General features: G+C 38.1%; 46 protein-coding genes (1 of these 46 cut by a window edge). 24 read left to right on the top strand and 22 right to left on the bottom strand.

Annotation, left to right across the window (positions count from 1 at the left end):
- Window positions 1-92 precede the first annotated feature (92 nt).
- Window positions 93-1,430, top strand: a complete 1,338-nt coding sequence (locus QM481_RS19905) for a dihydroorotase (RefSeq protein WP_283383033.1) — start codon at window positions 93-95, stop codon at window positions 1,428-1,430.
- 314 nt (window positions 1,431-1,744) lie between these two features.
- Here QM481_RS19905 and QM481_RS19910 read toward each other — a convergent pair whose 3' ends face one another.
- Both QM481_RS19910 and ruvB read right to left on the bottom strand, forming a co-directional pair.
- Window positions 1,745-2,392 (bottom strand): DUF2306 domain-containing protein, encoded by a 648-nt coding sequence (locus QM481_RS19910; RefSeq protein ID WP_283383034.1) that lies wholly within the window; start codon window positions 2,390-2,392, stop codon window positions 1,745-1,747.
- A 209-nt stretch (window positions 2,393-2,601) separates the two neighbouring features.
- Entirely contained in the window at window positions 2,602-3,627 is a 1,026-nt protein-coding gene (gene ruvB / locus QM481_RS19915; protein WP_283383035.1) for a Holliday junction branch migration DNA helicase RuvB, read from the bottom strand.
- Window positions 3,628-3,949: 322 nt separating this feature from the next.
- Here ruvB and QM481_RS19920 point away from each other — a divergent pair, with 322 nt between their 5' ends.
- Window positions 3,950-4,657 carry an MIP/aquaporin family protein gene (locus QM481_RS19920; RefSeq protein WP_166552365.1) on the top strand — a complete coding sequence of 236 codons (708 nt, stop codon included), beginning with the start codon at window positions 3,950-3,952 and terminating at the stop codon, window positions 4,655-4,657.
- A gap of 313 nt (window positions 4,658-4,970) precedes the next feature.
- Here the strand turns inward: QM481_RS19920 and QM481_RS19925 are convergent, their stop codons facing one another.
- Window positions 4,971-7,454 (bottom strand): OmpA family protein, encoded by a 2,484-nt coding sequence (locus tag QM481_RS19925; RefSeq protein ID WP_283383036.1) that lies wholly within the window; start codon window positions 7,452-7,454, stop codon window positions 4,971-4,973.
- Between the two features lie 284 nt (window positions 7,455-7,738).
- On the opposite strand from QM481_RS19925, the gene rnhB reads away from it, so the two are divergent.
- Window positions 7,739-8,311, top strand: a complete 573-nt coding sequence (gene rnhB, locus QM481_RS19930) for a ribonuclease HII (RefSeq protein ID WP_166552363.1) — start codon at window positions 7,739-7,741, stop codon at window positions 8,309-8,311.
- A 38-nt stretch (window positions 8,312-8,349) separates the two neighbouring features.
- Window positions 8,350-9,834 (top strand): GH3 auxin-responsive promoter family protein, encoded by a 1,485-nt coding sequence (locus QM481_RS19935; protein ID WP_283383037.1) that lies wholly within the window; start codon window positions 8,350-8,352, stop codon window positions 9,832-9,834.
- Window positions 9,835-9,914: 80 nt separating this feature from the next.
- Here QM481_RS19935 and QM481_RS19940 read toward each other — a convergent pair whose 3' ends face one another.
- Both QM481_RS19940 and QM481_RS19945 read right to left on the bottom strand, forming a co-directional pair.
- Window positions 9,915-10,535, bottom strand: coding sequence for a hypothetical protein (locus tag QM481_RS19940; RefSeq protein ID WP_166552361.1), 621 nt, complete (start codon window positions 10,533-10,535; stop codon window positions 9,915-9,917).
- Window positions 10,536-10,733: 198 nt separating this feature from the next.
- Complete coding sequence (locus QM481_RS19945; RefSeq protein WP_166552360.1) at window positions 10,734-10,889, bottom strand: hypothetical protein; 156 nt, start codon at window positions 10,887-10,889, stop codon at window positions 10,734-10,736.
- A gap of 405 nt (window positions 10,890-11,294) precedes the next feature.
- Here QM481_RS19945 and prfA point away from each other — a divergent pair, with 405 nt between their 5' ends.
- Window positions 11,295-12,365: a peptide chain release factor 1 gene (prfA, locus tag QM481_RS19950; protein ID WP_166552359.1), complete on the top strand. Its 1,071-nt coding sequence runs from the start codon at window positions 11,295-11,297 to the stop codon at window positions 12,363-12,365.
- Window positions 12,366-12,725: 360 nt separating this feature from the next.
- Here the strand turns inward: prfA and QM481_RS19955 are convergent, their stop codons facing one another.
- Window positions 12,726-12,935 (bottom strand): helix-turn-helix domain-containing protein, encoded by a 210-nt coding sequence (locus QM481_RS19955; RefSeq protein ID WP_166552358.1) that lies wholly within the window; start codon window positions 12,933-12,935, stop codon window positions 12,726-12,728.
- Between the two features lie 189 nt (window positions 12,936-13,124).
- On the opposite strand from QM481_RS19955, the gene QM481_RS19960 reads away from it, so the two are divergent.
- Both QM481_RS19960 and QM481_RS19965 read left to right on the top strand, forming a co-directional pair.
- Entirely contained in the window at window positions 13,125-15,428 is a 2,304-nt protein-coding gene (locus QM481_RS19960; RefSeq protein WP_283383038.1) for a TonB-dependent receptor, read from the top strand.
- Window positions 15,429-15,431: 3 nt separating this feature from the next.
- On the top strand, window positions 15,432-16,295 hold the full coding sequence (locus QM481_RS19965; RefSeq protein WP_283383039.1) for a DUF4249 domain-containing protein: 864 nt from the start codon (window positions 15,432-15,434) through the stop codon (window positions 16,293-16,295).
- Between the two features lie 228 nt (window positions 16,296-16,523).
- Here the strand turns inward: QM481_RS19965 and QM481_RS19970 are convergent, their stop codons facing one another.
- From QM481_RS19970 to QM481_RS19995, 6 genes are all read right to left on the bottom strand, one after another.
- Window positions 16,524-17,102: a Crp/Fnr family transcriptional regulator gene (locus QM481_RS19970; RefSeq protein ID WP_283383040.1), complete on the bottom strand. Its 579-nt coding sequence runs from the start codon at window positions 17,100-17,102 to the stop codon at window positions 16,524-16,526.
- 117 nt (window positions 17,103-17,219) lie between these two features.
- The gene (locus QM481_RS19975; RefSeq protein WP_283383041.1) at window positions 17,220-18,341 is read right to left on the bottom strand and encodes an alkene reductase; all 1,122 of its coding nucleotides are present in this window, start codon (window positions 18,339-18,341) and stop codon (window positions 17,220-17,222) included.
- Window positions 18,342-18,434: 93 nt separating this feature from the next.
- Window positions 18,435-19,178: a type 1 glutamine amidotransferase domain-containing protein gene (locus QM481_RS19980; protein ID WP_283383042.1), complete on the bottom strand. Its 744-nt coding sequence runs from the start codon at window positions 19,176-19,178 to the stop codon at window positions 18,435-18,437.
- Between the two features lie 143 nt (window positions 19,179-19,321).
- Window positions 19,322-20,425: an alkene reductase gene (locus QM481_RS19985; RefSeq protein ID WP_283383043.1), complete on the bottom strand. Its 1,104-nt coding sequence runs from the start codon at window positions 20,423-20,425 to the stop codon at window positions 19,322-19,324.
- A 180-nt stretch (window positions 20,426-20,605) separates the two neighbouring features.
- Window positions 20,606-21,088, bottom strand: a complete 483-nt coding sequence (locus QM481_RS19990; protein WP_283383044.1) for a GNAT family N-acetyltransferase — start codon at window positions 21,086-21,088, stop codon at window positions 20,606-20,608.
- Between the two features lie 446 nt (window positions 21,089-21,534).
- Window positions 21,535-22,563: a sensor histidine kinase gene (locus QM481_RS19995; protein ID WP_283383045.1), complete on the bottom strand. Its 1,029-nt coding sequence runs from the start codon at window positions 22,561-22,563 to the stop codon at window positions 21,535-21,537.
- 126 nt (window positions 22,564-22,689) lie between these two features.
- Here QM481_RS19995 and purB point away from each other — a divergent pair, with 126 nt between their 5' ends.
- The 7 genes from purB to trpB all read left to right on the top strand — a co-directional run bounded on the left by purB (window position 22,690) and on the right by trpB (window position 30,276).
- On the top strand, window positions 22,690-24,036 hold the full coding sequence (gene purB / locus QM481_RS20000) for an adenylosuccinate lyase (protein ID WP_166552349.1): 1,347 nt from the start codon (window positions 22,690-22,692) through the stop codon (window positions 24,034-24,036).
- Window positions 24,037-24,419: 383 nt separating this feature from the next.
- A complete protein-coding gene (locus QM481_RS20005) occupies window positions 24,420-25,826 on the top strand; it encodes an anthranilate synthase component I family protein (protein ID WP_283383046.1) in 1,407 nt (468 codons plus the stop codon).
- A 36-nt stretch (window positions 25,827-25,862) separates the two neighbouring features.
- The gene (locus tag QM481_RS20010) at window positions 25,863-26,429 is read left to right on the top strand and encodes an anthranilate synthase component II (protein WP_283383047.1); all 567 of its coding nucleotides are present in this window, start codon (window positions 25,863-25,865) and stop codon (window positions 26,427-26,429) included.
- 66 nt (window positions 26,430-26,495) lie between these two features.
- Window positions 26,496-27,482 (top strand): anthranilate phosphoribosyltransferase, encoded by a 987-nt coding sequence (gene trpD, locus QM481_RS20015; RefSeq protein ID WP_166552347.1) that lies wholly within the window; start codon window positions 26,496-26,498, stop codon window positions 27,480-27,482.
- 20 nt (window positions 27,483-27,502) lie between these two features.
- Window positions 27,503-28,294 (top strand): indole-3-glycerol phosphate synthase TrpC, encoded by a 792-nt coding sequence (trpC, locus tag QM481_RS20020; RefSeq protein WP_283383048.1) that lies wholly within the window; start codon window positions 27,503-27,505, stop codon window positions 28,292-28,294.
- Window positions 28,295-28,396: 102 nt separating this feature from the next.
- A complete protein-coding gene (locus tag QM481_RS20025; protein WP_166552345.1) occupies window positions 28,397-29,038 on the top strand; it encodes a phosphoribosylanthranilate isomerase in 642 nt (213 codons plus the stop codon).
- A gap of 50 nt (window positions 29,039-29,088) precedes the next feature.
- Window positions 29,089-30,276, top strand: coding sequence for a tryptophan synthase subunit beta (gene trpB, locus QM481_RS20030; protein WP_283383049.1), 1,188 nt, complete (start codon window positions 29,089-29,091; stop codon window positions 30,274-30,276).
- An 81-nt stretch (window positions 30,277-30,357) separates the two neighbouring features.
- On the opposite strand, the gene QM481_RS20035 is transcribed toward trpB, so the two are convergent.
- Window positions 30,358-31,638, bottom strand: a complete 1,281-nt coding sequence (locus QM481_RS20035; protein WP_166552343.1) for a DUF349 domain-containing protein — start codon at window positions 31,636-31,638, stop codon at window positions 30,358-30,360.
- A 599-nt stretch (window positions 31,639-32,237) separates the two neighbouring features.
- Between QM481_RS20035 and ettA the strand changes: the two genes are divergently transcribed.
- Window positions 32,238-33,905 carry an energy-dependent translational throttle protein EttA gene (ettA, locus tag QM481_RS20040; RefSeq protein ID WP_166552342.1) on the top strand — a complete coding sequence of 556 codons (1,668 nt, stop codon included), beginning with the start codon at window positions 32,238-32,240 and terminating at the stop codon, window positions 33,903-33,905.
- A 251-nt stretch (window positions 33,906-34,156) separates the two neighbouring features.
- Here ettA and QM481_RS20045 read toward each other — a convergent pair whose 3' ends face one another.
- Window positions 34,157-35,224, bottom strand: a complete 1,068-nt coding sequence (locus tag QM481_RS20045; RefSeq protein WP_166552341.1) for a PorP/SprF family type IX secretion system membrane protein — start codon at window positions 35,222-35,224, stop codon at window positions 34,157-34,159.
- A 441-nt stretch (window positions 35,225-35,665) separates the two neighbouring features.
- Between QM481_RS20045 and QM481_RS20050 the strand changes: the two genes are divergently transcribed.
- Window positions 35,666-39,892 (top strand): T9SS type B sorting domain-containing protein, encoded by a 4,227-nt coding sequence (locus QM481_RS20050; protein WP_283383050.1) that lies wholly within the window; start codon window positions 35,666-35,668, stop codon window positions 39,890-39,892.
- A 234-nt stretch (window positions 39,893-40,126) separates the two neighbouring features.
- Here the strand turns inward: QM481_RS20050 and trpA are convergent, their stop codons facing one another.
- Together trpA and QM481_RS20060 are read right to left on the bottom strand one after the other, a co-directional pair.
- A complete protein-coding gene (trpA, locus tag QM481_RS20055) occupies window positions 40,127-40,903 on the bottom strand; it encodes a tryptophan synthase subunit alpha (RefSeq protein WP_283383051.1) in 777 nt (258 codons plus the stop codon).
- A 69-nt stretch (window positions 40,904-40,972) separates the two neighbouring features.
- Window positions 40,973-42,334, bottom strand: a complete 1,362-nt coding sequence (locus QM481_RS20060; RefSeq protein ID WP_283383052.1) for a UDP-N-acetylmuramate--L-alanine ligase — start codon at window positions 42,332-42,334, stop codon at window positions 40,973-40,975.
- A 396-nt stretch (window positions 42,335-42,730) separates the two neighbouring features.
- On the opposite strand from QM481_RS20060, the gene QM481_RS20065 reads away from it, so the two are divergent.
- The 3 genes from QM481_RS20065 (at window position 42,731) to QM481_RS20075 (ending at window position 45,013) form a co-directional block, all read left to right on the top strand.
- Entirely contained in the window at window positions 42,731-44,212 is a 1,482-nt protein-coding gene (locus tag QM481_RS20065) for a type III PLP-dependent enzyme domain-containing protein (protein ID WP_095166160.1), read from the top strand.
- A 117-nt stretch (window positions 44,213-44,329) separates the two neighbouring features.
- Window positions 44,330-44,461: a hypothetical protein gene (locus QM481_RS20070; RefSeq protein WP_255406884.1), complete on the top strand. Its 132-nt coding sequence runs from the start codon at window positions 44,330-44,332 to the stop codon at window positions 44,459-44,461.
- A 165-nt stretch (window positions 44,462-44,626) separates the two neighbouring features.
- Window positions 44,627-45,013 (top strand): MerC domain-containing protein, encoded by a 387-nt coding sequence (locus QM481_RS20075; protein WP_166552337.1) that lies wholly within the window; start codon window positions 44,627-44,629, stop codon window positions 45,011-45,013.
- A 323-nt stretch (window positions 45,014-45,336) separates the two neighbouring features.
- On the opposite strand, the gene QM481_RS20080 is transcribed toward QM481_RS20075, so the two are convergent.
- From QM481_RS20080 to QM481_RS20095, 4 genes are all read right to left on the bottom strand, one after another.
- The gene (locus QM481_RS20080; RefSeq protein WP_166552336.1) at window positions 45,337-45,726 is read right to left on the bottom strand and encodes a hypothetical protein; all 390 of its coding nucleotides are present in this window, start codon (window positions 45,724-45,726) and stop codon (window positions 45,337-45,339) included.
- Between the two features lie 43 nt (window positions 45,727-45,769).
- The gene (locus QM481_RS20085) at window positions 45,770-46,276 is read right to left on the bottom strand and encodes a hypothetical protein (RefSeq protein WP_166552335.1); all 507 of its coding nucleotides are present in this window, start codon (window positions 46,274-46,276) and stop codon (window positions 45,770-45,772) included.
- Between the two features lie 120 nt (window positions 46,277-46,396).
- Window positions 46,397-47,056 carry a hypothetical protein gene (locus QM481_RS20090; protein WP_283383053.1) on the bottom strand — a complete coding sequence of 220 codons (660 nt, stop codon included), beginning with the start codon at window positions 47,054-47,056 and terminating at the stop codon, window positions 46,397-46,399.
- Between the two features lie 49 nt (window positions 47,057-47,105).
- Complete coding sequence (locus tag QM481_RS20095; protein WP_205690943.1) at window positions 47,106-47,651, bottom strand: RNA polymerase sigma factor; 546 nt, start codon at window positions 47,649-47,651, stop codon at window positions 47,106-47,108.
- A gap of 272 nt (window positions 47,652-47,923) precedes the next feature.
- On the opposite strand from QM481_RS20095, the gene gatB reads away from it, so the two are divergent.
- The 4 genes from gatB to QM481_RS20115 all read left to right on the top strand — a co-directional run bounded on the left by gatB (window position 47,924) and on the right by QM481_RS20115 (window position 54,687).
- Window positions 47,924-49,381: an Asp-tRNA(Asn)/Glu-tRNA(Gln) amidotransferase subunit GatB gene (gene gatB, locus QM481_RS20100; RefSeq protein ID WP_283383054.1), complete on the top strand. Its 1,458-nt coding sequence runs from the start codon at window positions 47,924-47,926 to the stop codon at window positions 49,379-49,381.
- A 202-nt stretch (window positions 49,382-49,583) separates the two neighbouring features.
- Window positions 49,584-50,738, top strand: a complete 1,155-nt coding sequence (locus QM481_RS20105; protein WP_283329186.1) for a TlpA disulfide reductase family protein — start codon at window positions 49,584-49,586, stop codon at window positions 50,736-50,738.
- Window positions 50,739-50,900: 162 nt separating this feature from the next.
- Complete coding sequence (proC, locus tag QM481_RS20110) at window positions 50,901-51,701, top strand: pyrroline-5-carboxylate reductase (RefSeq protein ID WP_095166149.1); 801 nt, start codon at window positions 50,901-50,903, stop codon at window positions 51,699-51,701.
- A gap of 574 nt (window positions 51,702-52,275) precedes the next feature.
- A complete protein-coding gene (locus tag QM481_RS20115; RefSeq protein WP_283383055.1) occupies window positions 52,276-54,687 on the top strand; it encodes a ribonuclease R family protein in 2,412 nt (803 codons plus the stop codon).
- A 382-nt stretch (window positions 54,688-55,069) separates the two neighbouring features.
- Here QM481_RS20115 and QM481_RS20120 read toward each other — a convergent pair whose 3' ends face one another.
- Both QM481_RS20120 and QM481_RS20125 read right to left on the bottom strand, forming a co-directional pair.
- Window positions 55,070-55,582 (bottom strand): D-glycero-alpha-D-manno-heptose-1,7-bisphosphate 7-phosphatase, encoded by a 513-nt coding sequence (locus tag QM481_RS20120; protein ID WP_166552329.1) that lies wholly within the window; start codon window positions 55,580-55,582, stop codon window positions 55,070-55,072.
- 335 nt (window positions 55,583-55,917) lie between these two features.
- Window positions 55,918-56,355 carry a hypothetical protein gene (locus QM481_RS20125; RefSeq protein ID WP_095166143.1) on the bottom strand — a complete coding sequence of 146 codons (438 nt, stop codon included), beginning with the start codon at window positions 56,353-56,355 and terminating at the stop codon, window positions 55,918-55,920.
- A 258-nt stretch (window positions 56,356-56,613) separates the two neighbouring features.
- Here QM481_RS20125 and QM481_RS20130 point away from each other — a divergent pair, with 258 nt between their 5' ends.
- Window positions 56,614-57,671, top strand: partial view of an amidase gene (locus tag QM481_RS20130; protein WP_283383056.1) — the 5' portion only. It continues 610 nt past the right edge of the window; the window shows 1,058 of its 1,668 coding nt (coding positions 1-1,058); the start codon lies at window positions 56,614-56,616; the stop codon falls past the right edge of the window.

A 57,671-nucleotide genomic window follows, 5' to 3' on the forward strand; every position in this document is an offset into this window, starting at 1 on the left:
TATTCTTGAGTTTTTTTACAAAAAATTAGCAAGGAGTTATGAGTTATGGGTAATTTTGTTGCCACACTCATAACTCCTTAATTTTTTCCTCCATGAGCTCTATTCTAATCCTCAATGCTCAAGTTGTCAACGAAGGCAAAATTCAAGTTGCTGACATTTTAGTCAAAGATGGTTTTATCGACCAAATTGGCACTAATTTAAGCGGAATCTCAGCCGACAAAACCATTGATGCGACAGGCAAATACCTCTTACCAGGCGTAATCGACGACCAAGTGCACTTCCGTGAGCCAGGTCTTACCCACAAAGCATGTATTCATTCTGAGGCTCGTGCAGGTGTGGCGGGTGGCGTAACCACTTTTATGGAAATGCCTAATACCGTTCCGAACGCCCTTACTCAAGAATTACTCCAAGACAAATACGACATTGCAGCTCGTACCTCTTTGGCGAACTATTCTTTTTATATGGGTGCTTCAAACGACAATATTGAGGAAGTTCTCAAAACTAATATTCAAAATATTTGTGGTATCAAAGTTTTCATGGGTTCATCAACAGGAAATATGTTGGTAGATAATGAGAAAACGTTAACAAATATTTTCTCGAATAGCCCAACTTTAATTGCTACGCACTGCGAAGATGAGGCTACTGTTCGTGCAAATTCGGCGCTTTACAAAGAGAAATACGGAGATAATCCACACCCAAGAGTTCATCCTGAAATCCGTAATGTGGAAGCTTGTATCAAATCGTCTTCAATGGCGATTGAGTTGGCTCAACAACATGGTGCTCGCTTGCATATTCTTCACATCACAACAGGCGAAGAAACGCATTTATTCCGTAATGATATTCCCTTAAAAGATAAGAAAATCACTTCGGAGGTTTGTGTTCATCACCTTTGGTTTGATGCTCGTGATTATGAAACATTGGGCAACCAAATCAAATGTAATCCTGCCGTAAAAGCTGATGGTCATAAACAACAATTGTTGGCAGCCTTGCTCGATGACCGCATCGACGTGATTGCAACCGACCATGCGCCACATACTTGGGAAGAAAAACAAAATCCTTATTGGTCATCACCTTCGGGCTTGCCCTTGGTGCAGCACCCATTACAGTTGATGTTAGAGTTTTATAAAGAAGGTAAAATCTCTTTAGAAAAAATCGCAGAAAAAATGTCTCACGCTGTAGCAGACTGTTTCCAAATCTCGAAAAGAGGTTATATCCGTGAAGGTTATTGGGCAGATTTGGTATTGGTAGACTTGAATGAAGAAGTAACAGTATCGAAAGAAAACGTACTATACCAATGCGGTTGGTCACCACTAGAAGGTACTACACTTCGTTCTAAAGTGACCCATACGATTGTATCAGGACACTTGGCTTACGAAAACGGCACATTCGACGAAAGTAAAACAGGTCAAAGACTTTTGTTTGAACGTTAGAAATGTTATTTCCAGTTTAGTGAATTATGATTTAGTGGTTGAATGATTATTCTTTAAATCTACAACTGTATCATTCATAAATACATTATCAAAACAGGCGTTCGAAATGAGTTTTCGAACGCCTGTTTTGGTAATATTCAATAAATACTAACATTTGAGTACTTTTCAATTAGAGTGCGACTTAAGTCGCACTCTAATTGAAAAGCATGATAATCAACCCAATGAATTCCATTAAACACAAATAAGAGATCTTTACTGGAACGACTTATATTTTTTATTTTCGGATAAACCCACTTCAAGCCTATTCATCCAAATTAAGCTTTCTGCATTTTTAGCTTATATTTTCTTCTTACTCTACCTATAATCACACCTCCTATTACGCCTGGACCAATCCAAGCTACTAGTGACGGTAATACATTATGATTATTCACTACCAAAAATGCTGTTACCGTAGCGATATAAGAACCTCCCATACGGCTAATATGATTGAGCATCCAAGGTTGATTGATTTTTCCTATAAATGTCAAAATATCTGAAATAGCGATAATCAACGAGAACAAACCAAACAAACCGAATAGCACAAAGTAAAAAGTAATCCCTTGTTGATAAGCCCACACTCCATAAGCAATCATGACAATACCTGAAACTACTGTAATCAATGCAGCCCCCCAGTCTTGTGCTTGCCAATTATTTTTACGACCCACCAACACCAATCGACGACCTGTAAAAGTATTGTAGAAACTAAATACCGCAATACAAGTCAGGAAAACTAAACGTGTTTCATTTTTGAATCTCAATACCGCTGTGATAGCCACCAACATCATTGCATAATAGTAGATACGTCCCCAAAGTGTATGTTTAGGACTTCCCTTAGGCGTAAACATCGCTATTAGTCCAACTACTAAAGCGGTCAAACCAGAAACAATATGTAAAATCAAAACTGCTGTAAGAAACTTTTCCATGATGTATTGAGAGATTTTTAATAAGAATTTCAATTTGTGAGGTTACCGTTGTGGAACCGATGACACAAAGTAAAGGCTCCTATCATGGAAGGACAAATCTTAGGGGTAGGGAGCAAAAAAATGGGAAATTTGACAATTTGAGGGGAGTTTGGTAGCATTTAGGGATAAAAAACAAGGTCGAAAGAAGTGATTTTCTTTCGACCTTATCTTTAAAACAGCTCGCCAGCACGATACTTTGGTACAATTCCTAAATGAACATACGCTTTTTCGGTAGCCTCACGTCCACGAGAAGTTCTTTTCAAAAATCCTTCTTGAATCAAGAATGGCTCATATACTTCTTCAATGGTTTCGGCCTCCTCGCCACAGGCTGTAGCGATGGTCGAAAGTCCGACAGGACCGCCTTTGAATTTTTCGATAATGGTCGACAAAATTCTATTATCCATTTCGTCAAGACCATTTTGGTCAACATCGAGTGCTGACAATGCCATTTCTGCAATATCTACCGTAATACGACCATTACCTTTTACCTGAGCAAAATCACGTGTACGACGGAGAAGATTGTTGGCAATACGTGGTGTACCACGACTACGACGAGCAATTTCAAAAGCTCCTGCGTCGTCGATAGGCATATCTAAAATATGGCAAGAACGTTGTACGATTGTGGTCAATAATTTGGCATCATAATATTCCAAACGGGCATTGATACCAAAACGAGCACGCAAAGGCGCAGTCAACAGACCTGCACGCGTAGTAGCGCCAATCAAGGTAAATGGATTGAGGGAAATTTGCACACTTCGAGCATTTGGTCCAGAATCTAGCAAAATATCAATCTTATAATCCTCCATCGCAGAATAAAGATATTCTTCTACAATGGGATTCAGTCGGTGAATTTCGTCAATAAACAGAACGTCAAACGGCTGGAGATTGGTTAACAAACCTGCCAAATCAGAAGGTTTATCGAGCACAGGTCCTGAGGTAATTTTGATATTTGCCTCCAACTCATTGGCCACGATATTCGATAGCGTAGTTTTACCCAATCCAGGAGGACCGTGCAACAATACGTGGTCGAGGGCTTCCTCCCTTTGTTTGGCAGCCGTTACAAAAATCTTAAGGTTTTCTAATACCTTATCTTGTCCTGTAAAATCATCAAACGAAAGCGGACGCAAGGCACGTTCGATTTCTTTCTCCACAGATGAAAGGTTTTCCTTATTACCTTTCAAATAATCTTCTCTCATATCAATAATCCTTTTTCAAGGGGTATATTTCGTTTCTAGTGTTTTCACTCAAAAATACAGCTTTTTCGAAAGTTAAACATCAAGGCAAATTAAATACCCACGATTCCCATTTCAAAGCCTACCTTTTAATTAAATTTTTCTTTTATTTGTACAAGTAAATAAAAGATATTTTATGTTTTAGTAATGTAAAGTTTAGGGAATTGAATTTCAGATGTAGGCTTTCGGCAAATAATCTTGCTTATAAGAAAAAGTCTAATCACTATTCCCTGCAAAACTCAACTTATATTCAACTATCCAATCATCTAAATCAAACTATTTGACTATGCATTCAGCTTTTCTTGGCGAACTAATCGGAACAGCGGTTTTAATTTATCTTGGCAATGGCGTAGTAGCCAATGTTTTACTTAAACACTCCAAAGGCGAAAACGCTGGCTGGATGGTCATTACCACTGGTTGGGCAATGGCAGTTACCATAGGAATCTTTGTGTCTACGGCGTTTGGGAGTCCAGCGGCACACCTCAACCCTGCCGTAACAGTAGCCATGGCCTGTAAATCTGGCGACTGGTCAAATGCTGGCTCATTTATATTGGCTCAGATTTTAGGAGGAATTTTGGGAGCAACATTGGTATGGATTCACTATCATCCACATTGGGAAAAAACAGAAGATGCTGGTTTGAAGCTGGCTTGTTTTTCGACATCTCCCGCTATCAATAAACCTATCGCCAACGTAATGAGTGAGCTATTAGGAACACTTTTGCTCATTATTGTTCTAGGGGCTTTACCAAGTGTACCAAATCAATTAGGACCTTACGTAGTAGGTTTATTAGTTTGGGCTATTGGTTTGTCATTAGGTGGTACAACAGGATATGCGATTAACCCTGCTAGAGATTTAGGGCCTCGAATTGCTCATGCGATTTTACCCATTGCGGGTAAAGGTGGTTCTGATTGGCAATATGCTTGGGTGCCTGTAGTAGGTCCTATCATTGGTGCTATTATCGGCGGACTAGTGATTGCTCAGCTTACTTTTTGAGTGAGTTAGTGATTGACCGAATAAGTGATTAAATTTTACTAGTAGAGACGCAATGTTTGTGTCTAAAGAGAGATCATTTTGAATGATAATATCAAAAAAGGCGTTCGAAAAACTAATTTCGAACGCCTTTTTGATAAGCAATTAAGAAATAACCTAAATGTTGAAATTAGGAATGGCTCATGTTTATGCTGATACTCCTATGTTATATCTAATTTGACTTGAGACGCAATCATTGCGTCTCTACTGTTACAAATTTTAAAATAATCACTCATTCGATTAGGGATGATATAACATATTTTTTACACCTTCTCTTCTATTCCGTTTTGGCTTTGATGACCTTTACAGTGGTTCTTCTATTTTTTTGATGTTCACGTTCGGTGCAACTAACGCCATCAGAACAACCATTTACCAATAATGATTCGCCATATCCTTTGGCTAACATTCTATTACGTTCAACACCTTTGCTAGCAATATAATCAACAGCGGCTTGCGCACGCTTTGAAGATAAATTGAGGTTTTCCTGAGCGTCGCCTCTACTATCAGTATGAGAGCCTAATTCGATAATCATACTTGGGTTTTTCATCAAAGTTGCGGCGAGTTTATCTAATTCTCGAGCAGCATCTTTTCTAATTTTGGCACTACCCATATCGTAATAGATATTGTCAATAGTAATTAAGTCTCCTTCTTTAAACAAACCTAAATCTTGAGAAACCACCTTTGGTTTAGCTTTCTTAATTACTTTACTAATTTTATTAACAGTAGTTCCATAACCGTCTTTCGATACTTCAAGGGTATAATCACAACCCTCTTCCATATCAAAAGCATATACCCCGTCGGGTCCTGTAATTACTTGTTGTTTGGAACCATCGCACTCATTAATAAAAGTTACGAGTACGCCTTCAATGGGAGTTTTCTCGATTTCGGTTTTAACAATCCCTTTCAACTGTGATACTTTTTCAGTTTTAGTGGTATCAGTTGGTTGAACGATTTCTACAGGAGGAGTATTTTTAGGTTGTACCTCTGGCTGCGTCACAATAGGACCACCTTGTTTTCGTAAAGGAATATCCATGGCAGAAGGAGCATTATCAGATTCTCCTTTGGTCGAAAACCCTAATACATTCGTATTATAGCCCTCTCTTTTTACCGAAATCACATAATCAGTATCACGATTGACACAAAATTGTGTTTGTCCAGATTCGTTGGTTAGCAGCTTTTCTTCTGAACCTCCCTTTGCCAAAAGGCTCACTTCTGCCTTAGCAATAGGAGTTTTGGTTTCACCCTCCACGATTGTTAGCAACATCTGGCGACAATCATATACATCTGGTGTTTTAGTAAAACGATAAATATCGTCGTCGTCACCTCTTCGTCTATCGCTACTAAAGTATCCATTTAACCTCTGCCCATCAGTGATAATACCAAAATCATCATTTTCTGAATTAAAAGGTTCTCCAATATTCAACGGTGAACGGTTAGGAAGTCCGTTTTGAGTAGATACGATAAAAATATCTAATCCACCAGCGCCTTTCAAGCCATCTGAAGCAAAATAAACATTACCTCTTTCGTCTACGAACGGAAAGACTTCTGTACCCTTCGTATTTACTTCTTTACCCAGATTGACAGGCGTTCCCCATTTGCTGTCTTTGTATTCTACGACCCAAATATCCATACCGCCCTGTCCACCTTTACGGTCGGAAGAAAAGTACAAATAACGACCATCTTTTGACCAAGCAGGGTGCGCTGTCGAAAAATCATCTCCATTAAAAGGTAACTCCGTTGCTTCGCTCCAACCTGATTCACTTAGCTCGGCGATATATAACTTTAATTTGGTTACATTATCTTCGCTTCTACCTTGAGAGCCTTCATTGAAGTTATTTCTAGTAAAAATAATTTTTGAAAAATCACTGCTAAAAGTAGCTGGTCCTTCGTGAAATTTAGTATTTAATGTTTTACTAAAAACCTCTGATTCTGCTATTTGCCCTTTAGTCGTTGGTTTTGACACTACTGTTTCAGCTGGAATTGACTCAAAATAGTTAACGGTTTTGGAGTCATTGGCGGTTACCCTTGTGTAAAAATCCTTTCCTAGCTTTGAAGGTCCTGTTTTGACAGCTTTTTGTTTGGGAGCATTTAATGCTTCTTCCGAAACACCCGTAACTTTATTAATATCGCTGATGTAATACAAATCCAAAAAGCCTTTATTACCAACCAAACTGCTACCTGTGCCTTTTCCTGAACAAAAAACTAATCCATTTTTAAAATACATAGGACTAAACTCTGGTCGGGTGGTATTAAAATCAAGGTATTCGACCAAATATCTGCCATTTTGGGTAAAAGGGTCATTGGATATTCTGGCTACCGTTGATGGCTGATACTGGCGTGCATCGTCGCGAAGGGAAGCCGACAAATTATTGTACTTTTCAAACCATTCTTGCGCTTCCTTGAATTTATTATTTTGTACTAAAACTTGTGCAAAATACAAATACGATTTCAGTTGGTCACCTGAAATTGTGGCAGGAATATCAAATGCTTTACGGTAGGTTTGCTCCGAATTTTCAAATTTACCTACGGCTTTGTAACTGTAAGCCAGTTGTAAAAGCGCAGACAAACGTTCGGAAGTACTAAGTTTTTGAGGGTTATTTTGAAGAACTTGTTCAAATTTGGGTATCGCAGTCACAAAACTAGACACCTCAAAATGTCGAGTAGCATCTTTGAGTAAGGAATTACTATTTTGAGACCAAACAGTTGCACTCTGCATCAGGCTCAAAATCAGTACAAATAATTTCTTTTTAACTTTAGGCATTGTGTTAATGGGGGGTTGTAAAAGAAGTGCCTCAAAAGGCCTAGAATCTTCATTTCTAATCGATTGAAAACACCTTCCCAATCCAATTAAAGCATAAATCATGCCAAGCAAGGATTGGATTTTTCTTATATGATTAACCTTATTTTTTCATGAATCTATGGCGAAAATGGGGGTTATACTTTTACCAAAAACTGCCATTTGGGGTAGTTTAAGGCATAATCTGCTTCAAAGCTCTAGGGAATTGAGATAGTTTTATAAATTTGTATCTCAACAATGCAAAGACTATGCTCAAAAGCTTTTACAATGAATCTCTAATCGAGGCAGGGCTCGACGAAGCTGGACGTGGATGTTTGGCTGGTCCTGTGGTGGCGGCGGCAGTAATTTTACCCAAATATTACGAACACGAACTCTTAAATGATTCGAAGCAACTCAGCAAAAAACAACGTGAATTACTTCGTTTAGACATTCAGCGCGATGCCTTGGCGTGGGCAGTGGCAGAAGTATCTAATATCGAAATCGACCAAATAAATATTCTCAAGGCAAGTATGAAGGCCATGCATTTGGCAGTTGACCAATTGCAAATACGACCAGAACATTTGCTGATAGATGGAAATCGTTTTCCTAACTATCCGATGATTCCTCATACTTGTATTGTCAAAGGTGATGCCAAATTTCTCAGTATAGCTGCAGCTTCTGTATTAGCTAAGACTTTTCGAGATGATTTGATGACAGAATTGGCCCAAACTTACTCACATTACGGTTGGGAACAAAATGCAGGGTATCCTACCCCCAAACATCGTAAGGCTATTCAGGAATTTGGAACAACCCCCTTGCACCGAATGACATTTAAGATGTAAATTGAATAAATTTCATTACGCACTTTTCAAGAATTATTATGGGAATAAGAGCCTTTTTGGCAAAACCTTTTGCTGCTTTTGTGATTAATCAACGAAAAAAATGGGAGAAAAATGCCGTTGAAACACAACTAAACCTCATGAAGTCGTTGGTCCAACAAGCTTCGAGTACGCTTTTTGGCAAAGACCACAAATTCTCAGAAATCAATGATTATGAGCAATTTAAGCAAAATATACCTATCCATGATTACGAAGGACTAAAAAGCTATGTGGAGAAAGTCGTAGCTGGCGAGTCAGATATTTTGTGGCCAGACAAACCCTTATATTTTGCCAAAACATCTGGCACAACATCTGGCGTAAAATACATTCCTATTTCGAAAGAATCTATTGGATTTCATATCAATGGCGCTCGTGATGCTTTATTGAGTTATGTCCACGAAACAGGCAATTCTTCATTTCTTGACAAAAAATTAATATTCCTTTCTGGTTCGCCCGAAATGACGATGAAACATGGTATTCATGTAGGTCGTTTATCGGGGATTGTGAACCACCATGTGCCTGATTATTTGAGAAGTAATCAATTACCAAGCTATGACACCAATTGCATGGACGATTGGGAAGCCAAACTTGATAAAATTATTGATGAAACACTTCCTGAAAATATGTCCTTGATTTCGGGGATTCCACCTTGGGTACAAATGTACTTTGACCGTATTCAGGCTCGTACTGGCAAAAAAATCAAAGATGTATTTCCTGATTTTTCAGTCTTTGTATATGGTGGGGTAAATTTTGAGCCTTATCGTGCCAAATTATTTGAATCTATTGGCAAAAAAGTAGATTCTATCGAAACCTATCCCGCCTCGGAAGGATTTATCGCTTATCAGGATTCTCAAAAAGCAGAAGGATTGTTATTGCTTTTAAACTCTGGGGTATTTTACGAATTTATTCCAGCAGAAGATTATTTCAAACCAAACCCTCGCAGGTTACATATTGGTGAAGTAGAGTTAGGGGTAAATTATGCCCTCATTATGAATACCAATGCAGGTTTGTGGGGCTATTCGATTGGAGATACGGTCAAATTTGTTTCTCTCGATCCATACCGTATTGTGGTTTCAGGACGTATCAAGCACTTTATTTCTGCTTTTGGGGAACACGTAATTGGCGAAGAGGTAGAAAAGGCCATGCAATATGCGATGCAAAAACACCCTGAAGTAGAATTAGTAGAATTTACGGTTGCACCACAAGTAACACCACCAGAAGGTGGTTTGCCTTATCATGAATGGTTGATAGAGTTTGCGAAAGTACCAAACAACCTTGAAGCTTTTGCTCATGATCTTGATGAAAAACTTACTCAGCTCAACGTCTACTACGACGATTTGATTACGGGAAATATTTTGCAAAGACTCAAAATCAGAGCCTTAGCGCCAAATGCCTTTATCGACTACATGAAGTCTCAAGGTAAATTGGGAGGTCAAAATAAAGTCCCTCGCTTGTCGAATGACCGTAAAATTGCGGATGAGATATAAGTAAGGGGAAAGTAAACAGGGACAGAGGCACAAAGTTGTAATATCACTTTGTGCCTCTGTCTTTTTAGTCATATCTGCTGCTATTGCTCAATTTTGGTGTTGAGTTTGCTTAGTTGCTTTACATCTACCAATCTAATCACATCTTTTTTAGAGAATTTGATTACCCACAAACCTAATAAATCTCCTTTTTTGCGAGAATCTAAACTATCAATTTTTGTTTTTGTCACAAGTTCCTGCAACTGTGTTTTTGAAATACCTTTCAATTGATTTTCCAATACAACTGGAGAGGTAAAATACAAATGTTCTTGGTCTTCGCTCATTTGAATATTATCAATCTGAGGCAAATGATTTTCGGCATTGTATTGATACGCATCTAATATTTCATTCACTTTTTTGCCCAACGCTGGATTTTGTAATTTGATTGGGCTTCCGATTTCGATACCAATACGATACGTTTTTTGCAAAGAATCGATAACACGAACATCGAGGATATTTTTGACTAAACTTTTGTTTAAATCCTGTGTTATTTTTTTCCCCCAATCATCTACTTGCGCTGTAATTTGTGCGCTATTGATACGTTTTACCTGTCTTTCTTTGAGTTCTTTTACAGCCGCAGTTGTATCAACTCTCTTGCTAAAATCACAAGATTGTAAGCCTGTAATGAGGGCTAATAGCCCAATTCCAAATGTTAGTTTTTTCATTGCGATATCGATGGTTTTGCCATTTTACAAATATACTACAGAGCGTAGTCTAGTAAACAAAAAAGCCTCTATTGATTTAGAGGCTTTTTTGTTTTAGTTTTTGGCTGTAGGCATTCGGCAAAACTGATTACTTATTCTGTAAAAAGAAGTATTTGACTTTATTTCCGAAATCAGACATTCCCAATCCACAATCGTATTTTACCATCTGCCACGTCTACCTCGGTATGAGTAGCGTGAATGTCCTCTGTCTGGGACAACAATGACAGTTCTTGGAGGGGGAACTACATATCTGTATGCTGGACGACCATAATAAGGTCTGCGATAACCATAATCATATCCGCGTACATGGGTCACACACGATGACACTAATGTTGCAAGTCCTATCAATAGAGCCAATAAGAGGCCATATTTTTTGAATTTTAGATTTTCCATAGCTTTAAATATTTGATAGTCAATTAAGAAGTTAGTATCAATTAGACAAATGTATCTTTAGGAGGTTTATTTCAATGTATTAAAATCAAAAGCCAATAGGTGTAGCTGAAGGAAAAAATGTATCTCTAACGAACCAAAATTCAAGAGAATCATCTTTTCTTTTGCAGGTATCTGTACATTAGACAATAACCACACATTTTTCCCCTATTTTATGGGAAAGAATTTTGTATCTTTGCACCCTGAAAATGAGAAATATAAATTGGGTCAGAACACAAAACAGTTAACTATTCCTTCACTGGCTCATAAAACATATAACATCCACAACCAATGATAGAACAACTAGAAGCCATCCGAGAACGCTTTGAAGAGGTTGCTCAACAAATTACGCAACCAGAAATCGTTTCGGATATGAAGAAATTCAAGACGATTAGTAAAGAATATAAAGACCTCGAAAAGATTGTTAATCAATACAAAGATTATCAAAACGTATTATCGAATATCGAGTCTGCAAAAGAGGTAATTGCTACTGAAAAAGATGAAGAGTTTCGTGATATGGCTAAAGCTGAATTAGAAGAGCTTTTGCCTCAAAAAGACGAAATGGAAAGTGTATTGAAAGAATTACTAATTCCAAAAGATCCTAACGATTCTAAAAATATCATTCTCGAGGTTCGTGCTGGTACAGGTGGCGACGAGGCTGGTATTTTTGCGGGCGACCTTTTCCGTATGTACCAACGCTTTTGCGCAAACCAAGGTTGGCAGTTCCAAATCATGGACTTTACCGAAGCTTCGTCTGGTGGTTACAAAGAGATTATCGTAAGTGTACAAGGCGAAGATGTATATGGTAAAATGAAATTTGAGTCGGGTGTACACCGTGTACAACGTGTGCCTGCTACCGAATCTCAAGGTCGTATCCATACCTCGGCAGCAACTGTTGCGGTACTTCCCGAAGCAGACGAAGTAGATGTTGTAATCAACATGAACGATATTCGTAAAGATACCTTCTGTTCGTCGGGTGCGGGTGGTCAGTCAGTAAACACCACTTATTCGGCGGTACGTGTAACTCACCTTCCAACAGGTTTGGTAGTACAATGTCAGGATGAGCGTTCTCAAATCAAAAACTTTGAGAAAGCAATGACGGTATTGCGTTCACGTATTTATGAAATTGAATTAGAAAAACAACAGTCGGCTATTGCAGGTAACCGTCGCTCGATGGTAGGATCAGGTGACCGTTCTGACAAAATCCGTACATACAATTATCCGCAAGGTCGTGTAACCGACCACCGTATTGGTTATACAGTTTATAACCTTCCTGTAGTAATGGATGGTGAAATTGGCGATTTTATCGATAACCTTCGTATTGCTGAAAATGCAGAGAAATTGAAAGAGGGAGCTGTTTAAGTATGAATGCAAAATAAAATAGCATTAATACGCTCTAGGCTATAAGCCGTAGGCATTAGGCAAAAAATTATATGCATGATATTGAGAAATACTTTTTGCTTATGGCATATAGCTTCATGCCTATTGCGGGTAAAATTTAATTTTTGTGCTTTAGGCTTTCAGGTATCGGCTTTCAGAGATGAGCTTTGGTGAAAAGCATGTCTTTGGTTATTAAAAACATGTTAACACTCTTTGCCTGTTGCCTTGTGCCTAGGCATTTTAAATCTGATTTTGCACAATTACTTGAATCACCGTTTATATAAAAGCTCATGTCAAGAAATTGGCATGAGCTTTTACTTTTTCACCTATTTGTCTTTTTACTTAAGGTCTTTTCTTGGCGATAAAAAACCTACCTACTTCACATTCAAGCACAGTTGATATTCTTCCTAAGTCAGTGACGGACATAGACACTCTGTCATTTTCAATTTTCGATAAATAGGATTGTGACATACCGAGTAACTCGGCAAGATGTGATTGTTTGAAACCTTTTTCTTTACGAACTTTTTTGACGATAGAACCTCTGAATTGCATAGAATTAATGTTTGGAGATTAAATTAATTTGTGTAGTAGTAACGTATGTATAAACGTTACAAAAGTACGCTTTCGTGTAGAAATATTCCTGTAAAGAATAATTGAAATGTTAAAAAGCTTGTAAACGGTCATTTTAGCATCAAACTTTGCTTCATACACATACTACTTACACTTAGTTTTAATATTTCTATGCGCAAATTGTATCTATGGGCTTTATTCCTATTAACTACCTTTCAAAGCCTTTCTCAGACCTTAAGTGGCTATGTCCGTGAAGCTAAAAGTCAAGAATCCCTCAGCGACGTACACATTCGAGTCAAAAATACTCGTATTGGGACCACTTCCAATGTATATGGTTTTTACTCCATCAAACTTGATGCAAGTCGGGAATATGAGCTGGAGTTTTCGAAAGTGGGTTATCAAAGTTTTTCAAAAAAAATGCTATTGATAGCAAATCAAAATCTTATCGTCGAGCTCACGCCATCTAATACGCTTTTGGAGGAAGTAAAAGTTCATAACACTGACAATGAAGACCCGAGTATGCTGTCTTTACAAATGTCTGATGTAAAACAGTTACCTTCTTTTTTAGGAGAAAAAGACGTCTTAAAAACTTTCCAACTATTACCTGGGGTTCAAAAAGGCAATGAAGGCTCACAAGGGCTGTCGGTACGGGGTGGTGGCTCAGATCAAAATTTATTAATGCTCGACGACGCCGTTGTGTACAACGCTTATCATTTATTTGGTTTCTTTTCAGTATTCAACAACGACGCTATCAAGCAAGCAGACCTTTATAAAGGAGGCTTCTCGGCCAAATATGGCGGACGCACTTCTTCTGTATTAGATATGCAAATGAAAGAAGGGAGTCACGAAAAATTTCATGGAGAAGGCAGTATTGGGCTACTCAGCAGTAAAATTACCTTGGAAGGACCCATCAAATTCAAATACCCTACTTCCTATATTGTTTCGGCTCGTAGAACCTATGTAGACTTAGTTTTACCCAGAAGCCTAGACTTGAAAAATACCAGTTTTTATGATTTAAACGCCAAGATTAATACCGAATTCAATGCGCATAATCGCTTGTATTTGAGTGGTTATTTTGGAAGAGATGTCTCAAAAGATGTTACTAAGTATAGGACTTCGGGTTTTGGCTGGGGCAATGCCACTGCAACACTTCGATGGAATCACCTTTTTTCAGATAAGGTCTTTGCTAATACTTCCCTAATTTTTAGTCACTTTCGATTTAAGATTTTTCAAGAAGAAAGTTTTGGACAAAAATTCTACGAAGAATATTACTCTCAAATACAAGATTTTGGGTTGAAATCTGATTTTGACATTTATCTCAATCCTGCTCATACACTCAAAGCGGGTATATTGGCAACCCATCACCAATTTACCCCAAGTGCCTATATCTACAATCAATATTCGCAAAGCATAAACACCGATAGAATTAAGCAAACCAATGGTATAGAAAGCGCTATTTATCTTGAAGACACTTGGCGTATTTCAGAAAAAATGCAGGTACGTGCTGGCTTAAGAGCCTCCAATTATTTTGTAGATAGCAAAGCTTACCATAATCTCGAACCTCGCTTGAATGCTTCTTTTCAGGCTACTAAAAATTTGAGCATTACGGCTTCTTACGCAAGAATGAGCCAGTATTTGCACTTATTATCCAATTCATCATTAGACTTGCCAACAGACCTATGGGTTTCGTCAGGTTCCAAAATTCCTCCTCAACGCTCAGACCAAGTGACTTTGGGTTTTACCAAAAACTTCAGCAACTCTCCTTTTTCTTTATCTGTAGAAGGTTATCATAAATCTTTAGAAAACGTGATTGGATACAAGGATGGAGCCAGTTTTTTACTATTAGACATCAAAGCCAATAAACGATTGGATGGCTCTAACTGGGAAGACAATATTGCTATAGGCACTGGAAAGTCCTACGGAATGGAAGTTTTGCTACAGAAAAACACAGGTCGCCTAACAGGCTGGATTAGTTATACGTTGTCGCAGGTCAAACATCGTTTTGCTGACCTAAACAATGGGAAAGAGTTTTTCCCTCGCTACGACCGTCGTCATGCTTTATCGTTGGTTGGTATTTATCAGCTCAAGCCTCATATTACCTTGTCTGGTTCGTGGATTTATGCCACAGGCAATACCCTGACTGTTCCTATTGGGCAATATATACCCGAAACGCATCAGTTCCCTGTCCAGTCAGACTACCCACCTTCAGGTGGATCGCTTATAGTGGCACGTGTTTATGATGAAAGAGGAAACTTTAAAGCAGCTGACTATCATCGTTTGGATGTGAATGTTCGTTTTTCAAAACAAAAGAAAAAATTTCTGCGTGTCTGGGAGTTGGGCGTATTCAATGCTTACAACCGTGTAAATCCTTTTTACTATGAAAGTCAAGACGCTCCTAATTCGACACAGCGTAAACTTTACCGCAGAGGTTTATTTCCTATTATTCCATCTATTAGTTATCAAATCAAATTCTAACCTATGAAAAAGTGTATCTATCTTTTTGTCCTACTGCTCACGATGTGTAGTTGTGAAAACTTTGGTGTTTTTGAGGAAGATTCTATCGTAAAATCAACCACCCAGCCCTATGTATTATGTTTTTTATCGCCTCAAGATACCGTCATTCAGGTGACAGTCAAAATGACGACACCCACTGTCGGCGAGGGCTCAGGCACTTCAAATCAATACATTAGTAATGCTAGAGTAATTTTAAGAAATGAACAAAATCAAGAGGTAATTCTTCAGTGGAATGAACAGTTGAAAAAATATATTTCGTCAAAAAACTTTTTCAAAATTGAAGCTCATAAGCAATATCGCTTATTAGTCACTACACCCAAGGGAGATAGCGTTTCTGCCAGTTGTATCATTCCTAGCACGATTGACTCCAATACGGTCTCTGTAACCAGAGCGACTTTTAATCTTGAAAATCCTATGGCTTCTTTGCCATACTATTTACGGTGGAAAGATATTGGAAACGAGAAAAACTATTATGCTGCTTTTGGTCTCAACTATGAAACAGATACACTTGAACACAAGACCTATCTTACAGGTGTAGATGCGCAGCGAACTATTTCTGACGACAATATTCAAAATGGCATAATCGAATATCCGATTGTAGGCGGTATCTATCCTTACAAAAGATTGGAGAAAAGCCATACAGGTAATTTTATGTTTTATATCTGTCAGACCGACGAGCATTATTATCGTTACCACAAAGAGTTTTCACAAATCAATGACCTCTCCAGTAGTGAGCCCATGAAGCTATATTCAAACATGATAGGGGGATATGGCGTTTTTGCTGGCTACAACGGCGTAATGCTGAGAGCAGACAAATGGTACGAATAGTAGTGGCTATTGCGGATTTGGGATTTCAGATTGCGGAAATATACTTAAGTAGAAAGGAAGGATTAAATCAATAGTATACCTGAGGTGCAGCTAGGACATAACATTTTGATTATGAACACCTTCAAATAACCGATATACTATTAACTAATAACGTCTTCCGACTTATAATTTAAAAAGTGGGCTATACTTCCGAAATCCAATATCTGAAATCCGCAATAGTTTAAATTCTTACTTATTATGCTTACCAAGGCGGCTCAAGGTTTCGCGAGAAACGCCCAGATAGGCTGCAATCAAGGTTTTTGAAACCCTTTGGAAGAGTTGTGGATATTGAGTCAAAAGTAAATCGTACTTTTCTTGAGCTGAGTTTTGCAATAAAGACAAAATACGTTTTTGGAGTGCTACATAACCAGCATTAGACTTTTTCCTAAAAAAGTGTTCCATTGAATGCCACTTGCGACAAATTTCCTCACGTGCTTCGTAGGTAAGCTCCAATACTTCACAGGGCTCTAGGGCTTCTACGCACATAGTGGCACGTGCCTGCGAAGCGTGTGCAGGGAAATCTGAAACCCACCAACTTTCTAAGGCAAATTGTACGATATGCTCACGCCCATGCTCGTCGTGACAAAAGGTTTTGAGGCACCCCTTTACCACAAAATATTCTTGTAAAACAGTTTCTCCACCACGAATGAGCAGATCTTTTCTTTTGACCTGTTTGGGTTTAAAGAAAGTAAAAACCTCTTCGAATGTATCTTCGTCAATCTCAACAATTTCGGCAATATGGTTTCGTAAAAAAGTCTTTGCATCCATAAAACAAAAATACATTGGTATCGACGAATACCAATGTATGGAGGCAAAAGATGTATTATTGAGTGAGTGATGGTAAGTTGAGGGGTTGGGATAAAACCCTTTTTTCTAAATCTCCAATCACCCATTCACCAACTGTTCTTCCTCGTAAGTCTTCCAGTCTATATACCCTTCCAACATCAAGCCATAATGTAGTGCTCGGTTGGGTGGGGTCATTGGCCAATTGTTCTTGAGGCGTTCCACCAAGTCTGGATTGGCGATAAAGTCTTCTCCAAAACCAGCCAAATCAATCAAATTAGTATCGATAAGTTCTTGTGATTTCTGACGATTCATACCTCCTGCCAAAATAATTACGCCCTTATACCAAGTACGAAAACGCGACAAGAATCCATCAGGCAAAGCATAACTACCTCTCGATTGTTGGTCCATGAGATGGATAAATGCAATGCCTCTTTTGTATAACTCTTCAGCTAGATACTGATAGGTTGAGTCTATTTCGTCATAATGTGGCAACTCGTGCATACCTCCATAGGGGGTCAAACGAATAGCTACTTTTGAAGCACCAATTTCGGCAATACAAGCATCTATAGCTTCGAGCAAAAATCTTGAGCGATTTTGAATCGTACCACCATATTCATCGGTACGATTATTAATCATTGGATTTAAGAACTGCTCAATCAAATAGCCATTTGCTCCGTGAAGCTCTACCCCATCAAAGCCTGCTTCGATGGCATTTTTGGCAGCTTTTGCAAAATCTTGTACTACTTCTTTTACCTCCTCAGTCGTCAAAGCACGAGGTTTTGAACATTTCACAAAGGTCTCTTTCCCATTTTCATCATATCCCCAAGCAAAAGAATTTTCTGCTTGAATATCCGACGCCCCTACTGGCGCCTGACCATTGGGCTGATTGGATACGTGCGACACACGTCCGACATGCCACAACTGGGTAAAGATTTTTGCACCTTTTTGATGTACTGCCGAAGTTACTTTTTTCCAACCTTCAACTTGTTTAGCAGTATAAAGCCCAGGGATATGTAGTACTCCCATAGCCGTATTCGAAATGGCTGTTCCTTCGGTAATGATAAGTCCAGCGCCTGATCTTTGCTGATAATAAAGTGCATTATTATCATTTGGAATGCCATCGAAATTGCGCGCACGTGTCATGGGCGCCATCACAATTCTATTTTTCAATGCCAATGTTCCAACCGTAGTTGGTGCGAATAGATTGATTGTTGAGTTCATTTTTTAAAAGGTTTAAGGGAACAGGCACAGAGGCACAAAGTGTAAAATGAATTTAAAGTCAATCCCTCTGTGCCTTTGAACCTGTACACTTTATCACTTATTCTTCAATACAAGAACCACTTCCTCTGCCATTTTCTTTGCAGATTGAGGGTTTTGACCTGTTATTAATTTGCCATCTACTACTACATATTCAGACCATGCTGGAGCAGAGGAATAATGGACACCACGTTTTTTGAGTTCGTCTTCTAAAGAAAATGGTACAACTTTCTCTAGTTTCACGGCAATTTCTTCCTCATTTGAAAAACCTGCTACATTTTTTCCTTCTAGTAAATAGCGATTATTGCCCAAACGAATATTCAATAAGCCTGAAGGTCCGTGACAAACAGCACTAACCACACCGCCTTTTTCATAAATTTTACTCGCTATTTTGGCTAATTCCTCATTATTGGGAAAATCCCACATGGTACCATGTCCTCCTGCATAATGAATGGCTAGGTAGTTCGAGGCTTTTACTTGTTTGGGTGTAAGTGTATGATCTAACTTGTTTTTGTAAACAGCATTTTCCCAAAACTCTTTATTTACTTGGTCTGTCAAATCAAATCCGTCAACAGGAGGCTGCCCGCCTTGTGGACTTACAAAGTCAACTTCGTAACCAGCTTTGGTAAATACTTCCCAAGGGTGACTTACTTCGCTCAAATAATATCCTGTTTGTTTCCCAGTATTACCTAATTCGGCATGACTTGAAAGCACCATTAAGATTTTTCCTTTTGATTTTGTCTGGGCAATACCCCAGAAGGACAACACGCTCAGAGCGATTGTCAATACGATGTTTTTCATAAAATAAATAATTTGATTGTGGATTTCGGATGGTGGATTGCGGAAGAGTAATCTACTTTTTAAGTTATGTTTTGTAAAAAATAAAAGTATTTCCTGCATTTCCGAAATCAGAAATCCCCAATCCGAAATTGTTAGAGCCTAGCTCATTCACTAAATACGCCATAGTCTGTGTATCCTGTAGCACCACCTCCAAAGTATTTGGTGCGGTCGCCTTCGTTGAGAGGCCAGTCATTTTGCAATCTGGCAGGTAAGTCTGGATTAGCAATAAACGGACGACCAAAAGCAATCATATCTGCCCATCCTTCCGCCAAGGCTTTTTCTGCACGCTCCTTACTATACTTTCCTGCGTAAATCATGGTACCTTTAAACGCACGACGAAGTGCAGTTTTGAAAGCAATAGGCATATCTGGTGCATTATCCCAATCTGCTTCAGCAATATGGATATATGCTACACCCAAATCTTGTAGCAAAGTTGCCGCTGCCAAGTACGTTTCTTCAGGGTTATCATCGACACAGCCTTGCAGTGTAGTCAAAGGCGCTAACCTTACTCCTACACGCTCTTTACCCACCACTTGACAAAGAACCTCTACAACTTCCTTCAAAAAACGAAGTCGGTTTTCCAAGCTTCCTCCATACTCGTCGGTGCGAGTATTGGCTTGACTGTCGATAAATTGATTGATAAGATATCCATTGGCTGCATGTAGCTCTACTCCGTCAAAACCAGCATCTAGCGCATTTTGAGCAGCTTTAGCAAAGTCTTGGATAATTGACTTGATTTCAGGAATGGTTAAAGGACGAGGAGCTGAGTGTTGAATCATACCACCAACACCCGCTTCTGGGCCTTTATTTTCTGGATCGATAAATACTTTTACCCCCTCAGCTACTAGAGGCGATGAAGATACTGGCGCTTGACCATCGGGTTGTAAAGAAGTGTGCGATACCCGCCCAACATGCCATAGTTGAGCAAACATTACTCCGCCATGTTGATGAACGGCGTTTGTGACTTTTTTCCAGCCTGCTACTTGTTCTGGCGTATAAATCCCAGGAGTCCAAGCGTAGCCTTGACCTTGCTTAGATATTTGTGTTCCTTCCGAAATAATTAAACCTGCAGATGCTCTTTGGCTGTAATACTCGGCCATTAGATCGGTTGCTACGTCACCTTTTGCAGCTCTCGAACGTGTCATAGGTGGCATGACAATACGATTCTTAAGCGAAATATTTCCTAACGAATATGACTTAAATAACATAACCCATGTTGTTTTGATTGATGTTACAAAGTTCATACAAAGTAGGCACTCGAACCTGTGACCTAGGTCACAAGTTTACACTACGTAGGGACAAAGGCAACAGGCACAAAGGCACAGAGTGTTATTTTATGAATCATAAACCCACTTTGTGCCTTTGTGCCTATGCCACTTTGCCCCTTTTTATATTTCCTTCACATAAAAATGTGTATCTACAACCATGATTGGGAAGCTTGATGGTAAATCTTGTTTGGGGATATAAGTAAAGCCATTTCTTTCATAAAAACGGATAGCAGCTTGTAAACGCTCTATTGTGCCAAGATAAAGATGTTGCATTTGTGCCTCTTGCGCCTTTGTTGTAAGTGTATCAAGCAGTTTTTGTGCAATGCCTAATTCTTTTCCTCTAAATTCCTTCTTCACAAACATTTTACGGATAGCACCAATTGGTCCGCCACAGTCAATGAGGGCAATGGAACCTACTACCTCATCGCCTTGAACAGCCACCCAAAAGTTGCCATTACCATGTTGATAAAAATTGGGTATTTCTAACAAATCGGGTTGGTCTTGGATAGTGATTGGCACCTGAAATTCCACTTGTTGAATAGTCAGAATCAAATTTACAATTTGCTCTGTGTCTTGCGATTGAAAAGTTCTAATTTGAATCATGGGATAGTATAAATGCTGAATTATGAGTTGCGAATTGTGAGTAAAAAATAAGATTGAATCATTTAGCTTTCGGTTATCAGCTATGGGCACTCGGTAAAATGTTTCTTTGGTTTCCTAGAAAAGAAAAGATATTAAACCTTTTATAGAGCATAATACATACAGCATAGTAATATAATTTTACTTAGTACTTCAAAATAAGTAATCACTTACGTAACTATTTACGAAATTAAAAAAATGGATAAATAGTTCAACATTTTTACCTAATTTTTTTGATAAACTTGAATAAAAAAGCGCCGTAGGGGCAAAAGAACACTAACTATCGTGAAGTCTTTCGCACCTACCGCGCTATAAAAGGAATATAAGACAATATTTAATAACTTGTATTTTAGGCAAGGACAAAGGACAACTCATCACTCACAACTCAAAACTCATCACTTAAAACTCTCTCATTCTTTCGATAACTTAAATGAAAAAGAGGTGCCTTTATCGGGTTTAGATGCTACCGTAATTTTGGTTTTATGTGCATTCAAAATATGCTTTACAATAGCCAACCCTAATCCAGAAGAACCATCCGAGCGACTGCGGGCTTTATCGACACGGTAAAAACGTTCGAAAATTCGGCTTAAGTGCTCTGGAGCAATACCTGGTCCATTATCTTTTACCGAAATACGCCAATCTTTCTTTTCATCTTCAAATAATACCAATACTTTTCCGTCTTCATTTCCGTATTTAATCGCATTTTCAACCAAATTGGTAATCACTTGACCAATACGCTGTGCGTCGGCTTTTACCCAAACTTGACTTTCAGGAGATTTTATTTGAAGGGTCACATTTTTGGTTTCTGCCTTACTTTCTAATTGTTCAAAAACTTCTTTCGTAATTTGTTTGACATCTACACGCTCACGATTCATGCGAATATCCCCTGTTTCCATTTGAGAAAGTGTGAGTAAATCTTTTACCAAAATATCGAGCCCATCCAAACTTTTGGCAGCTTTGGTCAAGAACTTCACTCGTACACGCTCGTCGTCCATAGCTCCATCTAATAGCGTATGAACAAAACCTTGTGCTGCAAAAATGGGCGTTTTAAGTTCGTGCGATACGTTGGCTAAAAATTCACGACGATATTTTTCAAGTCTTTTTAACTCATTAACTTCTTGTTCCTTTTTAGAAACATAGACAAACAATTCATCATTCAGTTTTTTGAGTGGATTGGCATTTTTGTAGAGCTTTTTGCGAGAAACCCCAAAATCTTTCATCTTCAAACGATTGATGGTATCATACATCTTGTTGATTTCTTGAAATACCAAGTAATCAAGTGTAAAATAGATTAGCAATCCTGCGATAATAAATGAAGCGATAAAACAGATAAAGAGAATGTTGGCATTGGCCTCGGGCAAAAAAGAGAGAAAAGAAGTCGTAAAAATGGCAATTACTATCGAAAGTAGCGTGGCCAACAACTTGGGATTTAATAACATAACTTCAACTTTAAGGAATAATTCATCAAAGTTTGGGCTTTTTTTCGAAACTCTTGGTGTTTGTTGTGTTAAATCTCAGGATATGCAAGCAAAAACTTTGTACCTTTGCACTTTGAAAGCATAATTATGGAACTGAATCAATTATCTGCCATTTCTCCAGTAGATGGACGCTACCGCAAGCAAGTAGAAAGTCTTGCTCCTTATTTCTCAGAATTCGGACTAATCAAGTACCGTGTCCTTATCGAAATCGAGTATTTTATTGCGCTCTGCGAAATTCCATTGCCACAACTCGAAGGTGTCAGCAAAGACCTTTTTGGTGCCTTGCGTGACATTTATCGTAATTTTTCTGAAGAAGATGCTCTTTGGATCAAAGAAACCGAAAAAGTAACCAACCACGATGTAAAGGCGGTTGAATACTTTATCAAACATAAACTTAGCAATTTTGGTATTGAACAATACCTTGAGTTTATCCACTTTGGTTTGACTTCGCAAGATGTCAACAACACAGCTATTCCACTTTCGTTGAAAGATGCTATGGATGCGGTTGTTTTACCAAAACTTCAAGAGGTTATTGAAAAAATCAAAGCCTTGGGTGAAGAGTGGAAAGATGTAGCTTTGTTGGCACACACTCACGGACAGCCAGCCTCTCCTACTCGCTTAGGCAAAGAGTTTTGGGTATTTGCCGAACGTCTTGAGCGCCAAATGGACTTATTGAAAACGATTCCTTACTCTGCCAAATTTGGTGGGGCAACAGGTAACTTCAATGCTCACAATGTAGCATATCCTGAAACTAGCTGGATTGATTTCGGTAACAACTTCGTAGGTTCTTTGGGTTTGTCTCGTAGCAAATACACTACACAAATCGAGCATTACGATAACTTGGCGGCTTTGATGGACAACCTCAAACGCCTTAATAATATTGTATTAGACCTTGACCGTGATGTTTGGACATACGTATCGATGGGCTATTTCAAGCAAAAAATCAAGGCAGGTGAAGTTGGTTCGTCGGCGATGCCACACAAAGTAAACCCAATTGATTTTGAAAACTCAGAAGGTAACGTAGGTATTGCAAATGCTTTGTATGAGTTTTTGGCAGCAAAATTACCAGTTTCTCGTTTACAGCGTGACCTTACTGACTCTACGGTATTGCGTAATTTGGGTGTGCCAGTAGCACATCAAATTATTGCATTAACAGCATTATTGAGAGGTTTGAACAAATTGGAATTGAACCAAGATGCTATCAATACCGACCTTGAAGATAACTGGGCCGTTGTAGCCGAAGCGATTCAAACGATTTTACGTCGTGAAGGTTATCCACAACCTTATGAGGCATTGAAAGCCTTGACTCGTAAAAACGAGAAAATCACGTCAAAAACGATTGCGAACTTTATCGATTCGCTTGAAATTAGTGATAAAGTGAAATATGAATTAAAACGTATTTCTCCATTCAATTACCTTGGAATCTTGGAGTAAGATATTGGTCTTCAGCTATTGGCAATAAGTTTTCAGCAACAAAAGCTGTTTTTCTAAAGTGCTCAAAAGTAAGATTAAAGCTTTTATTCTACCATTTTTGTATTTTTTTGAAAAACTTTTTTTGAAAAACAAAAATTCGAATTAAGTTTGCAAAAAATAAAAAAATCAGATTTTCTAAAAATGACAACAAATTTCAAAAATACAGCATGGTGGTGGCAACTGACGAAACTCGGTTGAGCAGTACCTTATTGTGTTTTCGGAAAAAATATATCATTCGAAAAGACCTACTGTTCAACCAGTAGGTCTTTTTTTGTGTCCAATTGATTTTGCCAAAAGTTAACCATTGATTCTAACAGGTAGAAAACCTACCACACCCTAACATCATGAAATTTACCGTTCAGACCGTTCAGAAAAAGAAGTTAGCCGACACGATTACTCCAGTGGGGGTATTTCTCAAACTCAGAAACAAGTTTAAGAATACCGTAATTCTAGAAAGTGCTGATTATCATGGCAAAGAGCATGGCTATAGCCATATTGCTTGTGATCCAGTGGCGAGTTTTATCATCGACAACGATGTGGTAACTCAAACTTTCCCCGATGGTACCGTCGAAACATTTACCTTAGCTCGTCGCAAAGATGCTGTACAAGCTTTGTTGAATTTTGCTGAAAGATTTGAATGGAACAGACAACCTGATTATGCGCCAATGGCCAACGGGCTGTTTGGACATATTTCTTATGATGCCGTAGAATATTTTGAGGATATTGAGATTCAAGAAAAGAACGAGAATACCGAAATTCCACAGATTATCTATTATGTATATCGCTATGTAATTGCGATTAATCACTTCAAAGATGAGCTTTCGTTGTATGCCCACGAATACAATGATACAACAGCACCATCTTTAGAATCGCTCGAAATGTTGCTTGATTTGCCTCACTATGCGACAAAATCATTTACGGTAACTGGCGATGAAATTACGAACGTTACCGACGACGAAATGCGTGAGGTAATCAAAATTTGTATTCAGCACTGTTTGCGTGGAGATGTATTCCAAATTGTGCCTTCACGTCGTTTTAGCCGTACTTTTGAAGGTGACGATTTCCAAGTATATCGTGCATTGCGCTCGATAAATCCATCGCCTTATATGTTCTATTTTGATTATGAAAATTACCGTATTTTCGGAGCATCACCTGAAAAACAAATTCAAATCAAAAATGGACTCGCTGAAATTCACCCAATTGCAGGCACATTCCGTCGTACGGGTGACGACGAAAAAGATGCCGAATTGGCTCGTCAGCTCCACGCCGACCCTAAAGAATCTGCCGAACACGTTATGTTAGTTGACTTAGCACGCAATGACTTGTCTCGTAGCTCGGATATTGTTAAAGTTGAAACTTTCAAGGAAGTTCAATTCTTCTCGCATGTAATCCACTTGGTATCTAAAGTCACAGGTCACATGACAGCTGGTACAAACCCATTACAATTGGTAGCAGATACCTTCCCTGCTGGAACGTTATCAGGCGCACCAAAACACAATGCTATGACCATCATCAATCGCCTCGAAACTACCAACCGCCATATCTACGGTGGGGCTATTGGGTACATGGATTTCCAAGGTAATTTTAACCATGCTATTGCTATTCGTACATTCTTGAGCAAAAACAACACACTTTATTACCAAGCAGGAATGGGTGTAGTGGCAAAATCTGTTATCGAAAGCGAAATGCAGGAAGTACACAACAAATTAGCAGCCTTGCGCAAAGCATTGGAAGTAGCCGAACAAATCTAGTATTCAACTGACTTTTAGGTCAAATCGCATAAAAACATGAAAATCTTAGTACTCGACAATTACGACTCTTTTGTATATAATCTTGTATATATTCTCAAAGATTTAGGAAACGACGTGGACGTTTTCAGAAATGATAAAATTGCTTTAGAAGAAGTAAAAAAATATGATAAAATCCTTCTATCTCCAGGACCAGGTATTCCTGAAGAAGCAGGTATTTTACTAGACGTTATCAAAGAATATGCGCCAAACAAAAGTATTTTTGGCGTTTGCCTTGGTCACCAAGCTATTGGCGAAGCTTTTGGAGCTAAGCTTCTCAACATGGGCGATGTACTACATGGGGTAACTACAAAATGTATCATTACTCAGCCCAACGAAGTACTTTTTCAAGGTGTGCCAAAAGAAGTAGACGTATGTCGCTATCATTCATGGACGGTTGTTCCCGAAACAATGCCTGAAGACTTAATTATTACGGCTGTAGATGAAAAAGGTTTTGTGATGGCCGAAGCTCACACCAAATATGATATTCGTGGGGTGCAATTTCACCCAGAGGCATATCTTACTCAGTTTGGAGTCAAAATGGTTGAAAACTGGGTAAAAAGCTAATTACTTTTTATTTCCATAAAATATTCAAGTGTTTTCAACTTAGCGTCTAGAGCAAACATTTCAACTATGAAGTCTTTTTTAAATAAACGTATTGCTGGTAATCAATTAACGCAAGAAGAGGCCTATGCAGCCCTTTCGATTATTGGTAGAGGAGATGCAAATCCTTCTCAAATAGCGGCATTTCTAACAACTTATATGATTCAGGCTATTACGCCAGAAGAATTAGAAGGTTTTAGAGACGCTATGCTTGATTTGGCGGTAACTATCGACCTATCGGCATACGACCCAATGGATTTGTGTGGTACTGGTGGTGATGGTAAAGATACTTTCAATATTTCTACCACAGCTTCATTTATTGTAGCAGGTGCTGGTCAAGCCATTGCCAAACATGGTAATCATGGAGTTTCATCTTCGGTTGGATCTTCAACAGTATTAGAATACTTGGGTGTAAGATTCTCAAATGATGAAGAATATTTACGTCGTAAAATCGAACAAGCAGGTATTTGTTTCTTACATGCACCGCTATTTCATCCAGCCATGAGATTTGTAGGTCCAATTCGTAAAGAGCTTGGCATGAAAACTTTTTTCAATATGCTTGGTCCTATCTTGAATCCTGCAAAAGTGCAGAAACAAATCACAGGAGTATATAATGAAGAGGTGTTGAAACTGTATGGAGCTATTTTTCAGAAAACAGGAAAAAACTTCGGTGTATTATATGGATTAGACGGTTATGACGAAATCTCATTGACTGGAGACTTTGTTTTAATTACACAAAAAGGAATTGAAACCATTTCTCCAAAACAATTAGGCTTCTCAAAATGTAATCCAGAAGAGTTACATGGTGGACATACTGTTGAAGAGTCTGCTAAAATCTTGACCTCGGTACTAAGCAATGAAGGAACCAAAGCACAAACAGAAGTAGTTTTGGCAAATGCCGCTACTGCATTGTATTGTGCAAGTGACAGCCTCAGTTTAGAGGATGCTGTTGCCAAAGCCAAAGAATCATTAGAAAGTGGAAAAGCTTTTGAATCCTTCAAGAAATTTATTGCTTAATGCCCTAAAACCTTTAAGAAATGACAATTTTAGATAAAATAATAGAAAATAAAGCTCGCGAAGTAGCCGAAAGGAAAGCCCTTGTATCAATCGAAGAGCTTACTAAAAAAGGATATTTCGCTAAAACCACGAATTCTCTTAAAACCAGCTTATTGAATCCTGCTTCTACTGGAATCATCGCTGAATTTAAAAGAAAATCTCCTTCAAAAGGTATTATCAATGCTGATGTAACAGTTGAGGAAGTAACTACGGGATATGTCCAAGCTGGAGCAGCTTGCTTGTCAGTTTTGACCGATATGGATTTCTTTGGTGGTTCGGACGAAGATATTTTGGCTGCACGCAAAGCTAACCCTACCATTCCTATTTTACGTAAGGATTTTATCATTGATGAATACCAAATTTTTGAAGCCAAAGCTTTAGGCGCAGATGTCATTTTATTAATTGCAGCCAACCTTACTCCTACTCGTATTTACGAACTAGGGAAAGTCGTAAAAGATTTAGGCATGGAAACCCTCTTGGAGGTTCATGATCAAGAAGAACTTGACCGTAGTCTATGTGAGTATATTGATGTAGTGGGTGTGAATAACCGTAACCTTAAAAACTTTGCGGAACAAAACGTAAACGCCTCGCTGGAATTAGCTGAAAAAATCCCAAGTCATTGCATCAAAATTTCGGAAAGTTGTATTTCTCAACCCGAAACCATCAAGCAATTAAGAGAAGTTGGATACAGAGGTTTTTTGATTGGAGAAACATTTATGAAAACTCCTGCCCCTGCCGAAACCTTAAAAAGCCTAATTGCTCAGATTCAGTAAATTAAATGGCTTTTTAGCACCCTTGTTTCCACAAAAATGTCATGTTTTTTCAGTATTTTTGTTTTTCAAGAACGTCAAATTCCTAACAACTAACGTCAAGATATGAGACTAAAAATATGTGGAATGCGTGATGCCGAAAACATCCGTGAAGTATTAGCCTTACAACCTGACTACATGGGTTTTATTTTTTATCATAAATCAAGCCGATTTGTCGGAACTGAGCTTGATGAAGATTTATTGAAATCCTTTCCTAAGTCAACCAAAAAGGTAGGTGTTTTTGTTAATGCTTCGCAAGCCTATATTTTGGATACGGTCAAAAAATACAGTTTGGATTATGTTCAACTACACGGTGAAGAACTTCCTGATTTTTGTAAAAATTTGAAGTTTAAAGGCGTTAATATTATCAAAGCTTTTTCGGTAGACAGTACTTTCAACTTTGCCAAGCTACATAATTACAAACCTCATTGTGATTTCTTTTTGTTCGATACCAAAGTAGGTGAACAAGTTGGTGGTACAGGACAGGCGTTCGATTGGTCTTTATTGAGTCGTTATGATAACGAAAAACCATTTTTCTTGGCAGGTGGTGTAGGTTTGGCAAATGCTGCTCAAACCTTAGATTTAAAGCAATTACGGATTCATGCAATTGACGTAAACAGTAAGTTTGAACTTGAACCTGGGCTAAAGGATATTGATAAACTAAGTGAATTAATCAAAATCTTAAAACCAGAAGAAGTTGAAATGTAAAAGAGGTGACAAAGCCAAAGACAATCATATCTTAAAATTATTTGTGTCAAATGACTACAGCTCAACAATATAATGTAAACGAAAAAGGATACTACGGCGAATTTGGAGGGGCTTTTATCCCTGAAATGTTGTATCCTAATGTAGAGGAACTCAAAAATAATTATTTGAGTATTATCAATGACCCTGCTTTCAAAGCTGAATTTGACGCTTTATTGAAAGACTATGTAGGTCGTCCAACGCCGTTGTTTTTAGCAGAACGTCTTTCTGAAAAATATAATACTACCATTTACTTAAAGCGTGAAGACTTGTGTCATACAGGCGCACACAAAGTAAATAATACCATCGGGCAAGCTTTATTGGCAAAGCGTTTGGGCAAAAGACGTATCGTAGCCGAAACTGGTGCTGGTCAACATGGTGTTGCAACAGCAACGGTATGTGCCTTGATGGGCTTGGAGTGTATTGTGTACATGGGCGAAATCGATATTGAGCGCCAAGCACCAAACGTAGCACGTATGAAAATGCTTGGAGCTGAAGTTCGTGCAGCTAAAAGTGGTTCAAAAACCCTAAAAGATGCTACTAACGACGCCATGCGCCACTGGATTAATAATCCTGTAGATACTCACTATATCATTGGTTCAGTTGTAGGTCCTCACCCATATCCTGATATGGTAGCACGTTTTCAATCTGTTATTTCAGAAGAAATCAAATGGCAGTTACAAGAAAAAACAGGAAAAACTAATCCTGATTATGTAATTGCTTGTGTAGGTGGTGGGTCTAACGCTGCGGGAGCATTTTATCATTTCTTAGATGATGCTCAAACTCAGCTGGTAGCCGCAGAAGCAGGTGGTCATGGTATTAGTTCAGGTTTTTCGGCAGCTACAACATTTTTGGGTAAACCTGGCGTATTACACGGCAGTCGTAGTATCTTGATGCAAACCGAAGATGGTCAAGTGGTAGAACCTCACTCTATCTCGGCAGGTTTGGATTACCCTGGCATCGGTCCTATGCACGCACATTTATTTGACACTAAGCGTGCGAAATTCTTTGCTATTACTGATGAAGTTGCCTTGAAAGCTGGTTTTCAATTATCAAAACTAGAAGGGATTATTCCTGCGTTGGAATCTGCTCATGCCTTAGCGGCATTGGAAGAATTAGGAGCTAAATCCAACGAAACGGTTGTAATCAACCTTTCTGGTCGTGGCGATAAAGATTTAGCAACTTATATGAAGCATTTGTAGGACTTTGATTTGATTGATATAACAAAAAATCCCTTTGGCTCTCACCAAAGGGATTTTTCTTTATTGCTTCTTTATCAAATCTTACTGACCCAACAAAGTTTCTAGTTCTTTCTTGAACTCTACCAAAAGCGTTTCTTTCATTGAAATTTTACGCTTTTGTGTATTGATTTTGTTGATAACCAATTTGTCATTCATTTGACCAGAGTATTGCGATTCAGAAATAAACGAGTCTAGTTCGTTTTTCTCTTTCTTCGTCATATAATCCATTTGGTTAATCATAATCTTCAACTGCTCGATACGTGGTTTTTCGTGCAAAGCAGGGTGACGGTACGAGATAACACGCAACAAGTAGTTCATTTCGAAAATCTTATCGCAAATGTTACGGAAACGTTCTGCCAAGTTTCTATCCACACTTTTTGCCAAAGTCGAAAGCTCTTTCCATTTTACAAGATATGCTTTTGCTTTTTCTGCTGTTTGTGGAATATTTGGTTGATCTGGGAAGTTACGCTCCAATTCGGTAGTCATGTCCATCATTTGTTGAGCACGAGGATCGATTCTTGGTTTCGATACAATTCCCTTCACATTGTTATAACGCTCGAAGAAGAAATCAGAAGAACGCTTGAATTGCTTCCAAAGCATAGATTGCTTTTTAGGCGGTACTTGAGAGATGGTTTTCCATTCACGTTGTAAATCTTTTACTTTTTGGAAACCAGCATCTACATCTTGTTCGTAACGCAATGCACGAGCACTATCAACGATACGTTGCAATTGAGCCAACTTCTCGTCGATGATACGGTTTTTCTCAGCATAGTATTCACGACGACGAACGAAGAAATTGTCAACGATACCATTAAATTCAGTTTCAATGCCATCTTGCAATGCTTTATCAACAGGACCAGTCTTCAGCCATTTGGTTTTGATTTCCATAATGACATCAGTCGCTCTAGCCCAGTCATCAATAGCACCAGCTTGATTAGCTTCCTCAATCAAAGCTCTCTTTATTTCAAGATTTTTGATTTGATTGTTTAGAATTAGCTCACGCAACTGCAATTCTAACTCATCCAACTTGTGAAGTAGAGGTACGAAATTACCCAAACCATCAAACTCTACGAGGTTTTTACGTAGTTGGAGTAATTTAGTTAGGTAAGAGCCTTTGTTTTGAGCTTCATCTACTTGAGAGAAAAGCAAATTCACTTTGTTTTCTGCGATAGCAAAGCGATTAACAAAATACTGAAGAGCTTCTTCTTCGGTGTTACGAACAACACCAATCAGGCGGTCTGGGTATTCCAAATATCCTTTTAAATAGACCTTACCATCTTTACAATAGCCATACTCGGCAGGGTTTTTTACTGTATTTTCCATTGGTTTACGTTGCGTGGTTAGAGTTTTTGGCAATGCTCATAGCTCTAACGGGATTCATGGTTTAGGTTAAATATTAGCTTTTTTGATTTTGAGTACTTCATTTATTTTATCTAACTGAATAAATAATTTAATAAAATGAATGAAAAATCTAGTTAATAACCTATTTGAATTAATAAGACAAATTTATTGATTGTTGGTGGATTTTTATCGGTTATTAGTTTGATATTTTTTTTGCAATATACTGAATTTCAATAAAAAATATAATTATACATATCGATTATCCATTATTCGGACAAAATTTAACATTAACATGCTAAAATCGCTATGAATTACCAATGGAAATAAAAACTAAGCCTTATACACTGAATCCCCACTCTGCTTTTAGTATCTTTGACAAATTTATTTCTTAGTTTTTTTAATTGCTAAAACCTACAGACGCCGAACTTACTTTGCTTGAATTAAAGTCAATAATTCTAGTACTTTACTCATCCTTTTTCTTAAAAGTATTGAGCTTCAAGCATTTTATTGAAAGGCTACGTAAGGCTCCAGATATTCATTTTACTAATATAAATAGACCTTTAGAATAAAACAAAAAAACAATGAGTCAAGAAACCATTATTTTTTCAATGGAACGGGTTTCTAAAACTGTTCCACCACAAAAAACAATTCTCAAAAATATCTATCTCTCGTTTTTCTACGGTGCCAAAATTGGGGTGCTTGGTCTAAACGGTGCTGGTAAATCGTCGTTGTTACGAGTAATTGCAGGTATCGACAAGAGCTATACAGGCGATGTGGTGTTTTCGCCAGGTTATACCGTAGGAATGCTTGAGCAAGAGCCTAAATTAGACCCAACCAAAACGGTTAAAGAAATTGTAGAAGAGGGCGTCGCTGAAATTGTTGGGCTTTTAAAAGAGTTTGACGAAATCAACGAGGCTTTTGGCGACCCAGATGCTGACTTCGATAAATTATTGGCTCGCCAAGGCGAAGTGCAAGAAAAATTGGATCACTTCAATGCTTGGGAATTGGATACTCGCCTCGAAAAAGCTATGGATGCACTGCGTTGTCCTCCGTCAGAGGCTTTAGTAGGCAATCTTTCTGGTGGCGAAAAACGCCGTGTGGCGCTTTGCCGTTTGTTGTTGCAAGAACCAGACGTATTATTGCTCGATGAACCTACCAACCACCTCGATGCTGAATCGGTATTGTGGTTGGAAGAACACCTTCGTCAATATAAAGGAACAGTTATTGCCGTAACCCACGACCGTTATTTCTTAGACAACGTAGCTGGTTGGATTTTGGAACTTGACCGTGGCGAAGGTATTCCATGGAAAGGAAATTATTCTTCATGGTTGGAGCAAAAACAAAACCGCTTGGCTATGGAAGAGAAAACCGAATCTAAGCGTCAGAAAACATTGCAACGTGAATTAGAATGGGTACGTATGGCTCCAAAAGCCCGCCAGGCCAAATCTAAAGCTCGTTTGGGGGCTTATGAAAAACTCCTTTCGGAAGAAAACAAACAAAAAGAAGATAAGCTAGAATTATTTATCCCACCAGGACCACGCTTGGGTAATAAGGTTATTGAAGTAAATAATGTATCAAAAGCTTATGGCGATAAATTATTATTCGAAAACCTTAGTTTCTCATTGCCTCCAGCAGGTATTGTAGGTATTATTGGACCAAACGGTGCTGGTAAATCAACATTATTTAAGCTTATCTCAGGTCAAGAAACCCCAGATTCTGGTACATTCGAAGTCGGAGATACTGTTAAAATGACTTACGTAGACCAAGAACACCATCTTTTAGATGCAGGTAAATCTGTTTTTGAAACTATTTCGGGGGGTACAGAGCAAATTATGTTAGGCAACAAACAAGTTAATGCTCGTGCTTACGTAAGTAAGTTCAACTTTGCAGGTGCTGATCAAGAAAAGAAAATTGCCAACCTTTCGGGTGGGGAGCGTAACCGTGTTCACTTGGCAATGATGTTGAAAGAGGGTGCTAACTTGGTACTTTTAGATGAACCTACCAACGACCTCGACGTAAATACCTTGCGTGCGTTGGAAGAAGCTCTTGAAAACTTTGGTGGTTGTGCCGTAGTTATTTCCCACGACCGTTGGTTCCTTGACCGTGTGGCTACGCATATCTTGGCATTCGAAGGCGATTCTCAAGTATATTGGTTTGAAGGTAACTTCTCTGACTACGAGGAAAATCGTCGTAAACGCTTAGGCTCAGATGCCACACCAAAACGTATCAGATACAAAAAATTACAATAGTATTCATATTACTAGAATCACTCATGAGTTATCCCGAATTTTAAGATTGGGGCTACTCTTCAAGCTTTCATCAAAAAAGGGGTCGGAAAATATTTTCCGACCCCTTTTTTGATACTAAAATACTAGATATGACTCGGCTTTAGACGCAATCATTGCGTCTCTACTGCTAGATGAAAATATTAACATAATCACTCATCCACTCAATCACTCAATCGCTAAATGTAGGAATGGCTCATGTTTGGTGAATATCTTTAGAATTTCGGACAACGAAGCTCTGCTTTCCGTGGACGATATTTTGGTTTAGAATCAAACAAATCTGAAAATACATAAGAAAGAGATAGCTCATGTGCTCCACCTGTCGATGAACCTAAGCTCGAAATAGTCATGTCGTAGCTGTAACCAATCGAAAAGTTATCTTGACGATACCCTATCAAAATAACTGCGGCATCGTTGCTCAAGTAAGTCGTATTGTCTTTTTTATATGTTTTTAACGGAATACCTCTATACCAAGCCCCAAGTACAAGTGGCGAATAGGTCAAGTACATACCCACATCCAACTGGTCAAATGCTCCTTGGTGTTTGTAATGGACAACAGGTGTTAAGCTTTTCTCTTTTTCTATTTGACTTCCTAAATTATTCCCAATTTCATAATCCGCTAAAGGAATTCTGTATCCAGCCTGTACGCCTATTTTCATAGGTAGTTTGGCATCAGCATTACCAAAAGACTGATTAGGCTGATTGATATGGTGTACTGAGAGTCCAGCCCAAAATCTTTCTGAGTAAACAATCCCACCTGAAGAAAAATCCCAGTATTGAATCGTAGGAGCAAATCCACCAGTCACGATTGGATCACTGGTATTATAGCTGGACGGATAACCGCCACCATTGAGATAAGACTGAATTTGATCTGCAAAAATATAATCCCCAAAATTGATACTACGACTCACATACGAGCCTTGTACACCGAGATTGGCAGATAGACCATCGCTTAATTTGAGATGGTATGTATAAATTGCGCCAATATCGGTAGTTTTTAAATTTGAAAATTGTCTATCATTTGTAATCAACAAGCCTACGCCACTATTGATTCTTTCGAGATACATATCTGCCGAAAGCGATGAAGTAACAAAGTTTGCACTGAGTGAAGGCCATTGATTACGGTGATTAAAATTCACACGGGGAGCCATAGCCGACCCTGCAAATGCTGGGTTAAGATATAAAGGAGCTGCATAAAACTGTGAGTATTGAGGGTCTTGCCCCAACGCAACTAACACAGTTCCCAGTAATATTCCTAAGCCTAAAATAGATTTTCTTAACATATTATAGATAAAAGTTACTTCTCATATTTCTTGGTAAATCTCTAAAATTTTATTGAATAGGTTTCTAGCTTATCGTAAAACTTAAATCATAGCTATTTTAAGAAATGCCCAAATAGGTTTTAATAACATGACCTCATTTGAGCACAAAAAGCTGCTAGAATCGCACTTTTATATTAAGTTTTAACAAAAAAAGACCTTTTTGAAGGTAAAAAAGCGTTTTAGAGTTTACTTTAAAATTAATATCCTACTTATTCGTTAAATTATATAAAATTGTGTTTAAAATAACTGTTGAACATAAAGTTATACAGTTTGTTTATTCAATAAATGATTTTTTTCTACAAATCTAGTGCCATCTCTGCGTATATATACAACCCTTTAATTGAGTTGTCGGTCTATTAGAGTAAATTGTAAGATGGGTATCACGACATAGATAACGAACAAATGTTAAATTTTGGTAAATCATATCCGTATTTTTTGCATATCCTTTTGGTATCGTTCCTTTTCCTAGGAATGAGTGTAGTTGGTATGGGACAAACTACGAGTAATCCAGATTATATTGCCGTAAAAAACCTTTGTTTATCCGAGTGCTCAGATTCAACGGCCGCAACGCAGTTTCGTGACCTACATATCACGAAGGCAACCAGTGTTCTTTGGAATTTTGGCGACCCGACCAGTGGAAACAAAAATACCTCTACTCGACTAAATTCTGCTCACTTGTATGCTACAGCAGGTACTTATACGGTAACACTAACAAGGAATGAAACATCTGGACCTGTAACATACACCAAAGTTATTACGATAAATCAACCCCCACGACCTTTCTATCTGGGCAATGATCCTTCGCAACAAGATACTACCATTTGTAAAGGCGATAAACTTAAACTTGACCCCTATCGAACTGGGGGTGCCGAGCCACAGTTTAAATACATCTGGTTTCCGAAAGGAGATACAACACAAACAGTATTGGCAGACTCAACAACTTGTTATTCTGTCCAAGTGACAGATACCTTGACGGGCTGTTCTACAGAAAATAAACTTAATGTCAAGCTCTGTGTACCTCCACCACCACAACCTCCTAAAGAATATTGGTATTTTGGACAAGGTGCTGGTATTTTGTTTCAAAGTGGCGAGCCAACAGCCGATGGGAATGGCAAAACAAACTCCCTAGAAGGTGTAGCAGGAATAACTGATACAAAAGGAAATACCATCTTTTATTCAGATGGTAAAAACGTGTATCGTACAGACGGAACACTAATGCCCTCTGTATCCTCTAGTACTCCTTTAGCTGGTAGTTCTACCGCCACCCAAGGGGTCGTCATTGTACCTGTGCCATCCTGTAAAGGTTGTCAGTCAACGTATTATGTATTTACAACAACCGATATAAATGGCACTAAAAAGCTTACTTATTCTATTGTTGATATGCGTAGAGATGGAGGTTTGGGAAAAGTTATTGAGAAAAATATTCCTTTAGATAACAATAGCACCACCGAAAGTGTGACCTCTGTTTATGTGCCAAAAGATTCTACTTATTGGGTAGTTAGCCACGACTATGGTGATAACACCTATCGTATGTATCGTGTTACGAAAAATGGGGTTTCTATTTCCAAAACAATTAGTATTGGTGCCAAAATAGACTCTGTGGGTAAAGCGCAAGGGTATTTGAAGTTTTCGCAGGATGGTACCAAAATGGCTTATGTAGTGCCAGGTCCAGATCGAAACTATGTAGAAATATATGATTTTGCGGATTCTACGGGAGCTATTTCTAACAAAAAAGTCATTGATTTAGGCAAAGCACCTCCAACGCTGTACGGTGCTGAGTTTTCGCCAGATGGTAATAGCTTGTACACCAGTCTTACTGCGGGTGTTACTACCCTTCCACCAGCCGATCCCACCATTAAATCACAACTATTACAGTTTGACTTAACCTCCAAGGATTCGGCCACCATTAGTCTATCTCGAAAACTCATTGATAGTACTAGTACCAAAAACTTTGGAGCTCTGAAAATAGGACCTGACAGCAAAATATATATGGCTGTTCAGGGTAGTACACATTTGGCAGTAATTGGCCAACCCAATATTATTTTACAAACAGGTAGTAAAGTAGATACTTTAGAATACAAGCTTCAAGGATTTGATTTAGCAGGAAAATTGAGCCAATTAGGATTACCCAACAATACATCCGTAACTCCCGACCAAGATCAGCAATCTGGTATTTCGGTTGGTGACACTTGTTTGGGTGCTCCTACACAATTTCAAGCCAATCATCTCTGTGGAGAGAAGCTGAAAAATACCAAAACTCTTTGGAAAGTTTACAAAGGACCAGCTCCACAGCAAGGACAACCCGAAACCTCCTTTCCTGTTGCAACCCTAGGAGGTACTGGTTCTGACAAAGACTTGCAGGTAAGCACAACGCTGTCTGAGCCTGGCTTGTATCATGTTACTGTAACAATGGCAAACCGCTGTAAATCTGATACCACTTTGCCAGCACAAGAATTTACGATAAAACCAATGCCCAATCCTGATTTGGGGAACGATATACAGCTATGTGCTGCTAGTACGACCTTAGATTCAAAAAATACAATAGCCAATAGCCATTACTTTTGGCAAAAAGACGGTGGGTTATTAGCTGATACTTTATCTACGCTCAATGTTACTCAGTCTGGCACTTACAAGGTATTTGTTGAAAGCAATGGATGTATCAAAGAAGATGAGATAAAAGTCATATTGGCACAAGCTCCTCCTTTTGCGGTAGCAGATACCAATATTTGCCAAAATAGCTCTATTGTACTAAATGCAGCCAATTCAAATTTAAGTAATTCCACTACTTACTTATGGAATACTGGAGCGACAACACCTTCAATAACGGTATCAACAACAGGAAAATATACTGTTACTATCAAAACATTAATAGGCACCACACAATGTACTGTTAGTGATGACATTCAGGTTACAGCTAGACCTAAAGCAACTTTTACGTCTGCTATTACCAACCCAACAGCTTGTAACGCACAAGATGGAACAATTGCTTTAACCAATTTTTCTCCAACTGACAACTATAGTTTTATTTGGAAGAAAAATGGCTCTATAGTACCTAGTCTGAGAGGTAGTAGTCTTTCTGGACTGGGACCAGGGGTTTATCAAGTAAGTATCAGTAGTCCTAATACGTGTTATCAAAATGCTGATTTTAACTTGCAACCTACTAAACTACCAAACACTGCAATCACTACACGCTCAACACCTGTGACTTGTCTAACAGATGGTAGCATCACAATTATGCTTGGAGCTACAAACCTATTCATTCCAGCTAAATATGTGCTTTTACAGCAAAATAACGGTGTGTATGATCGTGTAGCAAGTGGAGATATGAGTAGTATTTTTGTAAAAGATAAAGAATATAAAATTAGTAATTTGGGTGTGGGAACTTATCAGATTGTTCTTGAAACAGTAGAAGGTTGTCAGTACACGACCTCTCCTATTACGTTACTAAAAGTTGCTAGTACTCAATTGAGCATCGAGCCTCCCGTGGTAAAATGTGAAGGAGAATCCGTTACGTTAACGCTAAATCAAACGCCTACAGGAACAGTACTATGGAGCACAGGAGCGACTACGCCAACTATCAATGTTCAATATGCTGGTATTTACAGTGTTACGATTACGTCATTAGATGGCAAATGCAATAACTCAGCTCGTACAACGGTTACTTTCAAAGCAAGTCCTAAAGTGAGTGTTACAGGTCCATCTTTCTTATGTATAGGAGCTACACCTGTACAACTACGTGCCACACCTGTGGGTGGAACATGGAGTGGATCGAGCAATATCAGTGCAACAGGGTTATATACTCCTGCGACTTTTATCAAAACTGAAACTATTACTTATAGTTACACCCAAAATACCTGTACAGGTAGAGGTAGTGTTAATATTTCAACCGTATCCAAGCCGTATGTAGATTTAGGAGAAGATATTGTTTTTTGTAAAAATACCTCCGTAATAATTGGTATTCCTACAGATCCGAACTGGACATTTAGATGGAGTACTGGAGAATCAACGCCTCAAATTACGCCTACAAAATCAGGAAATTATGCTTTGATAGTTTCAAATGGCGCTTGTAATTCTAGCGATGATATTAATGTAAATATTCTTCCGATACCATTTAGTAGTCTAAAGTCTGAAGTTCCTTTGTGTATTGCTGATGGGAAAGAGCTTGAACTTGACCCTGGCAATGCAGGAAATACATGGAAATATGAATGGTCACCTTCAGGTGCAACCTCTCAAAAAATTAAGGTTTCTTCTGTTGGCAATTATACTGTTAAAATAACGAATCTCGAAGGTTGTAGCATCAAAGCTAGTACTTTGGTGTATGACCTGTGTCTTCCAGACATCATGGTTCCTAATATCTTTACCCCAAATAATGACGGATACAATAATACTTTTAAAATTTTCCCTAGACATATTTTAAAAGAAGGATTTTCCCTAAAAATCTATAACCGTTGGGGCGAATTAGTATTTGTATCTTATGATTGGGAAGACGAATGGGACGGTAAATTTAGAGGAGTCTTAGCACCTCCTAATAGTTATGCTTGGGAAATAACTTATCGCCCTGAATATCCAGAGCCTAATATAGGCACACCTTTACAAGTAAAACGGGGAGCTGTAACGGTGGCGTGGTAAAGAATATCTATTGAGTGAATTGTGATTATTCGTCAGTCTTGTGATTTGGCATTCAAGTATTTATCAAAAAAGCGGTCGAAAAACAATTTTCGACCGCTTTTTTGATAATAAATCTTTAGACGAAAGGCATTGAGATTAGACATAATATATTGTATATCTAAGGGTAAAATATAGATAAAAAACAATCACCCATTCACTCAATCTCCAATCACTCAATATAGTAGTTCTTCGATTTTATTCTCCTTTTACTGATTTTACAAAAGCACTAATATCAGCTGATAAATCTTTTGCTTCAGTTACAACTTTGATAAACGCACTACCAATAATTGCACCAGCTGCATGTGATGATGCTTTTGTGAAAGTAGCATTATCCGAAATACCAAAACCAATCAAACGAGGGTTTTTCAGATTCATGGCATTTATACGACTGAAGTAAGCCTCTTGCTCATCAGAAATACCCGATTTTGCCCCTGTAATACTTGCCGAAGATACCATGTAAATAAAGCCTTCTGAAATAGCATCGATATGGCTAATACGGCTTTCTGAAGTTTGAGGCGTAATTAAGAAGATATTTAAAATACCATATTTCTCAAAAATTGCTTTATAATCTTCTTCATACACATCAGCAGGAAGGTCTGGTAAAATCAAACCATCCACTCCTACTTCTTGGCATTTTTTACAAAATTCTTCTATACCAAACTGTAATACTGGATTGATATAACCCATCAATAAAATTGGTACTTTGATAGCAGGACGAATGCCAGCGAGTTGTTCAAACAACAACTTTACGCTCATACCATTATCCAAAGCTACTTGATTAGCATGTTGGATAGTTTCACCGTCAGCCACAGGATCTGAATAAGGCATTCCGATTTCTACTAAATCAGCTCCACTTTCGTCCAAAGCTTTCAAAATAGTAGTAGTATCGTTTAGCTGTGGATAACCCGCTGTAAAGTAAATATTTAGTACGTTATTTTTCTTCTGTTCAAAAAGTTGAGTAATACGATTCATGATTGTATAAAAGTTCAATATGTACAGCAAGCGAACACAAGGTTCATCTTCCCGAACTGTACCATAATTTTACGAAAGTATTTGACTAGATAATTCTTTGAAATCCAGACCATCAAAGGTCCCCGACGACATCATCAGTAAGTTTGAGCCGCGCCATCGCTTACTCAAAAGAAATGTCTTCAGAGACTGGTTATCAGTAAATACTTCGAGATTGCTGTTCGCAAAATTTGCTTTGACTTCTTCTACACTAAGCGCTGGCATCTTTTTGTGTTCAAGGGTTTTAGGACTGAAATATACAACTGCGGTATCAGCTCCGTCCAACTTGTGAGCATACTCTTTCAAGAAGTTTTTGTTCAAACTACTAAAAGTGTGTAACTCCAAGCAAGCCACTAAATGACGGTTGGGAAACTGTCCTTTGAGCGCTTTGGTTGTCGCCTCCACCTTAGATGGTGCATGAGCAAAATCACGATAAAACACCGTTTCATCGTTTTGTCCTACTAGCTCTAAGCGCTTAGCAGCTCCTTTAAACGAAGCAATTGCTTCATAAAACTGCTCGTCTTCGATACCAATCTGGCTCAGTATCAAACGTGCGCCGTTGAGGTTTTTGAGATTATGTTCTCCAAATACCTCGATTGCTAGTTCTTTTTTATCAGGTAATAGTAAAAAAGTCTTTCCATTTCTCACCACAGCTGGATGAGCTTTGTAGGCATATTTCTGAATATCAGCATATTCTTTTTGACCCACAGTGTTTACTAACGAATCTGTTTCGTCATAAATCAAACTACCTGATTTTGGCAAATCTTGCGCAAGCAGTTCAAACTGATGCACATATTCCTCAAATTGTGGATATACATTGATATGATCCCAAGCAATTCCCGAAATCAAAGCTACGTGCGGATGGTAGTGCAAAAATTTTGGACGGCGATCGATTGGTGATGATAAGTATTCATCGCCTTCAATCACAATCACAGGAGCATCCGAAAGTTTGGCCATAGTCTCAAAACCTTCGATACGAGCCCCTACCAAATAATCAAATTTGCGATTGTGGAATTTCAATACGTGTAAAACCATCGATGTAATCGTAGTTTTTCCGTGACTTCCAGCAATCACCACTCTTTGCTTATTTTGGCTATTTTGATAAATAAATTCAGGATATGAGTAAATTTTCACTCCTAATTCTTGAGCTTTCAACAATTCAGGATTGTCCACTCTGGCATGCATACCCAAAATTACACAGTCCAAATCTTCTGAAATCTTCTCAGGGAACCAACCTATTTCGGCTGGTAATAAGCCACAAGCTGCCAATAAGCTACGTGAAGGCTCATATATTTCGTCGTCCGAACCCGTAACTAAATAACCATTATTATGCAGATCGATAGCCAAATTGTGCATCGCTGCCCCCCCAATAGCGATAAAGTGAACTTTTTTCATAAAATTTAACTCGAACTTTCCAGTTCAAAACATTGTTCGTTAAAAAGATTGTGGTTTTGGATTTGCTATGACTTTTCCAAGAAACTAACTAACTGATAATGAATCATTTTCAAGAAAATTCACATATTACTCACTTGAATTATTTATCGATACAACTCTTTGATAATCAAATAATTTGACAGAATAATTTTATCAAATTGTGAAATAAAAATAAATCCAAATTAGATTCTTGCAAAGGTCATACTTTTATTGCACTTTTGCACGTTTTTTATGAGTAAACTCCGCAAGTCGATTTTCGTTAGTAAAATTTCTTGCGGTTTTCGTTTCTTAGGACGAATACTCACAAACTTAAATAATTTCGAACATAAAAACTCGCTTTATGCTTTTCGCAGTAGGATGAAAAATTACATTGACCTCATTGACCAGACGATTGAGTTTCCAACTCTTGAGTTTAACATTGACGAAAACAACGAATTAATGTTCAACAACGTACCGTTGATGGACATCATAAAACAATACGGGACTCCCCTGAAAATCACGTATTTACCAAAAATTGGTGAGCATATCGAAAATGCCAAGCGCATGTTCAAGAATGCTATTAAGAAGTACAATTACAAGGGAAATTATACGTATTGTTACTGTACAAAGTCTTCGCATTTTAGATTTGTGGTCGAAGAGGTTCTGAGTCATAATGTTCACCTCGAAACATCCTCTTCTTACGATATTCCTATTATTCGCAAGCTATATGATGAAGGTAAGATTTCAAAATCTACTTACATTCTTTGCAATGGCTACAAGTTGCCTTTATATACTCAATATATCAGCGAGTTAATCAATGAGGGCTTTAATTGTATTCCTATTTTGGACAATCTTAAAGAAATTGATTTTTATGATAAATCAGTAACTGCCGAGACTGTCAATTTGGGTATCCGTATTGCCACTGATGAAGAGCCAGATTTTGCTTTCTATACTTCACGTTTGGGGCTTCGCTATTCTGATGTAATGGATTTGTATAAAAACAAAATTCAGAACAGCAGCAAGTATAAGCTCAAAATGTTGCACTTCTTTATCAATACTGGCATTAAAGACAGTGCTTACTATTGGTCTGAATTGAGCCGCTTTATTTACAAATATTGTGAAATGAAAAAAATCTGCCCAGATTTAGATTCTATCGACTTGGGTGGTGGTTTACCGATTCAAACTTCATTGCAATTTAATTACGATTACCAAGCAATGATTGATGAAATCGTGGAATCTATTTCATGGATTTGTAACAAAAATAACGTCCCTGTTCCAAATATCTTTACAGAGTTTGGTTCTTACACAGTAGGCGAAAGTGGTGCTGTTTTATACGAAATCATTGACCAAAAACTCCAAAATGATAAGGAATTATGGTACATGATTGATGGTTCGTTTATTACTCAATTGCCTGACTCTTGGGGTATGAACCAAAAATATATCATGCTTCCTGTAAACAACTGGGGCTCGCCATACCAAAAAGTAAACTTAGGTGGTTTGACTTGCGACTCTATGGACTTCTATAATACCGAAGCTCATAGCTCAGATTTGTACTTACCAATTTTTGAAGAAGGTCAAGAGCGTCAATATGTTGGATTTTTCCATACAGGTGCCTACCAAGAATCATTAGGTGGTTATGGTGGTATTCAACACTGCTTGATTCCTGCTCCAAAACACGTCTTGGTTGATCGTCTGGAAGATGGTACTATTACGACACAGCTGTTTGCGTCAGCACAAGAAAGCTATGGTATGCTTAACATTTTAGGCTACGGTTCTACCGAAAAAGCCGAAGCTCAAGCAACAGTATTGAGTCAAGAAGAAGTAAAACATGCTGAAAATCTGTCTCTTATCGAACAATAATTTTGTGGATATTAGAGTTTAAGCTTGAGAGATATTTGTATTTTTGTAGTATTATGCCTCTCAATGGCCAAATCTATCAAATACATCATTGGTATCAACTTTATAAAATTATATCTCATGAAAAGAGCTTCAGTTATTTTGGTTTTGTTGGCAGTAGTAGCAATGGCAACTTCTTGTGGCAGAAAAAACAACTGCCCTGCTTACGGTACTACGAGCATCGACAAGCCAGCTTACAAAGGTCGTAATTAATCATTAGGACATTTTTAAAACCTCTGTTTCTATTCACAATTAGGAACAGAGGTTTTTCATTTAAAATCAATAGTAAAAAATACTTACTACTCGGGAACAAAATATCCTTAGGTAGATGTTTGCAATATTGTTGCATTGTATTAATTTTGCAACAGTATTACAATTATGCATCACTCACATTCACATAACGAAACACCCATTGAGAAGGTAGGATTCTATCTTTCTGTCATTTGTGCAATTCATTGTATTGCTACTCCTGTGGTGATGACAGTATTGCCTTACTTGGGAAGTAGTCTTTTCCACAATCATTCTTGGGAAATTTGGTTTATTGGAGCAAGTGTTGCTTTGGCTGGCGCTTTATTGATTGCTGACTACCGCAAACACCATTCTATTGTTCCTTTGACCTTATTGCTTGGAAGTTTAGTTGTAAAAGGTATCGAACTCTTATGGACTGGCGAGCAATACGAATTTTTGACAGGCTTCGTTGGTGCGATTTTGATTGCTTCTGCTTATTATGTCAATTGGAAGGCAAAAGCAAGTTGTTCGTGTTAGAAGTATCATCCTTCTAATTGAGTGAGTTTTGATTGAGTGAATTAGTGATTGATTCTTCTAAAATTTGTATTCCAACTATTGAGATGCAACTTTTTGCGTCTTAAGCCTAGTCAGATATAGCATACTAATAGCAAAAAAGCGGTCGAAAATTATTTTTCGACCGCTTTTTTAATGAAGAATTGTAAAATCATCCTAGTTACAAAATTCAGGATGAATTATGTGTAATCTTACTAAATACAACTTGATTTTACACCCAGTGCTTGCGCCTTTACCGCTAGAATACAAATCTTAAAATAATCACTCAATTAGGGATAAAGCTTCTATTATTTTGTTACACATAACCCATTCACACAGTCTACTGTTGGAATAGCAATCATGGCACAATCTGATATTCGACTATATTTGATATTAAGTTGACGTTCGTATTCGGTATAACTATTGATTTTTTGAGTCAAAACTTTCTCATCTACCTTTCCGACCGAGTACACAATAAATTGTGTTGGACCACCACAAGCCTTAGAGCCCATCGACATTACACGGCATTCGTCGCCAGCACATGCTTTGTTTTTAGCATAATCTTTAATCTCAGCTCCCATTTGGGTTAATTTTTGATAATCCATTTCCTCTTCTGACAAGCCATCCCCTCCTATTCCTCCTTTAGAACAACTCCATAATAGTAACCCCGAGAGGGCAAATATTAATAACCTTTTCATAATGTTAATTTGTTTGTAGTTTATTACAGTTTTGAGGTTTATACTAACGTTTAATCGTTGCCACTTCAACAATTAATTTCTGATGAGTATCAATCATGTCATCCAATCGCCATGCTTTCAAGGATTGGCTTGTTTTAACTTGCACATATAACATTCCTCCATCTGCACAGCCAGGGCAACCTATCGTTTGAATAGCCTGACCATCATCTTTAATCGTGCTCAAATGGTTTTTTATTTTCTGAACAATTTGCTCAGCTTTCGCTTTTTCTGTAGCACCTAGTTTATAGCCTTGAAAACGATAATTTTCAGCATTTTTACAATAGGCACTAGTTGTATCAACAAACAATTGATCACCTGCATACAAATACAGTCCATAGGTACGACACCCCCATCCTAAGCCTACATTTCCAAAAACAATGTATTCACTCAAATTATTTTTGGTCAAATCAATCGTTTGATTTTTGAGCACTTCTGAGTCTACAACACTACTTGAACTAGAAGCACAACCCAAAACACTTAATATGATTGATAAAAAGAGTAGATTTTTCATAGATATAATGAAAGATAAGTTAAGAGTATTGAATTCAGAATGAGGAGTTTTGAGGGCAACCTATTTTAGGCAAGGACAAAGAAAAACTCATCACTCACAACTCAAAACTCTACATTCATTTTAAGGTCTTTGATATACCCCTGCGCCGACTGTTATTTTAACATTTTTCAAAAAGCCCTTTTTCTGTGTTTTGACAGGAACGGGTGGTTGTGGCTCAAAATAGGGCGTCTGGATGGAAGGAACTGTTGGTTCCATCACTCTATGATTTACTTGTAATCCATCATGAGCTACAGGTATCTCTTTGGTAGTGGTTGGTGATATAAAATTAATAGAATCAACTACCGACTTTTTCACAAGTTCTTCTACTAATATCGGTTGCGATGCAGTTGGAGCCTCCTCTTGCCTAATACTTGGGGTTGCAGGCTCTATATTTTTCTCAACTACTACGTAATTTTCATCCTGTTTTTTTTCTGGAGTGCGAACAGGCTTTACGACTGTTTGTTGATGAACACTCGGCTGCTCAGGCAAGTCTTTAGTGCTATCATCTTCAGGCTTCAATAACCATGCGCCAACCAACACCACTACTGCTAGTCCAGCAGAATAAAGCCCAAGGCTACCTTTGGCCATCCCACCACTCGCTTCTGGTGCGGACGACGAAGGTGCAGACTGCTCCAAGGACGCTTCTATGCCATCCCATATCCAGTCGGATGGGGTCATAGAGGCATCATCGAAGGCGTCACGCCATTGGTCCTCAAAAGAATTGTGTGATGAATTATCCATTATAGTGATTTTATCAGTAAAGATTTTGTCATATTATTTCATTTGTGCTTTATCCTACTTTATCATACGAAAGTTGTGCTTGCAATAATTGCTTAGCGCGCGAATATTGCGACTTTGATGTTCCTTCCGAAATACCTAACATTTCAGCAATTTCGTGGTGCTGATATCCTTCAATAGCATACAAGTTAAATACGGTTTGACAGCCCTTCGGTAATTTATGAATCATAGCCAACAATTCCTGAAAATGAATTCCTTCGATACTCGTGCCTTTGTCCGAAAAATGGTTTTCAAATTCGGCAACATCCGACATATCCTGCCAAGGCTGTTGTGAACGAATATGCTTAATGGCCGTATTGATAACAATTCTTTTAATCCATGCGCCAATCGTACTTTCACCTCTAAAACTAGCCAAGTTTTGAAATATCTTTATAAAAGCTTCTTGAAGAATATCCTCCGCTTCGGCCTTGCTTTGTGCATAGCGTGAGCATACCACCAACATACGCGATGCGTAAGCCTGATAGAGCTTTCGCTGTGCAATGCGGTCGTTTTGCAAACAAGCGTTTATGAGGTCTTTTTCAAGTTCCAATGTATTCAATGTGTTTATAAGCTTACGGACAATACATACAACGCCTCAGGGCATTATAAAAATGTGTTTTTTGAACATTTTACTACAAAGAGCTTTTCTTGACTTAAAAGGTTGGAATAGGATGATTTATTTTTTGAAAACCATCAAATTTCCAATCACTTAGCATTGCTGGTTATACCGAGCCATGCTTTTTACTATCTTTGTAGACGATTGTTCCACAAGGCAGAAACTTTTTTACAAAAATACAGAAGATTCTTGCCTCAAACTGAAATTAATATTCTGTGAACCAAGAAATTAGAAACAAATATGAAGTTGTTATTGGCCTAGAGGTACACGCTCAACTTCAAACAGAAAGTAAAATTTTTGCAGCAGACTCTGCCTCTTTTGGAGCTGCGCCCAATACCCATATTTCTCCCATTACGCTGGGACACCCAGGAACTTTGCCAAAACTTAATCGTAAAGCGGTTGAGTACGCTATCAAAATGGGCTTTGCTGCTGGCTCAAAAATATCTGAATATCAATATTTTGACCGCAAAAACTATTTCTATCCTGACCTTCCAAAAGGGTATCAGATTACACAAGACAAAACACCCATTTGTATTGGTGGTGGCGTAAAAGTGAAATTATCTACAGGTGAAAAAGTCGTACGATTCCACCATATTCACTTGGAAGAAGACGCTGGAAAATCTCTTCATGCCGAGGGTTCGAGCGACAGTCTTATTGACTACAACCGTGCTGGTACACCTTTGGTTGAAATGGTAACAGAACCAGAAATCAAGTCATCGGAAGAGGCTGCTCAATTTATGACCGAGGTTCGTAAGCTTGTAAGATACCTGCATATTTGCGATGGTAACATGGAAGAAGGCTCATTGCGTTGCGATGTCAATATCTCTGTGATGCCAGTCGGAAGTAAAGTTTTTGGTACAAAAGTTGAAATCAAAAACATGAACTCGATTCGCTTTATTCAAAAAGCAATTGATTATGAGGTAGTTCGTCAGATAGAGGCCGTTGAAGCTGGTGAGAAAATTATTCAGGAAACGCGTAACTTCGATCCTGCTACTGGACGTACTTCGGGTATGCGTGAAAAGGAATCAATGAACGATTATCGTTATTTCCCTGAACCAGACTTGGTACCTTTACATATCTCTGAAGACTTAATCAATCAAGTAAAAGCTCAAATGCCTGCTTTACCTTGGGAGCTTTTCGATAAGTTTACTAAAACTTATGGCTTGCCAGATTATGACGCAGGTGTGTTAACAGATAGCCGTGAGGTAGCCGAATATTTTGACGCAACTTGTCAGTTTACCAAAAACTACAAAGCGGCTTCAAACTGGATTATGGGTACGGTAAAATCATATCTCAATGACAATCATTTGGAAATTGAGCAGTTAACCATTACTCCTGAAAAGTTAGCACAACTGATTAACCTTGTAGATGAAGGGAAAGTGAGTACCTCAACCGCCTCACAACAGATTTTCCCTGTGATGGTAACAGATACGTCGGCTAGTCCACTTCAGATTGCTGAAGCAAAGAATTTGATTCAACAAAGCAATACCGACACGCTTCAGTCGTTAATTGATGAGGTTTTGGCAGCCAATCCAGCCAAAGTAAAAGAGTATAAAAACGGCAAAAAAGGGCTTTTGGGCATGTTTATGGGCGACATTATGAAAAAATCAAAAGGTTCGGCCGATCCAAAAGTTACTACCGCACTTTTACAAAAAACACTCGACTCGCTTTAATAAGAGCGCATAGGGAAAAGGCTGTCGAATAAACCAAGTATTCGATGTCATTCAATGCAAATGATTCTGGAATCACTTGCTGAAAGCCTATCGCCAACAGCTCAATTATTCTGAAGGCATTTATTAGACATTCATTACGATTCTATTTTTGTAAAACGTCTAATAAATGCCTTTTATCCTTTTATCAGTTACCGCTTTATTTATGAAAAAATCAATCTTGAGTATCCTTAGTGTTTTGCTTGGATTCTCGATGGTAGCACAAACCACAGCCACAAAAAAAGCTCAAATCACAGGAAAAGTTCAAAATGTAGTTCCTGACAAAAAAGTCTATCTTCAAATGATTAATGGTCGTGGTACGGCTGTTAATATCGACTCTGCCAATGTAGATGCCGCTCATAATTTCAAGTTCAATTCGCCCATTGCTGAAGGTGGTGGCTATTATTTGATTAACTTTTTCAATATGCCTTTGAGTCAGAAATTACTCTTGATTCTTGAAGGAGGCGAAAAAGTAGAAGTTGTTGCCGATGGTATGGATACTCCTCAAGTAAGAGGTAAATTCCAAATCAAAGGTGAATCGAAGAATATCCAGTATTTCAACCAAATCATCAAAATCAATCAAGAATTACAAACCAAGGTTGAAGGTTGGAACAAACAAGTAACCATCGCAACGGAGAAAAAAGACGACGCAACTTTGCAGAAAATCCAGAATGAGTTTCAAAATGCACAACAAATCACTGTAGGCAAAATCAAAGCGATGATTCCTGATATGGGTTCTGAGTTGGTGGCACTTTGGACAGCAGGCAATTTCCTAAACCCAGAAACAGATATGGATTTATTGGAAAAGGTAGCTGATACATTTAAGAAGGAAAAAGCTAATTCTCCTAACCCACATATCAAATCTTTTTTGGAACAAATCAAAAGAATGAAAGGTGTTGCTATCGGTTCTGAAGCTCCAGAGATTTCCTTAAAAACACCTTCTGATAGTTTGGTTACGCTTTCATCAATGCGTGGCAAATATGTATTGATTGATTTTTGGGCAAGCTGGTGTGGACCTTGTCGTCGTGAAAACCCTAACGTTGTCAGAATTTACAACCGTTTTCATGCTAAAGGCTTTGATATTTTGGGCGTGAGCCTCGACCAAGAAAAAACAGCTTGGGTTCGTGCCATCGAAAAAGATGGATTGGTTTGGCAACAAGTATCCGACCTTCAATATTGGAATAGCATTGCCGCAGCAGCCTATGGCGTGAGCGCTATTCCTGCGCAATTTTTAATAGATAAAGAAGGAAAAGTAATTGCCAAATACACAGGTAGCTCAGCAGAATTAGAGAAAAAACTAGAAGAAATCTTCAAAGATTAATTTTAGTAACATATACTTCGCCCATAAGGCAACCATCAACCTGACAATATTTTATCAATACTGTCAGGTTTTTTGTTGTAATTTTGTTTCACAAAACTGAAATTCAGCTGATAACCAAATTCATAATCATTTTAATTAATTTTTGACCAAAAACAAACCATCATGAAAGTAGCTATTGTTGGAGCGGGGAATATGGGAATGGCATTTGCCAAATCTTTTATTCAATATGATTTAGTAAAAAAAGAAAACCTATTCTTAATCGAAAAAAATGCTGCCAGAGCCGAAGCGCTTCAATCAGAAAAAGCAGGTGTTGTGGTAGATACGATTTCTCCTAAAGTTGGAGAATACGATTTAATCATCCTTTCGGTTAAGCCTCAAGACTATCCAACAGTTTCTGAAGAACTTAAAAAAGTAATCCAGCCCAATCAAATTATTTTGAGTATCATGGCTGGTATTTCTATCGATAAAATACAAGAATCGCTCAATCACCGAATTATTGTAAGAGCTATGCCAAACACTCCTGCATTGTTGGGAATGGGGATGACTGCTTTTGCTGCCTCTGGTGACATTACGTTGAGCCAATTAAAGAAGGTTGAAAACTTGATTAACTCTACTGGTCGTGCGGTGTTCTTAGAAGAAGAATCTTTGCTCGATGCTGTTACAGCTTTATCGGGTAGCGGTCCTGCTTATTTCTTCTATTTGGTAAAAGCTATGATTGAAGCAGGTAAAGAAATGGGCTTTGAGGACTCAATGGCGGCATTATTGGTAAAACAAACGATGTTGGGGTCGTTTCACCTTATCAACAATGCAGAAAAGAGCCTCGACGAACTTATTAAGGCTGTAGCATCAAAAGGTGGTACTACCGAAGCAGCGCTCAAGCGATTTGAGGAAGGCTTATTAGCTCAAAACTTAAAAGAAGGTATCTTTGCTGCACAAAAACGCGCAACAGAACTTTCGAAATAATATGCTTTAGGCTATAAGCCATAGGCATTAGGGCGATACGAAGGATTTGAAATTATTGCTGATTTCGGAAATATAAAAACCTACCTTAGTTTTTTGTAAAATATGATTCAAAAAAGTGGCTTACACTTCCGAAATTCAACATCCTAAATCCAAAATAGTTTGAAATCCTTCGTACGCTACTAATATAGAACCATTCTTTATTGGCACCAGCGTAAACCAAATTCTTATAAATATTGTCATATATACAAGAATAATCGTAATTTAGAACTGTTCGTGTAAGTATTGAGCGAATTAGTATTAGAGTGACTTTGTGATTTATTATTTGAAAACTAGCAATTCATACAATAGAAGTTAAAAATTTCGGGCTTTTCACCACCGAAATACACATTCTCAAATCCACCATCTACTTATTGGTATCATTTTAGCTCATACAAAATAGTGGCTAATGGCAATCACATAAAGCATTTACATTTTATTGACAAATACTACCAAGCACAACTCAGCCACCACACATTATTTCTCATTTTATAACTGAAACAATCCTTTTCTTTGAATAAAAGGTAATTATATATCAATGACTAAACAAAAAAATAGCAAAGAAGAAAGATTTCGCGAATCTGTAAAAAATGAAATCTTATCATTTTTCGAACTAAACGACGACCGTAGTTGGTCGCTCAATCAAGTTCACAAAGCCTTTGCCGTTCGTGACCGCAGTACAAAAGAACTTTTTGCTACACTAGTTGAAGTACTAACTAAAGACAAAAAACTGATTCGTCAAAAAGACGGCAATTATATCATAGACCGTGTCACTGAGTTTGTGACAGGGAAAGTAGACCATGTCAATGCCCGATTTGCATTTGTGGTAGTAGAAGGTCGTGAAGATGATGTTTGGATTTCAAACCAAGACCTCAATGGAGCTATCGATGGCGATATTGTCAAAGTATTGATTTCGGCAAAACGTAAAAAAGGTTCTGACCGTGCCGAAGGGGAAGTTGTAGAAATTCTAGAACATGGTCGCTCCGAAATTGTAGGGACTATCGAATTACTACCTAATTACGCTTTTGTAACACCAGATTCTAAGCGTTTGTACCAAGATATTTTTGTGCCAAGAGAAGCACTCAAAGATGTAAAGCATGGCGATAAAGTGATTGTAAAAATCACCAAATGGCCTCTTGGCGAACGTAAAATGGAAGGTGTCATTCAGGAAGTATTAGGTAAAGCTGGCGAAAACAATACCGAAATGCATGCTATTTTAGCCGAATTCGGTTTGCCATACCATTTTCCTGAAGGTGTCGAACAAGAAGCCGAAGATATTTCAGAGAAAATTCCTGAAGCAGAAATTGCCAAACGCAAAGATATGCGTGGCATTACCACTTTCACTATTGACCCAATAGATGCCAAAGATTTTGATGATGCCTTGAGTTTTGAACAACTCGAAAATGGTAATTATCAAATTGGTATCCACATTGCCGATGTAACGCATTATGTTCAGCCCAATACCATTTTGGAGCAAGAAGCATTCAAGCGTGCCACATCGGTATATTTGGTAGACAGAGTAGTACCAATGCTTCCTGAAAAACTTTCGAATGGCTTGTGTTCATTACGTCCCAACGAGGACAAACTGACCTTCTCAGCCATTTTTGAAATTACATCAAAAGGTAAAATCAAAAACGAATGGTTTGGTCGCACAGTAATTCACTCTGATAAGCGTTTTACTTACGAAGAGGCACAAGAAGTATTAGATCTGAATAATCCTCCTGCCGAAGCGCCAGTTACTATCAACGAAACTACAGACGTTGCGACACCCGCAGAAGAAGTAAAACCTAAACGTGGTCGTAAGAAAAAAGTAGAAGAACCTACTACGCCAGAAGTTCCGTTTTTGCATGAATTGACGGTTTTGAATAACCTAGCGCATATTCTTCGTGCCGAGCGTTTTGCTAACGGTGCAGTAAACTTTGAAACAGTTGAAGTAAAATTCAAGTTGGATGAGAATGGTAAACCTTTAGGTATCTATCAAAAAATCCGTAAAGATGCTCACAAGCTTATCGAAGAATTCATGCTTTTGGCCAACAAACGTGTGGCTGAGTATGTGTATAAGCTTCGTAAAAAAGAGCCTCGCAATACCATGGTGTATCGTATCCACGAAGCACCAGACCCTGAAAAGCTTCGCACGTTTTCTACCTTTGCCAAGAAGTTTGGTTATTCGGTAGCAACAGAAGCTGCACAAATCAGTAGTTCTTTCAATCAACTGATGGAAGGCATTGAGGGAAAACCAGAGCAAAATATCTTGGAGAGTTTGGCAGTACGTACCATGTCCAAAGCCAAATACAGCACCGATCCTATTGGTCACTTTGGTTTGGCATTTCCATTCTACTCGCATTTTACATCACCAATTCGTCGTTATCCAGACATGATGGCGCACCGTATGCTACAACATTATCTTGACGGCGGTGATCCACTCGAAAAAGCAGCTTGGGAAGTAAGATGTAAGCATTCTTCTGAAATGGAAAAACTTGCGAGTGAGGCAGAACGCGCTTCAATCAAATACAAGCAAGTGGAATACATGAGCATGATGGAAGAAGAACGTGTTTGGGATGGTATCATTTCGGGTGTAACCGAGTTCGGTATTTTTGTAGAAATTACAGAAACAGCATCAGAAGGTATCGTTCGTATGGTTGACTTGAAAGATGATTTCTATGATTTTGACAGAGACAACTTCCGCATTGTAGGTCAGCGCAACGGCAAAGTATATACTTTTGGCGATAAAGTTCAGGTACGAGTAAAAGAATGTAATTTAGCTCGTAGAACGATGGATTTATTGCTAGCAGGAGCTAATGAAAGCCGTGGTGGTGGTAAAAAAGACAAAGAACGCTTTAATTCTCGTCACAGATCAAAATCTGATTCTAGAGGTAGAGATAATAGGAAAAAAGACTATAAAGGTGGTAAAGATAACAAGCATGGCAATGACCGTAAGAAACGCAAATAAGGTTGTAGCGTTCTAAGCACCATAAATCATCTTAAATGTTAATGCTCTAATGGCATCAAAAAAGCGGTCGGAAAAGTTATTTCCGACCGCTTTTTTGATGTTATCATGATAGAGATTTAGACGCAAAGCATTACGCATCTATATTGAATACAAATTTTAACATAGAAGCTGTTTAAACTTTAGTATAATTTCTTGCGTCAGCAATGAATTTATACTGTTTGAGCGAAGCGAGTTTATAAATTCTTGATTTTTTTGTTACTTTTTGTATCAAGACAAAAAGTAAGGCGAAGAATAAATCAATAAAACTGTTTTTTGAAAAGTTTAAACAGCTTCATAATCACAATTCACTCAATTTATGTCTATTCGCATATATCTTCCAATCCTAAGCTGGAACAATAATCTGGCTTGCTTCCAACAAGGTATTTGTGGTAATTTCAGAAAATGACTCTTCAGGTTTTTCGGTTAAATGTATCGTTTTTACACCCGCACGATGCCCCGCTTTAATGTCGCGATGTGCATCGCCAATCATCCAAGATTGGTCTGGATCAATTTGGTATTTCGCAATAGCCTTTTCGATCATCAATGAGCCAGGCTTGCGAGTAAGAGATGCCGAGTTGAAGTTTTCGTGATGAGGGCAAAAATATAGATCATCCAATAAGTGTCCACATTGCTCTTGGAAGTAATTATGGCACATCCATACATCATCGCGTGTGTAGATACCCTTCGCAATACCTGATTGGTTTGTAATGACAATCAACAAGTAGCCCGCAGCCTTCAAACGCTCCAATGCTTCTACTGTTCCTTCGGGAATAATCAAATCTTCGATGCGATAAACGTAGTCCACTCTATCTACGTTCAAAACACCATCTCTATCTAAAAAAATACACTTATTCATATCCTTACAAAGTTAATCAGTTTTATATAAAAATGGTCAATTGATGTGTTTTCAAAATCAAAGAAGAAGCCTCAACAGGTTTTTATATAATTTATCGAATATTTTTTTTAATAAAAATTACAAATAATAACTACTTTTCAAACTTTTATTCCTGATAAATCTTCAAATTTGATTGAAAGGTAAAAAAAAGGCTCATCAGCAATATCTGATAAGCCTTTTTTAAAGAATGTCTAGTTGGTGGGCAAATTAATTTTACCCTCTATAGGCTGCCAAAAACTGAAAAGTATCGCAGCTATTGCCTACAGCGCAATAATGCAATTATTATTACTTAATTCCTAAACCGCTTTGTTCCAAGGAATACCAGCCAAAATCAATAGTAAGCCTAATCCAAAGAAAATCAATGCGTTGTTAAATCTTTTTGCATCGCTTGTTTCACGCTTATTTTTTGAATGACCTACCGTAATCAATACGATAGCGATAATCATTGTAAATACGTGCTCAACAGCGATTTTACGATAAAAAGCATTACCCATTACTTCCTTCATACCCATTTCAAATGCTTTGGCACCAAATGGACTCACAAAGTAAAGAACTAAGCCTAGTAACAATTGAGTGTGGCATGAAATCATAAAGAAAAGCCCCAATTTACGATCACCATCTGAAAACTGAGCTTTTGAAGTTTTGCCCATAATGGCACTAATCGTTGTAGCCAAACCCAACATTAACACAAGCCAACGAAGGTAAGAGTGAGAAGTTACTAGAATCTCGTACATAATAATATGTTTTTTGTTTGTTAAAAATTCAAAGTGGCGCTATCAAATAGATTTGCTGTGCCAAAGATAATCAACAAAAAAATCGGACTATAGGTTATTCTCGAAAATTCTCAATTATTTGTTATTTCATTTCGCATCTAAACTTTGATGTTGAGCTAAATTTCTCTTTCATCAAACAATTCTTTCCCATTTTGGCTTAACTTTAAAGTAGAACAAAACCCTCTCCTTTTATACATTTAACAAACTAATATCAATTCTATGAAAAAAAGTTACTTCTTGCCAATAGCCTGTTTCGGCTGTCTATTTTTAGGCGCCTTTATTGGTAAAAAACTTGAAAATCAACCCATCACTACCAATGTCATACGTCATGCCCAATCACTATTAGGCTTGGAATTTACGGAAGCAGAAGCTGATTCCATGATTTTTGACGTGACTGATAATAGACGGAATTTTGAAGAAATTCGAAAGGTTCCTATCAACAATGAGGTTGCTCCAGCTGTTGCCTTTAATCCTTTACCTATAGGATTTACTTTTGATAAAACTCCCTCAAAGTTTATTCCCTCAACAAACCCTAATGTTAAACTTCCTATAAATAAAAGTGATTTGGCTTTTATGAGTGTTCGCGAATTGGCTGAATTGATTCGTACCAAACAAATTAGCTCATTAGAACTAACACAGTTTTTCTTGGAAAGACTAAAAACCTATGACAAACAATTAGCGTGTGTAATTACCCTTACAGAAGATTTGGCCATTCAACAAGCTAAAAAAGCTGACGCAGAAATAGCCAAAGGGAAATATAGAGGCCTATTACATGGTATTCCGTATGGCGCAAAAGATTTACTAGCTAAAAAAGGATACAAAACCACTTGGGGCTCTGTACCATTCAAAGACCAAGTGTTGGACTATGATGCGACTGTCGTGACTCGTCTCGAAGAAGCTGGCGCTGTACTTTGTGCCAAACTAACACTCGGAGAGCTAGCGTGGGGAGATGTTTGGTTTGGAGGAACAACCAAAAACCCTTGGAATCTCAAACGTGGTTCGTCAGGCTCGTCGGCTGGTTCGGCATCCTCTGTTTCGGCAGGACTATTACCATTTGCCATTGGCTCCGAAACTTTAGGCTCTATTGTATCGCCTTCTTCCGAATGTGGAACTACTGGACTTCGCCCAAGTTTTGGTCGCGTACCTCGTACAGGTGCAATGGCTTTGAGCTGGTCGATGGATAAACTTGGTCCTATTTGTAGAACAGTCGAAGATTGTGCGATTGTCTTTAATGCTATTAAAGGAACTGACGGAAAAGACCTCAGTACCATTGATGC

Source organism: Flectobacillus rivi, assembly GCF_030056655.1.
In the GTDB taxonomy this organism is placed as follows: Bacteria; Bacteroidota; Bacteroidia; order Cytophagales; family Spirosomataceae; genus Flectobacillus; species Flectobacillus rivi.

Coding starts and splice junctions, on each gene's coding strand:
- QM481_RS20045 (WP_166552341.1), bottom strand. CDS start 35,224: ATGTTAAGAAAATCTATTTTAGGCTTAGGAATATTACTGGGAACTGTG.
- QM481_RS20035 (WP_166552343.1), bottom strand. CDS start 31,638: ATGGAAAATACAGTAAAAAACCCTGCCGAGTATGGCTATTGTAAAGAT.
- QM481_RS19980 (WP_283383042.1), bottom strand. CDS start 19,178: ATGAAAAACATCGTATTGACAATCGCTCTGAGCGTGTTGTCCTTCTGG.
- ettA (WP_166552342.1), top strand. CDS start 32,238: ATGAGTCAAGAAACCATTATTTTTTCAATGGAACGGGTTTCTAAAACT.
- trpA (WP_283383051.1), bottom strand. CDS start 40,903: ATGAATCGTATTACTCAACTTTTTGAACAGAAGAAAAATAACGTACTA.
- QM481_RS19925 (WP_283383036.1), bottom strand. CDS start 7,454: ATGCCTAAAGTTAAAAAGAAATTATTTGTACTGATTTTGAGCCTGATG.
- QM481_RS20005 (WP_283383046.1), top strand. CDS start 24,420: ATGAAATTTACCGTTCAGACCGTTCAGAAAAAGAAGTTAGCCGACACG.
- ruvB (WP_283383035.1), bottom strand. CDS start 3,627: ATGAGAGAAGATTATTTGAAAGGTAATAAGGAAAACCTTTCATCTGTG.
- QM481_RS19995 (WP_283383045.1), bottom strand. CDS start 22,563: ATGTTATTAAATCCCAAGTTGTTGGCCACGCTACTTTCGATAGTAATT.
- QM481_RS19910 (WP_283383034.1), bottom strand. CDS start 2,392: ATGGAAAAGTTTCTTACAGCAGTTTTGATTTTACATATTGTTTCTGGT.
- QM481_RS19970 (WP_283383040.1), bottom strand. CDS start 17,102: ATGGATGCAAAGACTTTTTTACGAAACCATATTGCCGAAATTGTTGAG.
- proC (WP_095166149.1), top strand. CDS start 50,901: ATGAAAGTAGCTATTGTTGGAGCGGGGAATATGGGAATGGCATTTGCC.
- QM481_RS20025 (WP_166552345.1), top strand. CDS start 28,397: ATGAGACTAAAAATATGTGGAATGCGTGATGCCGAAAACATCCGTGAA.
- QM481_RS20085 (WP_166552335.1), bottom strand. CDS start 46,276: ATGAAAAATCTACTCTTTTTATCAATCATATTAAGTGTTTTGGGTTGT.
- rnhB (WP_166552363.1), top strand. CDS start 7,739: ATGCTCAAAAGCTTTTACAATGAATCTCTAATCGAGGCAGGGCTCGAC.
- QM481_RS19975 (WP_283383041.1), bottom strand. CDS start 18,341: ATGAACTCAACAATCAATCTATTCGCACCAACTACGGTTGGAACATTG.
- trpC (WP_283383048.1), top strand. CDS start 27,503: ATGACAATTTTAGATAAAATAATAGAAAATAAAGCTCGCGAAGTAGCC.
- QM481_RS20125 (WP_095166143.1), bottom strand. CDS start 56,355: ATGTACGAGATTCTAGTAACTTCTCACTCTTACCTTCGTTGGCTTGTG.
- QM481_RS19920 (WP_166552365.1), top strand. CDS start 3,950: ATGCATTCAGCTTTTCTTGGCGAACTAATCGGAACAGCGGTTTTAATT.
- QM481_RS20065 (WP_095166160.1), top strand. CDS start 42,731: ATGAAAAATTACATTGACCTCATTGACCAGACGATTGAGTTTCCAACT.
- QM481_RS20090 (WP_283383053.1), bottom strand. CDS start 47,056: ATGGATAATTCATCACACAATTCTTTTGAGGACCAATGGCGTGACGCC.
- QM481_RS20080 (WP_166552336.1), bottom strand. CDS start 45,726: ATGAAAAGGTTATTAATATTTGCCCTCTCGGGGTTACTATTATGGAGT.
- QM481_RS20105 (WP_283329186.1), top strand. CDS start 49,584: ATGAAAAAATCAATCTTGAGTATCCTTAGTGTTTTGCTTGGATTCTCG.
- QM481_RS19960 (WP_283383038.1), top strand. CDS start 13,125: ATGCGCAAATTGTATCTATGGGCTTTATTCCTATTAACTACCTTTCAA.
- QM481_RS20075 (WP_166552337.1), top strand. CDS start 44,627: ATGCATCACTCACATTCACATAACGAAACACCCATTGAGAAGGTAGGA.
- QM481_RS19985 (WP_283383043.1), bottom strand. CDS start 20,425: ATGTTATTTAAGTCATATTCGTTAGGAAATATTTCGCTTAAGAATCGT.
- QM481_RS20120 (WP_166552329.1), bottom strand. CDS start 55,582: ATGAATAAGTGTATTTTTTTAGATAGAGATGGTGTTTTGAACGTAGAT.
- QM481_RS19990 (WP_283383044.1), bottom strand. CDS start 21,088: ATGATTCAAATTAGAACTTTTCAATCGCAAGACACAGAGCAAATTGTA.
- trpD (WP_166552347.1), top strand. CDS start 26,496: ATGAAGTCTTTTTTAAATAAACGTATTGCTGGTAATCAATTAACGCAA.
- QM481_RS19940 (WP_166552361.1), bottom strand. CDS start 10,535: ATGAAAAAACTAACATTTGGAATTGGGCTATTAGCCCTCATTACAGGC.
- QM481_RS19935 (WP_283383037.1), top strand. CDS start 8,350: ATGGGAATAAGAGCCTTTTTGGCAAAACCTTTTGCTGCTTTTGTGATT.
- QM481_RS20070 (WP_255406884.1), top strand. CDS start 44,330: ATGAAAAGAGCTTCAGTTATTTTGGTTTTGTTGGCAGTAGTAGCAATG.
- QM481_RS19905 (WP_283383033.1), top strand. CDS start 93: ATGAGCTCTATTCTAATCCTCAATGCTCAAGTTGTCAACGAAGGCAAA.
- purB (WP_166552349.1), top strand. CDS start 22,690: ATGGAACTGAATCAATTATCTGCCATTTCTCCAGTAGATGGACGCTAC.
- QM481_RS20060 (WP_283383052.1), bottom strand. CDS start 42,334: ATGAAAAAAGTTCACTTTATCGCTATTGGGGGGGCAGCGATGCACAAT.
- QM481_RS20115 (WP_283383055.1), top strand. CDS start 52,276: ATGACTAAACAAAAAAATAGCAAAGAAGAAAGATTTCGCGAATCTGTA.
- QM481_RS19965 (WP_283383039.1), top strand. CDS start 15,432: ATGAAAAAGTGTATCTATCTTTTTGTCCTACTGCTCACGATGTGTAGT.
- prfA (WP_166552359.1), top strand. CDS start 11,295: ATGATAGAACAACTAGAAGCCATCCGAGAACGCTTTGAAGAGGTTGCT.
- QM481_RS20010 (WP_283383047.1), top strand. CDS start 25,863: ATGAAAATCTTAGTACTCGACAATTACGACTCTTTTGTATATAATCTT.
- trpB (WP_283383049.1), top strand. CDS start 29,089: ATGACTACAGCTCAACAATATAATGTAAACGAAAAAGGATACTACGGC.
- QM481_RS19955 (WP_166552358.1), bottom strand. CDS start 12,935: ATGCAATTCAGAGGTTCTATCGTCAAAAAAGTTCGTAAAGAAAAAGGT.
- QM481_RS20050 (WP_283383050.1), top strand. CDS start 35,666: ATGTTAAATTTTGGTAAATCATATCCGTATTTTTTGCATATCCTTTTG.